Here is a 45187-nt window from a genome sequence, read left to right on the forward strand (position 1 = left end):
TTGCGCAAGTATTTCTTGAATTGTACGGCGGTTGCTGGATGTGCCGGGATTGCTGCGCGGAAGAATGTACATACAATTTCCCATGGAACCCGACTGGCTCACCGGTATTTGAAGTCCTAGAGTTATGCCCTTGAGTTTATATTCCATAGGTGGCATATTTGCATGGTCTGGGACATTGAATACACGGATGAATTCGCAGACTGGTGGAGCGGCCTGGATGCCAAAGAGCAATCGTCGGTATCTGCCAGCGTTGATCTACTGGGGCTTTTCGGGCCGGGTCTGCGCTTCCCCCACAGCAGCGATATCAGAGGCTCTCGGCATGGCAATTTGCGAGAGCTGCGCATCCAGCACGCGGGGCGGCCTTATCGAGTGCTGTATGCATTTGATCCCAGGCGCTGCGCCGTGCTGCTGATTGGCGGTGATAAAACCGCACAGCAGCGGTGGTACGAGGAACACGCTCCTGTAGCAGAAAAGTTGTACGACATACATTTGGAAACACTGCGTAAAGAGGGCCGTCACCATGGCTAAAAAATTCGCTGAACTTCAAGCCCGCATGACGCCCGAGTCGCGGGCCGAGGCCGAGCAACTGTTCCGCCAGCATCTGCAAGAAATGCCGCTGCACGAGCTGCGCAAGGCTCAACAGTTGAGCCAGGAAAGCCTGGCCAAGGCGTTGAATATCAACCAGGCGGCGGTTTCCAAGATGGAGCGTCGCACCGACATGTACATCAGCACGTTGCGCGACTACATCCGTGCCATGGGCGGCGAGCTGGAAATTATCGCGACGTTTCCGGATGGCCAGGTCAAGATCGACAACTTCGCTTGTTGAGGCGCTTTGAATGAACCAACTCCTCGCCATGCGCGCGTTTGTCCGTGTTGTCGACACCGGTTCATTCAGCCGTGCATCCGACCAGCTGGCGCTGCCCCGCTCCACGGTCAGCAAGTTGATCACCGACCTGGAAAAACACCTGGGCATCAAGCTGATGCACCGCACCACTCGCGCCTTGGCGCCGACGCTTGAAGGGCTGGAATACTATCGCCATGCGCGCCGACTGGTGGCTGAACTGGATGAAGTGGACAGCGCTGCACGCGGGCAAATCCTCAAGCCGGGCGGGCACTTGCGAGTGGATGCGCCGGCCTCGTTTGCCAATTGCCTGTTGATTCCGGCGCTGGTGGATTTCCATCGTGAGTACCCGAATATCACCATCGCCTTGGGTATCAGCGACCGTGCGGTGAATATCGTCGGGGAGGGTGTGGATTGTGTCATTCGTGCCGGCAAGCTCGACGACATGGCGATGATCGGGCGCAAGGTCGCCGACCTTGAATACCTGACCTGCGCAGCGCCGAGTTACCTTGCGCGCACGGGCCTGCCGGAATCGCCCGAAGACCTCGCGAACAACCACCTCAAAGCCGGTTATTTCTTCACCGGCTCGGGCAAGACAGAGCCGCTGATTTTCGAGCAGGGCGCGCGGCGTATCGAAGTCAACGACTGTGCGTTCTCCACCAATGAGGGCAACGGCCTCAAGGAAATGCTGCTCGCAGGCCTTGGTGTCGGGCAGCACTTCAAGTCCATCGTGCAGTACTACCTCGACACAGGCCAGTTGATCCACGTGTTACCGGACTGGTCACGGCCGGCCACGCCGCTGCATATCCTTTACCCACCCAATCGCCATCAGAGCGCACGGCTCAAGGTGTTTACCGAGTGGGTGATGCGCACGTTTGGTGTCAGGGAATAATCGCCGTTACGCGAATCTCTACTCGCATGGTCGGCAGGCCCAGCGCCTCGACGCCGACTTGCGTCCAGATCGGCGCATGGTCGGGCATGTAACGGCGATATTGCTTGACCATTGCTTCGTTGACCTCCGGAGGAAAGCCGCCGACGTGATAGGAGTTAACGTGAATCACATGCTCCCAACCCGCGCCGGCGGTGGCCAAGGTGCGCTCCAGGTTATGAAAGGCCTGGGCAATTTCTTCGCCAAGGTCGTCGGGGATCTGGAACTCAACGTCCCAGCCGCCCTGGCCTGAGGTCTCTACGCGGTTACCGACCTTCACCGCCTGGGAATAATGCAGGTGTTCGCGCATGTAATCGCCGTAGCCTGGCGTGACAAAAAATTCGGGCGTGCTCATGGTACTTCCTCGGTTCAGTACAAGACCTGGCGAATGCTAGTGGACCGAAAGCGCGAACAAAATCCCGGATTTCTGCCATCTCTATCCATTTATATGCACAGTCGGCTTGCGATAAAGCCCGACGGCCAAGCCGACAATAATCACAACAATCGCGATCAGGTTCGTTAGGGACACGTGCTCGTCCAGCATCAGCATCGAACTGGCAATTCCAAATACCGGAATCAACAGCGACAGCGGTGCCACGGTCGATACGGGGTAGGCCTTGAGCAGCGTGTTCCAGCCCCAGTAGGCAAAGTGTGTCGCCAGGTAAACCTGAAACAGGATCGACAACACGACGGTCAGGTCAAGGCGCTCGGGCAAGTCAGCGAAGGCGGCGTTGCCGTGCAGCCACCACGCCATGAGGAACAGTGGTATCGGCGGAAACAAGCTGGCCCATACCATGAACGAAAAGATTTCCTTCACCCCGGATGCCTTGATGATGACGTTGCCGACACTCCATGCCAGGGCACTGAACACAATGAACAAAACCCCGAGTACTGCGTGCTCGCCGGTCTGGCTGGCGATGATGCCCGCCAGGCCAATCAGCGCGAGCACGGCGCCGACCCACTGTGCAGCACGGATTTTTTCCTTGAACAGCAGGTAGCCCCAGCCGAGCGTGAAGAACACGCTGAGTTGAATAATCAGCGAGGCGATTCCCGGGCTGACGCCGATATGAATGCCGTAGTTGATCACGCCCCACATGCCCAGCCCGAAGATCACGCCGTAAGCGGCCACGTAGCGGAAGGGGACGACGGGCCGCTTGATCACGAACACCAGCGGCAGGGCGGCCAGGGCAAAGCGGATGCCGGTGAGGGCAAAGGGGTCGATTGAGCGCAGGCCCAGCTTGGTGATGGGAAAGTTCAGGCCCCAGACCAAGGTGACCAACAGGGCAAGCGCCAAGTGTTTCTTCTGCATGGGCGTTCCTTTGAGCAGGTTTCTTCAAAGGCGTGAATGCTAGGGTGCCGGCTGATGGCCCGCTTGCTATGCCAGGTCATCCTTTGACAATATCGGGCCATGATGCCGACCTTTGACGACAACGACCCCGAAGCGCTGGTCACTTTGCGTAAATACCCCTCCGGTACCGTGTTCGCGCGGCATACACACCCGCGCGGCCAATTTGCCTACGCCGCCACCGGCGCGCTGAAAATGTTTACCGACCTGGGCAATTGGGTGGTGCCGCCGCAGCGGGCGATATGGGTGCCGGGCGGCGTGCCCCATGAAATGCACATGCGCGGCGATGTGCTCATGCTCAATACCTACCTCGATGCTCAAGCGGCTGAGCGGGCAGGGCTGGGGCAGCGTTGCCAGGCATTCGAGGTGTCGCCCCTGCTCAGGCATTTGCTGGAAGCGGCACTGGCGATCGAGCCAGCGGCGGCGTCGAGTGTCCGCCGGCACTGCGTATTGACGCTGCTGATTGATGAAATTGGCACGCTGCCGGCATTGCCCCTCAGTGCGCCTCTGCCGGCCGAGCCGCGCCTGGCCCGCGCTTGCCAGCGTTTTCTGGATGCGCCCTCGCAAGCCGTCTGCCTGGATGAAATGGCCGAGTGGTCGAACATGAGTCGACGGACCTTCACGCGTCATTTTAACGACAGCACCGGCATGACATTCGTGGCCTGGCGCCAGCAGGTTTGCTTGCTCGAAGCCACGGCGCAGCTCAGCCAAGGTGCGTCGATCACCGAGGTCGCATTTGCGCTGGGTTTCAGCAGTTCCAGCGCCTTTACCTCGGTGTTTCGACGCAACCTCGGTGATTCCCCGGCGCGCTACCTGGCCAAATCCAAAGCGGCATCCCTGTTCTGATAACCGCACACGTCGGTCAGGATTCACCTTCCCCGACGTCATGCTTTGTTACTATCGCCGTCCATCGTCACCAGGAGTCACCGGCCCATGCAACACCAGTGGGATGAAATGCACCGCACCCGCAAGCCCACCTTTGTACAGTGCGGCGAGCCCCAGGGGGATGTGCTCAATCTCTACGTTCACGGTTATTCGGCGTTCTTCAACCGTCAGCAACTGGGCAATTTCAAGCAACAGCTGGCGAGCATCGAAGGCTCGACCAACCTGATGCTGTTCTGGCCGGCGGGGCACTTCCTGGAAAACCTGTTTGCGCCGTTCAAAGACGTCATCACCTCGATGCTCGGCGGTGGTGGCCTCGGTGCGGCAACGGTGGGCGTGGGCAAGGCGATTGCGTATTTCCTCGACCATTACAAAAGTGTCGAGGCGCGGGTCGACGAAGTGGCCAAGACCCTGTTGCCCGAGCTGGCCAGCTACCTGCACGCCGAGTCGCTGGTGGTACGGCGCATCAACCTGATCGGCCATTCCCTCGGCGCACGCATTCTGGTCAAGAGTGTGTTGGCCAGCCCCGAGGTCGCCCGTGAACTGCCGTTGAACAATTTGTTGCTGATGGGCGGGGCGATCTGTACGTCGAGCCCGTGGGATCAAGTGTCGGCGCCGCTCAAGGGCCGCGTGATCAATTGCCACTCCAGCAAGGACTGGGCACTGGCGATGAAACCGGACACTGAGCGCTGCATTGGCCGTTATGCCATTGAGGTCACGCCGGCGCTCAAGGCCAAGGTCACCAATGTGCACCTGGCCACTTTCGACCATGCGGCGTATTGGCCGCAGCTCAAGACCGTGGTGCAGTACACCGACCTGTTGCAGGAGCGGCGCGGCATGATCCGCGCCGATCAACGCAGCAGCGAAGTGCGTTTTGCCGAAGAGGACGGGGAACTGTTCCCGGCATTGCTGCACGCACGGCCCGACGAGCTTAAGTTCCTCGCCGAATTGATGGCGCAAAAGCGCAGCGCGTCAATCGATGCCAGCGTGCGTGAGCCACTGAAGCTGGCCATTGAGTTGCAACGCATGGGCGGTGACAGCTTTATGAACGTTGCCCGTGGCCACGGCGTGAGTTACCGCCAGATCGCCGAAGATGTCGCGCAGCGGTTGGGGATCAAGTTCGATGAACCGGTTGAAACCGTGGCACTGGCGGACATCGAGGCGCGGGTTGCCGAGAAGTTGATCGAGCAATACAAAGACAAACTCAGCCGCGCTGACCGGCAGGCCTTCGACGCCGAACTCAAGGCTGCCGCGCAAAAAGAGCAGGGCATGTTCAACCGTATCGATATCAGCCGCTCGGCCACCACCGCCTTGAGCGGCACGGCGTTGGCGGGGTTTACCGGTTTTATCGTGCGCCGTGGCGCGGCCTCGGCGATTCCGGTGGTAGGCCAGGCATTGGCGGCGGCGATGTTGCTCGTCACTGGTGTGCGGGCGTTCTCCGGCCCGGCGTACTCGATTACCACCTTGTCGGTATTGATGATCGGCATGATTCGCCAGCGTATGGAACGCGAGGCGCTCAACCAGGAGCTGGACCTGGTGGTGCAAGTGGTCGACACCTTTGACCTGCCCCGGGAGACGGTGATGCGCACGGTCACGTCGGACTGATAAGCTGCAGCTCTGACTTGTGTGTTTGCCTGGGATACCGCGTGAAATTCAGCCTGCCGAAAATCGCTACTGCCCCGTTCTGCCCGCCGGAAGTGGCGGGTTCCGTGATCGTTGACCCCAAGGCGTCGTTTTTCAAACGGGCGCTGATGTTCGCCGGCCCCGGCCTGTTGATCTCCATCGGCTACATGGACCCCGGCAACTGGGCCACGGCCATCGAGGCCGGTTCACGCTACGGCTACAGCCTGTTATTCGTGGTGCTGTTGGCCAGCCTGGCCGGCATGGCGGTGCAGTGCCTGTGTTCGCGGCTGGGCATCGCCACCGGCAAAGACCTGGCGCAACTGTGCCGTGAGCGCTACAGCAAACGCTCCGCGCGCACGCAATGGCTGCTGGCGGAAATCTCGATCATCGCCACCGACCTTGCCGAAGTGCTCGGCTGCGCCCTGGCGTTTCACCTGCTGCTCGGTGTGTCGCTGACCACCGGTATTGTCATCACCGCCTTTGACACACTGTTGATTCTGGCCCTGCAAAACCGCGGCTTCCGTCGTCTCGAGGCGATCATGCTGGCGCTGGTCGCAACCATCGGCGTGTGCTTCTTTATCGAGCTGGTGCTGATCAAGCCCTATTGGCCAGACGTATTGAGCGGTTTTACCCCGTCACTGTCGGCCATCAGCGATGCGGCGCCGTTGTACCTGGCCATCGGCATCCTCGGCGCCACCGTCATGCCCCATAACCTCTACCTGCACACCTCGATTGTGCAAACCCGCCTGATCGGCAAAGACCTCGCCAGCAAGCAGGACGCGGTCAAACTGGCGCGCATCGACACCATCGGCTCGCTGGCCCTGGCCTTGCTGGTCAACGCCGCGATCCTGGTGCTGGCCGCCGCCGCGTTCTACAAGACCGGCCACACCGACGTGGTCGAGATCCAGGATGCCTACCACCTGCTTGACCCACTGGTGGGCGGGGCGTTCGCCAGTATCCTGTTCGGCGTCGCGTTGCTGGCCTCGGGGCAAAGCTCGACGTTTACCGGCACCATCGCCGGGCAAGTGATCATGGAGGGTTATCTCAACCTGCGTATCCCTTGCTGGCAGCGACGCCTGATCACCCGCGGCCTGGCACTGATCCCGGCATTTCTCGGGGTGTGGCTGATGGGCGACGATGCTATCGGCAAGCTGCTGATTCTCAGCCAGGTGGTGCTCAGCCTGCAGTTGCCGTTCGCGCTCTACCCGCTGATTCGCATGACCGATGACAAGCAATTGATGGGGCCGTTTGTTAACCGCCTGCCCACGCGGCTATTGGCGTGGTTTCTGTTTGCGCTGATCAGTGGGGCGAATGCTTGGTTGATTGGGCAGTGGTTGTTTTGATCAGAGTTCTGTTCATAAGCCTGCCTCAAACGCGTTCAGCAACTCGTCAGGCAGTGGCGCATCCAAGTCGTCCGGAATAATCAGTTTTCCTCTCATGGAACCGATTCGCTTCCCGTGAAATTGCCCGGCTGGCGCAGGTCGGGCAAGGGCACAGCCATCCTCGGTAATAATGATGGTTTGTCCGGTACTGGCTGGATGAAACCGCTTTGAAAGATCGGCGCTGGCCTGGTCCGACGAGACAGGGATTGCGGTGCGCGGTGACTTCATGGTGTCTCTCCTGTACGGAAGTGACCAGAGTCTGGCGCAGCATGCTGTGCCGGGGAATGCTGGCCCGCAAAATCAGAACGAGCCTACTTTTTCGGCGAGGAATTTTTACCTCTAACCCGCCAGCTCACCGATCCCAATACGGCACCGCCCCAAAACATTCCACAAAATAATCAATCACCGTGCGCACCTTCAGCGACAGCCGCCGGCTGCCTGGCCACAACGCCGCAATCTGCTGCGGCTCCAGTGTGGTCGCCACGTCGTACTCGGTCAGTACCGCCTGCAAGGTACCTGCGCGCAAGCCTTCGCCGATCAGCCAGGACGGAAACACCACCAGCCCCAGGCCTTGCTCGGCGGCGTGGGTGAGGGTGTCGGCGTGGTTGCCGGTGATCGGGCCTTTGACGCTGTAGGGCGTCCAGTCGCCCTGGTCGCGGCGGAAAAACCAGCGTTGCTGGCCGGTGATGCCTTTGTAGGCCAGGCACTGGTGGTTAACCAGCTCGTCGGGGTGGCGCGGTGTGCCATGCCGGGCCAGGTAGGCAGGACTGGCGGCGAGGCGAAAGCGTTGCGGCGCGAAGATGCGTGCCTGCATGCCGGAATCGTTGAGCACGCCGATCCGAAACAGCAGGTCGGTGCCGTCTTGCAGCGGGTCGACGTAGGTGTCGGTTTGCTGGATATCCAGTTGCAACTTGGGATAGCGGCGGCACAACTCGCCCAGCCACGGTGAAAGGTGGCGCTGGCCGAACACCATCGGTGCGTTGATGCGCACCAGGCCGCTGGGTTCGCTTTCCTGTTCCTGCAGGGCTTGCCCGGCGGTTTCCAATTGTTCCAGCATCAACCGCGCATGGTGCCCGAGCAGGCGCCCGGCCTCGGTGGGGCTGACGGCACGGGTGTGGCGGTAGAGCAACTGTTGGCCGAGCGCCTGCTCCATCAACTGGATCTGCCGGGAAATAGAGGAGGGCGCCAGGCTCTCGCGGCGCGCCACTTCGGAAAAACTGCCGTGGTCCAGCACCGCAACAAACAGGCGCAATGCCTTGAAACTCAATTCATTCAAGCCCTGCATCATGGCCTCCAGGCTGTGCGTAATGCGCAAAGGTGTTATCCGCATGCTCCCATTTATCGCACAGCACGGCCACCGGATAATGCGCGCCATGTTCATTTCTTGAAACGCAGGTGATGTATGCAGGCTCGTTCAATCGAGGGTGTGGCCCAGGCCACGCCGAAGAAAAACCTTCTACGGCTGCTGTTATTGCCGCTGGTGATTTTGGCGGGCATGGGCCTGTCGGTGGAGGCCGGGCTGCTCGGGCCGCTGGGTGTGCAGGTGGGCCATCTATGGGCGACCTTGAGCATCTTCGGCGTCGGCACGGCAATCCTGTTTTTGCTGCTGCTGTTCAGCGGCCCGCAAAAAGGCCCGGCGCTGACCGACTTGCCGCGCTGGCAGTTGATCGGTGGCTTCCTGGGGCCGATGTACGTGGTGGTGCTGACCCTGGCCACGCCGCATATCGGCATTGCCATGACCATGATCGCGATCCTCTCGGGCCAGGTCGGCAAGAGTGTGTTGATCGACCATTTCGGCTGGTTCGGCACGGCGCGCAAGCGGGTCAATGGCGAGCGCTGGATCGCCTTGGTGTTGATTGTGGCGGCACTTGTTTTAATTGCACGAGGGTAAGGCGATGAATCTGATTGTGTTGTTAGTGCTGGTGATTGCTGCGGGTGCGGTGCTAAGTGTGCAGGCCGCCATCAACGGTCGCCTGGGCCAGGCGGTGGGCGTGTTGCGCAGCAGTTTGCTGACCTTTGCGGTCGGCGCAATCACCACCGCGCTGTTGATTTTCTTCTTCGAGCCCGCCCAGGCCGTCAGCCTGCTGGACGTGCCCAAATGGCAACTGACCGGCGCGCTGTTCGGCGTGGTGTACATGATGGTGATGGTCGGCGCGGTGCCCATCGTCGGTACGGCGGTAGCGACGGTTGCGGTGATCGTCGGCCAGTTGGGCATGGGCATGCTGATCGACAACTTCGGCTGGCTCGGCAACCCGGCCATCGAACTGTCGGGCAGCCGCATCGTGGCGATGCTCTGCCTGGCGCTGGCCTTGGTGTTCATGTACCGCAGCAATACCCGTCAGGCCGATTAACGGGCTGAACCTTGGCGCGTTGCCGGGAGTCATCTCTTAAGGTGCCGCGTTCGCTGCACCGGGACGACCATGAAAAAGGAGTCTGACCATGCCAGATAAAACCTGTGACTGCCCACACTGCAAATGTGTACTGGGCGCCGACGCAGTAATGAAGGACGGTAAGGGCTATTGCTGCCAGGGCTGTGCCGAGCACCATGCCCATGGTGAGCCGTGTATGGCGCCAACGGGCTGTGAGTGCGCCAAGTCGGCTCACGGTTAAGCGTGTCAGCGAGAGGCCGGTTTTACCGGCCTCTTTTTATTGGGGTTTGAGTTCGAACCTGACGCTGTGGTCTGCCATGCGCTGGCGGCCTTTCACCACCGCGCTGGTGCGCCGCCCCTCCAGCGCAAACACCACGGTTTGCGCCGCGTGCAGATCATCCGGCAGCGGCTGGAACACCCGCAATACGGTGCGCTCCGGCGTGCGCTGTACGCTTACCTGGCACTCGGCATGCTTGGCCATCGGCCCGAACAGTGTGTCCTGGGTGTAGTCAATGCGCGCCTTGCCATTGACCGGTGCTGAAAAGTCCATTGTGAGTGCTCCCTGCCTTCATGGTGTAAGCAAAAGATCCTTGTGGGCGGTAAAAATTCACTCGGATTGGCGCGCGGCGGTCATTACCATGGCGGTTCACCCTTGATGATGCAGAGCCCATGGCCCTGGCCGCGCCCCCCGACCTCAGTGATCACGCCGTGCCCGTGCAACCCCTGGCGCGCACCTACCCGCGTGGGTTGTACGTAGAGCCCCACAGCCATGACTGGGGCCAGTTGCTCTACGCCATGAGCGGCGTGATGTGGGTCGAGACGCCTCGCGAAGCCCTGGTTGTGCCGCCCCAGCGTGCGGTGTGGTTGCCGCCCGGCGTGGAGCACGGTATTCGCGTGGTCTCGGACCTGCAGATGCGCAATATCTACTTGCGCCCGGCCCTGGCGGCGACGCTGGACAGCCAGGTGCAGGTGATTGAAGTGGGTGGGCTGTTGCGCGAGCTGATCGTCGCCTTGGTTGATCAGGGCGATAACGGCGAGGTGGCGTACTACGACGCGGTGGTCGGCCTGGCCCTGTTGGAATTGCAGCGGGCACGCCGCTCGCAGATCCGCATCGCCATGCCGGTCGACGCCGACCGCCGTCTGGTCAACGCTTGCCAGGCGGTGATGGCGGCGCCGTCGCTGGAGATCCCGTTCGAGCAACACGCCGAGGCGGCCGGGGCCAGCGTGCGCACCCTGGCGCGGCTGTTCCAGAACCACCTCGGCATGGGCTTTGCCGAATGGCGCCGCCAGGTGCAACTGGCCACGGCCGTGGCGGAGCTGATCCAGGGCCAGTCGGTCAGCGGCATTGCGCGGTCGTTGGGGTATTCGCCGAGCAGCTTCAGCGACATGTTCCGCCGTGAACTCGGCGTGGCGCCGTCGCACTACGCGGGTTGAGGGTTTGGCCGAAATCCTGAAGCACTTGGCCGATGCTTCAGGCATGCGCTCACTACACTGAGCCCATCAACCTACAAGGCGCCGCCCCCATGAACTACCTGATTTCCCTCGCCATCGGCCTGTTTGTCGGCGTGATCTACGGCGCCTTGGACTTCCGCTCACCCGCACCGCCCGCCATTGCCCTGGTCGGCTTGATGGGCATGTTGCTCGGCGAAAAACTCTGGCCCATGGGGCGCGAGTGGGTCAGCGGTTGGTTGTTCTGATTCCCTGTTTCCCTTCAATGGATATTGGCCATGAAAGCACTGCAATTTTCCGCCACCGGCGACCTCGCCGCCCTGAGTTTCGTTGACGTTGCCAGGCCGGTGCCGGCTGCCGGTGAAGTCCTGGTGCAGGTCAAAGCTGCTGGCCTGAACCCCAGCGACGTTAAGAACGTGCTCGGGCGTTTTCCCTACACCACGTTGCCACGGATTCCTGGTCGGGATTTCGCCGGGGTTGTGGTCGAGGGGCCGCAGGAACTGGTCGGTCAAGAAGTGTGGGGCACCGGCCGAGACCTGGGCTTTTTTGCTGACGGCTCCCACGCTCAATACCTCACCGTGTCGGCCAAGGGCGTTGCGCATAAGCCAACCCACTTGAGCTTCGCCCAGGCCGCCAGCCTTGGCGTGCCATACACCACCGCGTGGGATGCCCTGGAGCGTAGCGGTGTCGCCAAAGGCACGCGGTTGTTGGTGATTGGTGCCAATGGCGCCGTGGGCAGCGCAGCCCTGGCATTGGCGAAAATCCGCGGTGCGCAGGTGCTGGCGGCGGTGCGCAAGGCCGATCAGGTTGAGGTGCTGCAGGCTCAAGGGTTTGACGCGATCACGCTGGGCAAACCGGAAGAATTGGGCGCGCAGGTTAACGCCGTGTTCAAGGGCGGCGCGGATGTGATCTTCGACACCACCGGTTTCTGGTTGCCGGCGGCGGTCGCCGGTCTGGCGCCGTTTGGCCGCATTGCAATCATTGCCGCCCCGGTGGATGGGCATGTGCAACTGCCGGCGTTGGCGCTGTATCGCAAAGGCGGTTCGGTGGTGGGGATCAACTCGTTGCTCTACAACTGCGAGCAGTGCGCGGTGATGCTGGAGCAGTTTGGGCGCTTCTTTGATGAAGGGACGTTGCCACTGCCTACCGGCTTGCGTGAAGTCGCGTTGGCGGATGGCGTGCAGTTCTACGAGGAAGTGAACAAGGGCAGTGCGGACAAGATCATCTTCCTGCCTTGATGCGGTGAAAAAATGTGGGAGCTGGCTTGCCTGCGATGCAGACAACTCGGTACATCAGCCATAACCAGTAGATGCCATCGCAGGCAAGCCAGCTCCCACATTTGACCGAGTGCACACATTTACCTGATGTACTGAGCTCAACATGTGGGAGCTGGCTTGCCTGCGATAGCGGTGGGTCAGCCAACAGTTTTTTACCTGAAAGGCCGCCATCGCGGGCAAGCCCGCTCCCACAGTTTGATCTGCATTAGGCTTTGGGAACTGGTTTGGTTCGGACATTTCCCACAAGGGTTTCAGGTTGTCGGTCGGAAGGGCGCTGACTAACCTCACTGCCGTCGCTGCCAAATCAGCGACCGGATTTGACCGTCCGATTAATTGAAGTACTGCTACGGCAAAAACCTATTTCAGGTGTTTTTTTTACGCCTGAGGTATCGTGTTGCGGTGGCTGTACGCGGGATACCTTCGGGTATGCCGGATTTCCTTTGATTGCCGGTCGGTCAACCCGCGTACAGCTGCCTCCCTCTTTGCTTGACCGCGAATGTTGGCAGCTCCACTCAATCATAGGACCTTCACCATGATCAAAGACAGCCCAAACCCCCCAGGCCAACCAGACTTCGATACCAGCACCCTGCACGAAGTGGCCTACCGCGCGATCAACCACTACCTCAACCCCGCAAAACCCATCCCCGAACCCACCGACGGGCTCTTCACCGTGCGCGCCGACCTGGGCACGGAAACCTTGCTGGTCAATGCTTCCCAGGACCTGGCGTCCATCAGCGAGATTGCCAACCATATGGCGTTTGAAATCGAGGGCTCGCAACGTAATGTCGCGCTGGGCATCTGTCGGATGCTGGAAGGGGTGCAGTTGTTGGTGGATAAGGCGCTGAATGTGGCCCATCCGGCGGCATAAGGATTGTTAACGCGGTCGAAAAAAATGTGGGAGCTGGCTTGCCTGCGATAGCGGTGGGTCAGTCAATAAGTCTCTGACTGACAGATCGCTATCGCGGGCAAGCCCGCTCCCACAGTTTGATCTTCATTGGGTTTCAGGAGGCACGCTCGATCAGACGTTTCCCACAAAGGTTTCAGGTTGTCGGTCGGAAGGGCGCTGACTAACCTCACTGCCGTCGCTGCCAATTCAGCGACCGGATTTGACCGTCCGACCTTGTTAACGAAACGCTTCGCCCTGTACCTATCTCAGGCGTTTTTTTTATGCCTGAGGTATTGTGTCGCGGCAGTTGTGCGCGGGATACCTTTGGGTATGCCGGGTTCGTTGACAACCGGTCGGTCAACCCGCGTACAGCTGCCACCTTAACTCGCTTGACCGCGAGCGTTGGCAGCTTCACTTGTCGACGGAGTTCCACCATGATCAAAGACAGCCCCAACCCCCCAGGCCAACCCGACTTCGATACCAGCACCCTGCACGAAGTGGCCTACCGCGCGATCAACCACTACCTCAACCCCGGAAAACCCATCCCCGAACCCACCGACGGGCTCTTCACCGTGCGCGCCGATCTGGGCACGGAAACCTTGCTGGTCAATGCTTCCCAGGATTTGGCGTCCATCAGCGAGATTGCTAACCATATGGCGTTTGAAATCGAGGGCTCGCAACGTAATGTCGCGCTGGGCATCTGTCGGATGCTGGAAGGGGTGCAGTTGTTGGTGGATAAGGCGCTGAATGTGGCCCATCCGGCGGCATAAGGATTGTTAACGCGGTCGAAAAAATGTGGGAGCTGGCTTGCCTGCGATGGCGGCGCATCAGTCAATAAGTCTCTGACTGACAGATCGCTATCGCGGGCAAGCCCGCTCCCACAGTTTGATTTTTATCAGGCTTCGGGGACGCCTTTTTCCCAGGCGGACCAGTTCTTGAGGATTGCCTGTACCAGCGGATTGCCGGTGCGATACAGGTTCTCCAGCGCCGGCACAAACCCGCCTTGGTCGGCATATTTCAGCAGGTTGTCCACCTCGCTGTAGCCAGGGTACGGCCGGTCAAAGTCCGAACCCGCGCGCACCACGGCCAGGCGCTGGATATCCACCAACCCTTCGAGGCTGGCGCGCAGCAGGGCTTCGTAGGTGGAGTTGTCTTCCTGCTGGGTGGTGCAGTACTCGCCTTTGTTGTCGGTGAGCAATTTGGTCCAGACCTCGGCGCGTTCGCTCAGGCGCGTGCCGGAGAACCAGGTGTTGCCCGCCAGGGTGTCACACTGGGTGACCTGCGGCGGCTGGTTGGCCGGGGCGGCCGGGTAGTGTTTGCGCCAGGCGCTGGACTCCTTGCTTTCGGTCAGCTCAACCTTGTGCGACAGGGCAAACGCCTTGGCTTGCAGCTTGGGGTTGAGCTCAAACACTTCGGTCTTGTAGTCCAGCGGCGGTTTTTCGTTGGGGCCTTTGGTGTTGATGCCGATGTAGCCGGTCGGCCAGTCTTTAGGCGCATCGCGCGAGTCGATTTCCCACTGGGTGCCGAATTCCACCAGGTAATGCGCCCACGCGGCGGTGCCGATGGTGCCGTGTTTGGGGCTGATACCGGCAATCCCGGCAATCAAAAAGTAGCTCTGGCGCAGGTCGAATTTGGGCGACAAGGCCAACGCCAGCGTGGACGCGGCGGCGTTGGTCTGGCCCATGCCGGTGACCAGCAGGCACACGTCCTGGGTGTTGCAGCGGATCACCGGGTATTCGGCGGAAAGGCCCGGCACGCGTACTTCCTGCTTGAGTTCCAGGCGATCGATCCAAGTTTGCGCCTCGGGGGCGAACATGGTGATCAGCATCACTTTGGGCTTGATCGGTGCAGGCGTATCGGCAAGCACGACGTGGGGCAAAAACGCCAAGCCAATAGCCAGCGAGAGTCGAGTAAACACTTTCATCTAATACTCCTTGATCAGAATTGGTAGCCGACACCGGCGTAATAACCCCAACCGTCCGAACGGGCGCGGAAGTTGCCTTCGCCAAAATTCAGCTCGCTGCCGTCTTCCCAGTTGCCGCCGTTGTGAAAGTAACGGCCGACCAGGGTGAAGCGCAGGTGAGTGAACGAGTACAACAGCACGTTGGTGGCCACCACGGAATTGGCGGTGCGTGCCGGGTTGTCCTTGTGCAGGTCCGAGCCGAAATCGTAGTTGGTGAAGCCGATGTAGGTCAGCGACGCGCCGTTGTCGAACTTGCTGATGGGCACGATGTACTTCATTTGCGCGCGGTAGCCATCCCACTGGTATTCATTGCTCGCGCCATAGTTTTCCCACTGGTAACGCCCATAGAAGTTGGCCGACAGGTTGACCCGCGAGTGCGTGTCGATGTCGGTGCCCAAGCCGCTGTACAGGGTATTGGCGCGGTTCGACTTGTTGCTGCCGTGGTCGTAGATCCAGTCAAACGCTACATACCATTCCTTGAACGGCCCGATGGCCAGGCTGCGCCCCGCCAGGTAGTCGATGGAGATGCGCGGCTCGTGCTCCATGAACACCGGCGAGCCATGGTCCCACGCGCCTTTGTCATTACTGTTACCGATGCCGAGAATCTTCGGCACGTCGATATAACCGTACAACTCGAACGGGCCCTTGCGGCCGAAGTATTCGTATTCCAGGTACACGTCATCTTGCGGCTTGGGGCCGAAGCTGATGTCTTTGCTGCCGATCAGCGTCAGGTCCTGGTTAAACCATTCCGACAGGTACGCGCCTTTTTTTGTCGGGCTGGCTTCCGGGGCCAGGGTTTCGCCCTGTGCTGAGTCATCGGCGGGTTTTTCCTGCGCCAAAATGGGTGCGCTGAGTACTCCCGTAACGGCGGCCAGTAGCAAGGAAACACCAAAGGAAGCAGGACGCCTTGAGGTGGGGTGCATTGAAAATCCCTATTCGTACGCGGTTAGACCCGATTCCTCGGGTGAAGGAGAACTTGCCGACCAAGTTCGTTCCGCAAACGTTTGCACAGGCTGTACCAACTTTGCTCAATGGCTTGAATAAAAGGGAAAAAAGCGAAATTAATCGACCTTTTGATCAAAAATGACTGGGTGTCATTTTCTCGATGCGGTTAAACAAATGCATCGCTGTTTCGCGCCGATACTCGCTCGGCGTCTGGTGCATCTCGATGCGAAAATGCCGGTTGAAGTTGGACAGGTTGGCGTAGCCCACTTCAAAGCAAATGTCCGCCACTGACATGTCGCTTTGCAGCAACAGCCGGCAGGCGCGCTGTACGCGGAACTTGCGCATCAGGTCGATAAAACCGTGGCCGGTGTTGCGCTTGAAGAAACGCGAAAAGCCCGGCTCGCTCATCTCCAGCTGTTGGGCGATGACCGACAGGCGCACGTCGCCGGTCAGTTCGGTCATCAGGTAATCAAAGGCTTTGTTGATGCGCTCGGCACTGCGTGCATCCAGGGTGGGCGCGTAGCAGGGGCTGGCCAGCGCCTGCACGTGGGTTGCCGGGGCGTTTTTGAGCGTGTTGAGCAGTTGCAGGAACAGGATCAGCCGTTGCAGGCCGTGGGCGTTGCCGATGTCTTCCATCAAGCGCGCGGCGTGCACGGCAGTGTCGCCGCTGAATTGCAGGCCGCGCCGGGCGAGTTCGAACAGCGGCTGCAAGTCGCCGAGTTCCGGCAGGGTGTTGCGCAGGGCGAGGAGGGCGGCGCCGTCGAATTGCAGCACCACGTCGCGGCCGGTCAGGTATTCACCGGGGGCCAGCTCGCCGATCCAGTCGTGGGGCAAATCCGGGCCGATCAGCGCGACATGCCCGGCACTGAACGCGCCGATATAGTCGCCCGCCACCAGCTTGCCGCTGCCTTGGCGGATCAGGTGGATTTCGAATTCAGGGTGATGGTTCCAGCGCGCCAGGTCATACGGGTAGTCGTGTTCGAACCAGCGAAAACACTGGTCGGGCTCGGGCAGGATGACTTCAAGTTCGGCAGGGCGATGCTCGAACAGCTTGGCGCGGTTGATGGGCATGCTGATGCCTCTTTTACTTATGGAATCACTGCAAAATACGCCGGTTGACAACGGGCGCGCTACCCCCGGTTTCGCCTGGCACTGATACTTTTTTGATCCTGTAGCCCAGGTTAAAAAAGTATCAGCCGAGCATTCGCCACGCGTTTGTGAGGGCCGGGCCAAGCTGCTGTAATCGGCGCTCAACAACAAAAACAACAGGTGGAAACCGCCATGTTCAAGCTCCCGCAAGCGCTTTTCCTGCTGTCCGGCCTGGCCTTGGCCATGCCCAGCTACGCCGCCGATACCGTCACCATTGCCACCGTCAACAACAGCGACATGATCCGCATGCAGCGCCTGTCCAGGGTCTTTGAGCAGCAGCACCCGGACATCAAGCTCATCTGGGTGGTGCTGGAAGAAAACGTGCTGCGCCAGCGCCTCACCACCGATATCGCCACCCAGGGCGGCCAGTTCGACGTGCTGACCATCGGCACCTACGAGACGCCGTTATGGGGCGCCAAGCACTGGCTTGAACCCCTGACCCAACTGCCCGCCGACTACGACGCCGAGGATATTTTCCCGGCAGTGCGCCAGGGCCTGTCGGTCAACAACACCCTGTACGCCTTGCCGTTCTACGGCGAAAGCACCGTGACCTATTACCGCACCGACTTGTTCAAACAGGCCGGCTTGAGCATGCCCGCGCACCCGACCTGGACCCAGCTCGGAGAGTTCGCCGCCAAGCTCACGGCAAAAGACAAAGGCCAATACGGCATGTGCCTGCGCGGCAAGGCCGGTTGGGGCGAGAACATCGCGCTGCTGAGCACCATGGCCAACGCCTTTGGCGCGCGCTGGTTCGACGAACAGTGGAAGCCGGAACTGACCAGCCCCGAGTGGACGGCGGCGGCCAACTATTACGTCAACACCCTGAAAAACTACGGCCCGCCCGGCGTCTCCAGTAATGGTTTCAATGAAACCCTGGCGCTGTTCAACAGCGGCAAATGCGCGATCTGGGTCGACGCCAGCGTCGCCGGCTCTTTCACCACCGACAAAAGCCAGAGCAAGGTCGCCGACGACGTAGGCTTTGCAGCGGCACCGACTGAAGTCACCGACAAAGGCTCCTCCTGGCTGTACGCCTGGTCCCTGGCGATTCCGGCGACCTCCAAGCACAAAGACGCTGCCAAGGCGTTCATCACCTGGGCAACCTCCAAGGACTACATCCAGCTGGTCGCCGATAAAGAAGGCATCACCAACGTACCGCCAGGCACCCGCCAGTCCACCTACAACGAGGCCTACATGAAAGCCGCGCCGTTTGCCCAGGTGACGCTGGAGATGATGAAGCACGCCGACCCTGCGCACCCCTCGGCCAAACCGGTGCCGTACGTGGGCATCCAGTACGTGACCATCCCGGAATTCCAGGCCATCGGCACCTCGGTCGGCAAGCTGTTCTCGGCGGCGCTTACCGGCGGCATGACGGTTGACCAGGCGTTGCTGGAAGCTCAGTCCACCACCGAGCGTGAAATGAAACGCGCCGGCTACCCCAAATAAACAGGACTTCTGCATGAAACGACTCGAAGGTAAGAGCGCGCTGATCACCGGATCGGCGCGCGGCATCGGCCGCGCCTTTGCCCAGGCCTATATCGCCGAGGGTGCAACCGTTGCCATCGCCGACATCAACCTGCAACGCGCCCAGGAAACAGCGGCTGAGCTGGGCCCGCAGGCGTATGCCGTCGCAATGGACGTCACCGACCAGGCCTCCATCGATGCCGCGATTGCCGCCGTGGTTAGCCATGCCGGCAAGCTCGACATCCTGATCAACAACGCCGCGCTGTTTGACCTGGCGCCGATTGTCGACATCACTCGCGACAGCTACGAACGGCTGTTCTCGATCAACGTCGCCGGCACGCTGTTCACCCTGCAGGCCGCCGCCCGGCAGATGATCAGCCAGGGCCATGGCGGCAAGATCATCAACATGGCCAGCCAGGCCGGGCGGCGGGGCGAGCCGTTGGTGGCGATCTACTGCGCGACCAAGGCGGCGGTGATCAGCCTCACGCAATCGGCGGGGCTGAACCTGATCAAGCAAGGCATCAACGTCAACGCCATCGCGCCCGGCGTGGTGGACGGCGAGCACTGGGATGGCGTGGACGCGTTGTTTGCCAGGCATGAAGGGTTGGCGCCGGGCGAGAAGAAGAAACGGGTAGGGGCGGAGGTGCCGTTCGGGCGGATGGGCACGGCGGAGGATTTGACGGGGATGGCGATTTTTCTAGCGTCGAAAGACGCCGACTATGTGGTGGCCCAGACCTACAACGTCGATGGCGGCAACTGGATGAACTAAAGCCGAGCATCGATTAAGAATGTGGGAGCTGGCTTGCCTGCGATAGCGGTCTGTCAGTGACAGCTTTAGGGTCTGACCCACCGCTATCGCAGGCAAGCCAGCTCCCACATTGGATCTTTGTTGTTCTTAAGTGCCAGGCTACTCGGCAAAACTGCGATCAAAGAAATACACTTCCCCAGGCTTCAAGTTCTCCACCGTCGCCTGGGGCCGGCCGCCATCGCCTTGCTTCTTGCGCCCCGTCTCACGCAAATACCCTGCCTCAGTCAGCTTCAACAAACGCTGGCGAATACTGGTCTTCAACACCGGCCGTGCCAGCACCAGAGAAAAGATCGTGGTCGCTTCCGGCGCGCTGAATTCATCGCCCAAAAACATCAGCGGCACATTGCTGTACAGCGACTTGGACAACAGCCGCTCCTGCACCGCGGCGACGATCAGGTTGTGATCGAACGGCAACTTGATACCGCCATCGGCCACCGCCTTCAGCGCGAACCAGCCTTGATGCTCAGCCAGCGCCGGCGCTTGCGCCACAATCGCCAGGTAGTACGTGGATGACGACCAGCAGCGCGGGTCGCGAAACGCGTCGCCCACGGTGCCGACTTGCTCACTCCAGGCCAGCTCAAAACCGACCTTGTCACTCGCCCGCAAGCGCTCCACCGCATCCTTGAGGCTCAGATCTTGCACGCCGCCATTCACCACCACGCCCGGTAACGCCCAATGCCCGGCAAAGGGCTCGGCTTCGCGCTTGTTCAGCAGCAGCTTCAATTCCCCCGAGGCGCGGCAATAGAACAGCACGCACAGGTCGACGGTGTGGAGGTAGGCGCTAAGTGGCATGTGACATCCTTCTGAACAGCGGTGGCGCACAGTCTAACGGATCGAACAGATATGTCATGTACTGGCTCCAGCATAGATAACTAAATGTTTCTTGCAATGAAAGTACATGACGTGTACTTTTTTTTCCAGGCCACAGGAGAACCGCCATGACCCTCGCGAAAACTGCCATTGCTTCATTCGACGTCGATGCCCAGAAGAGCTTCACGCCGCTGTGCCCCAACGAATTGCCGGTGGTGGGCGGTGATCAGATCGGTGCCGAGCTCAACTACATGGCCAGCCTGGCCGGGCATCGCGTCGGCAGCAAAGACGCGCACACCCCGCATGCCCCGTGGGTGGTCACGCAGCACAGCGAGATGCTGCAGCCCACTGGCCTTGCTCACGCCGATGTCACCTGGGTCAGCCACTGCGTGCCGGGCACTGAAGGGTTTACCTTGCTGGATGAACTGCCCACGCCGTATGACTACGACTACTTCATCTGGAAAGGTGTGGAACCCGACCTGCACCCCTACGGTGCCTGCTACCACGACCTGCACGACAAACTGTCGACTGGCGTCATCGAGTATTTGAAAGCCCAAGGCGTGCGCCGCGTGATCGTCGGTGGCCTGGCCCTGGACTACTGCGTCAAGACCACCGCGTTGCAACTGCTCAAGGCTGGCCTGGAGGTGGTCCTGCACTTGCCGGCTTGCCGAGGTATCAGCGAAGAGGGCGGCGTACAGGCGGTGAATGAGTTGCTCAAGGCCGGTGCTGTCATCAGCAGCACCCGCGAAGAACTGGCCGCGATGGCCACGCGTTAAGGAGAAACACCATGGAAAGTGCCTACGACTACGAGTCTCCGGTGATTCAAGGCTTGCTCGACACCGACTACTACACCTTCACCATGATGCAGGCCGTGTTGCACCAGCACCCGAATGTCGACGTCGAATACAACTTCATCGTCCGTTCCAAGGAAAAACTCGGCCACTTGATCCCGCAGTTGCGCGACGAACTGGAAAAACTCGCCGGCCTGCACATGCGCGAAGGCGAGTTGCGCTTTCTGTTCAACCCACGCTTTCGCGAATACCTGACTCCGGATTACGAGCGCTTTCTGGGCCTGTTCCGCTTCAACCTGCGCTACATCCATGTCAGCGAAGTCGACGGCCAACTGAACATCCGCGTGGTCGGGCCGATGCTGCACTGCATCATGTTCGAGCAGCCGGTGCTGGCGCTGGTCAGCGAGTTGCGCAACCGCGACAAATACCCCGACGTGAGCCTCGAAGACGTCACCCGCAAGCTCTACCAGAAGTTCGACTGGCTGGAGAAAAACCTCAGCCGCGACGAGCTGGCCGACCTGCGCGTTTCCGACTTCTCCACGCGCCGGCGCCTGTCGTTCAAGGCCCAGCGTGAAGTGGTGGACATCATGCGCCGTGACTTTCCTGGCCAATTCATCGGCACCAGCAACGCCCACTTGGCCTACGAATTCGACCTGCCACTGATTGGCACCATGGCCCACCAATGGCTGATGGTGCACCAGCAACTGGGGCGCCTGCGCGAAAGCCAGAACGCGGCGTTGGAAAACTGGGTGCGCGAATACCGTGGTCGCCTCGGCATCGCCTTGACCGACTGCATCAGCACCGATTTTTTCCTCAAGGATTTCGACCTGTACTTCGCCAAGCTCTACGACGGCCTGCGTCAGGACTCCGGTGACCCTATCGCCTGGGCCGACAAAGTCCTGGCGCGCTACAAACAGCTGGGCATCGACCCGATGACCAAGGACCTGATGTTTTCCGACGGCCTGAACTTCGAAAAATGCCTGCCGATCCTGCGGCACATCCGTGGCAAGGCCAGGTTCGGCTTTGGCATGGGCACCAGTCTGGCCTGCGATGTCGAGGGTGTGGAGCCGCTGAGTATCGTCATGAAGCTGGTGCGCGTGCACGGCGAGCCGGTGGTGAAGTTTTCCGATGACCCGATCAAGAACGTCTGCGAAGACGCCTCGTTTTTGCAGTACGCGGCGAAGGTGTTCAATGTCGGCAATGTGGAGGTGTGACATGCAAGAACGTATCGCACAGGAACTGAATATCAACCGTAAGCTGGTCAAAGGCGGGGAGCCGCAGGAGATTCAACGGCGTATCGACTTCATCAAGACCACCTTGCGCCATTCCGGTTGCAAGGCCCTGGTACTGGGCATCAGCGGCGGTGTCGATTCCCTGACGGCGGGCCGCTTGTGCCAGTTGGCCGTGGAGCAGTTGCGTGGCGAAGACTACCCTGCGCGGTTTATCGCCATGCGTCTGCCGTACAAGACTCAGGCCGATGAAAGCGATGCCCAGGCCTCGCTGGATTTTATCGCCCCGGACCATATCGACACCCTGAACATCGCCGCCAGCGTCGACGGCCTGATGGCCAGCCTCACCGCCACTGAAACCAGCGCCGCCCATGTGGACTTCATCAAGGGCAATGTCAAGGCACGCACGCGGATGATCGCGCAGTACGCCGTGGCCAACCTGCACAACGGTTTGGTGGTCGGCACCGACCATGGCGCCGAAGCGTTGATGGGGTTCTTCACCAAATTCGGCGACGGCGCCTGTGACCTGGCACCGTTGTCGGGCCTGACCAAGACCCAGGTGCGCCTGTTGGCCGCATCGCTTGGCGCACCGGCCAACCTGGTACACAAACCGCCGACCGCCGACCTGGAAGACTTGGCCCCGGGCAAGTTGGACGAGCATGCCTACACCTGCACCTATGCCGAGATCGATGCCTACTTGATGGGCGAGCCGGTGAGTGAGCGGGTGAGGGCGATTGTGGAAGGCGCCTACAGCAAGACCGCGCACAAACGCGCGCTGCCGATTACCCCCTGATCGTCCCCACGCTCCGCGCGGGAATGCATCCCGTGACGCTCTGCGTCACTCGTGTGACGGGACGCGGAGCGTCCCAGGCGGCGTTACCACGCAGAGCGTGGGAACGATCATCAGGCCTGACTGATCTGGTCCCAAGTGATCGTCCCCACGCTCCGCGTGGGAATGCATCCCGTGACGCTCCGCGTCACTCGTGTGATGGGACACGGAGCGTCCCAGGCGGCGTTACCACGCAGAGCGTGGGAACGATCATCAGCGCTCGATCGAGCGGCTCCAGCGCGCATTCCACTCCGGTCGTGCCTGATTCACCTGGTCCCAATCGATCGAAATCGCCGTCTGCAGGTAACCCTGCATGGCCTCCACCCGCGCGCGGGTTTTATCGGTGGTCGGCGTGGTCGGGTTCGACGGAATCTGGTCACCTTCCTCCAACGCCGGCGCCTGGGCTTCGGCGGTCAGCAAGAAGGCCGCAAGTTTCTGTGCCAGTTCCGGTTGGTCGTTACGCGCGATCACGCATTCGGCCACGTTCAGCACTACGGCGCCTTCCTTCGGTTGCGCATATTCCATCGGGATGCCGAGCAGTTTCTGCGTGGTGACCTGGGTCGGGGTCAGCGGGAAGATCGCGGCTTCGTCGGTTTGCACCATCTCCGAGATCTTCGCCGAGCTTGCGATGTATTCCAGCACGTTAGGGCCGATGGTTTTTGGCCAGGCCTTGAAGCCCGGCTCCACGTTTGTCTCGGAGCCGCCCTGGATGCGGTTGAACATCAAAAAACCGTGCAGGCCGAAGGTCGAGGAGGCCAGGGACTGGAACACCACCTTGTCTTTGAAGCGCGGGTCGGCCAGGTCCATCCACGAGGTGGGCGCCGCCCAGCCTTTCTCCTTGAACATCTTGGCGTTGTAGCCCAGGCCCGTGACGCCCAGGGTCACGGCCACGGCTTCGTCCTTGATTCTGGCCTTGGCCGGGATCTGCTCCAGGGTCGGGTTCGGCGTGAGCTTGTCGCACAGGCCCATGGAAATAGCGCGGTACATGATGCCGTCGTCGAGGAACATCACGTGCATCTGCGGGTTGTCTTTGTTGGCCTGGACCTTGGCGAGGATGTCCGACGAGGTGCCGGGCACGATCACCACCTTGACGTTATTGGCCTTTTCGAACGCGGGCAGCACCTTGTCGGCGTACACCCGCTCCATGGTGCCGCCGTTCATGCCCAGGTACAGCGTGGGCGCAGCATGCGCGGTGGAGGCGAGCAACGCGAGGGTCAAGCAGGACAGCGCGATACGTGTGTGCATGGGTGTTTTTCCTCTCAGGCTTGGAAACGACGGATGGAAAACGCTTCGATGGGTTGGCGGCTGGCCCCGCTGCAGACGATCTCTGCCAGGGCTTCACCGACCGCCGGGCCGAGCTGGAACCCGGCGCCGGCAAAGCCGAAACCGTGGAGCAGGCCAGGTTGGGTGCTGCTGGGGCCGATCACCGGTTCATGATCGGGTAAGTAACCTTCGGTGCCGCTCCAGGTACGAATGGCCTGGGCACCCTTGAGAAACGGATACAACTCGCCGGCGTTGCGCAAAATCTGCAGCACCGCCGCCTGCCCCGGACGCGCCGTCAGCGGGCCCAGCGCAAAGCCACGGCCGCCGCCGAGGATGCAATTACCACGGGCGACCTGGCGCGCGTAAATCCCGCCACCTTCAACCCCGGTGCTCACGTTCATCACCACCGGCAGTGGCTCGGTCACCAGCATCGCCGGGTGCGCCGAGGTGATCGGCACCGGTTCGCCAAATTGCGCGGCAACGCTGCCGGCCCACGCGCCGGCACAGTTGAGCAGCCATGGCGCCTGCAGGTGCAGGCCGTTGGCGCAATGCACTTGGAATTGCTGGCCGTCGTGTTCGATTCGAATCACTTCGGCCTGCTCGTAGACATCGGCGCCATGACGCTGCGCAGCGCGGGCAAAGGCCGGCGACACCAGACGCGGGTTGGCGTGCCCGTCTTCAGGGCACAATGAAGCGCCGACCGCGATATCGCCGACCCACGGGAACCGCGCGCGCAGCTCGGCGTGATCCAGCAACTGCAAGCCCAGCCCAAAGCCTCGGGTGTGCTCGGCATAGGTTTGCAGCGCGGCAAAATCCGCATGGCTGCGCGCCAACTTCAAATGCCCGGAGCGCACGTACTCGCCGTCGATGCCGATCAACCCCGGCAAGTCCGCCCACAGCTGGTGAGCGCGCTGCGACAACGGCAATTGATGCAAGGGCCGACCCTGACGGCGCACACCGCCGTAGTTCACACCGCTGGAATGCGAGCCGCAAAAGTCGCGCTCCACCAACGCCACGCGCTGACCTTTGTGCGCCAGCATCAACGCCGCCGACGCGCCGACGATGCCGCCGCCCAATACGATCGCGTCGATCATGGCTGCACCTCCACGCCAAACGGCAGCGGCTTGATCGGCGCCTGGCCGCGCAGGCGCCCGACGTTTTCAACTTCACGGCCACTGCGTTCAGCGACAATTTCCGCCGCCGCCAACCCGCACATGCGCCCCTGGCAGCGGCCCATGCCAACGCGGCAATGGGCTTTGACCCGATTGATTTCCCAGTGGCCTTCATCCACCACGGCGCGCACATCGCCGACGCTGACTTCCTCGCAGCGACACAGGATCAGCGCATCCGGCGCCTGCGCGGCCCAGTTCTCGGGGAAGGGGAAGGCGGTTTCCAGGCCATGGCGAAAGCGTTGGATGCTCGCCAATTGCTGCTCAAGGACGGCGGCGCGGCGCTGATCAATGGCAATGCCCGCGTCTGCCAATACCGCCAATGCCGCGCGCTCACCGGCCATCTGCGCGGCATCGGCGCCCATGATCCCGGCACCATCGCCTGCCAGGTAAACGTCGTTGATGCTGCTGCGCCCCGCGCTGTCGCGTTGTGGCAGCCAGGCGCGGTTCAAGCTGTTCCAGGCAAACTCACAGCCGAGCAAATCCGCCAGTTGCGTCTCGCTGCGCAAGGCATGGGCGAAGGCCACGGCATCGCAGTCCAAGACGTGCTCGCCCCAGCGAATACCTTTGACGCGTTGCTCGCCATCGATCTGCGTGAGTGTCGCGCCCTGATGCACGGGAACGCCATGGGCCGTGAGCCAGGCGCGGTAATACACACCTTTGGCCAAGGTCACAGGCTGCCCGAGCAGCGCCGGCAAGGCGCGGCATTGCGCGCTGAACGGTGCGCTGTCGAGTACCGCGACCACCTTGGCCCCAGCCTTGGCGTATTGATACGCCACCAGGTACAGCAACGGCCCGCTGCCGCAAAACGCCACGCGCTCACCGATGGCGCAGCCTTGATACTTCAAGGCGATCTGCGCCGCGCCGAGGCTGTAGACGCCGGGCAAGGTCCAGCCGGGCACTGGCAAAATGCGGTCGGTGGCGCCGGTGGCGACGATAATCTGCGCATACTCGAGGCTCTCGGCACGGCCGTCGTTGAGCATGTCCAGGCGCCCGTCCTCGGCGTTCCACACCAGGGTTTGCGGGCGGTAGTCGATCAATGGCGCCAGCTCATCCAGCGTGCGGTGCACGGCCTCGGCCTTGCTGGCTTCAAAGCCATAGAGTTGCTTGGCCGAGCGCTGGAAATTGGCAGGCTGGCGCCGATAAATCTGCCCGCCACCGCGCAGGCTTTCATCCACCAGGCAAGGCTTGATGCCATGGTCGAGCAGGGTGCGCGCCGCGCTGATGCCGGCCGGGCCTGCGCCCACAATCACAATCGGCTTCATGCGTGGCGCCCCGGATCACGGCTGATCGCCTGGCCTTCTTCCAATAACGTCGAACAGGCGCGCACGCGGCGCCCATCCGCCAGGCGCACCCAGCAATCCTGGCAGGCGCCCATCAGGCAGAAACCGGCGCGGCGTTCGGCGCTGAAATCGCTGCCGCGCAGGTGCTCGGCGCAGGTCAGCACGGCGGTCAGCAACGTGTCGCCGAGCAAGCCCGTGGCCGGTTGCCCATCCAGGGTGAAGGCCACCGCCGGGCGCTGGGTTTCGGCCAGTCGTTTGAACAGCGCCATCAATGTTTCCCCACCAGCACGCGGTCCAGGCCGTAGACCCGGTCGAGCAGAATCATCGTCGCGGCGGTCAGCGCAATCACCAGCGCCGACACAGCCGCCATCATCGGGTCGATGGACTCGGTGGCGTACACGTACATGCGCACCGGCAGGGTTTGCGTGGCCGGCGAGCTGACGAAAATCGACAGCGTCACTTCATCGAAACTGTTGATGAACGCCAGCAACCAGCCGCCGGCCACACCGGGCAAAATCATCGGCAAGGTGATCTGGCGAAACAGCGTAAAGCGGCTGGCGCCCAGCGACTCCGCCGCCTGTTCGGCGCTGCGGTCAATGCCAATCGCCGCCGCCAGCACCAGGCGCAACACGTACGGCGTGATGATCACCACGTGGGCGAGCATCAGCCAGGTGAAGCTGCCATTCACACCCATCAGCGCAAACAAACGCAGCATCGCCACGCCCAGCACCAGGTGCGGAATGATGATCGGCGAGAGGAATAACGCACTGAAAAAGTTGCGCCCCGGGAACTGATAACGGCTGATCGCCAGGGCTGCCGGCACTGCGATCAGCGTGGCCAAGGTGGCGGCGGTGAACGCCAGGATCAGGCTGTTATAGAACGCCTGGATAAAGTCGGCACGCTCGAACACTGCGCGAAACCAGCGCAGCGAGAAGCCCGAGGTGGGCAGGCTCAAGGTGTTTTCCGGGGTGAAGGCCACCAGGCACACCACCACCAGCGGCGCCATCATGAACAGCACCACCAGGCCGTGAAAGCCGAGGGCCAAAGGACCGTTTCTGGACATGCGCTTAAACCCCCAGGGACTTTTTGTAGCGGCTTTCGACCATGCGGTTCCAGCTCAGCATGATCAGCAGGTTGACCAACAGCAGCACCACCGCGATGGTCGCGCCCATGGGCCAGTTGAGTTCCGAGAGGTACTGGTCGTACACCACCGTGGCAACCATTTTCAGGCGCCGCCCGCCGAGCAGGCCGGGGATCGCAAACGAGCTGGCCGCCAGGCCGAACACAATCAAGGTGCCGGACAACACGCCGGGCATCACCTGCGGCAACACGATCTTGCGCATCACCGTAGCCTGGCTGGCGCCCAGCGACAGCGCCGCCTGTTCCGCCGACGGGTCGAGTTTTTGCAGCGAGGTCCACACCGGAATGATCATGAACGGCAGCATCACGTGCACCAGCGCGATGATCACTGCAAACGGCGTGTACAGCAGTTTCACCGGGCGTCCGCCAAGCGCCTGGATCACTTGGTTGACCAGCCCGTCGGCACCCAGCAGCAAGCTCCAGCCGAAGGCGCGCACCACCACCGAAATCAACAGCGGTGTGAGGATCAGAATCAGAAAGATCGAGCGCCACGGTGTGCCCATGCGGCTGAGGATGTAGGCCTCGGGCACGCCAATCACCACGCAGAGCAAGGTCACCAGTGCACTGATCCAGAAGGTGCGCCAGAAGATCTCGTAGAAGTAAGAATCGCTGAACAGCGACAGGTAATGGGCGAAGGTCCACTCATCCGCCTTCACGCCGACCTGGTAGTCGAACACGTTGAACGACAGCACCAGCGTCATGATCAGCGGCAGAATCAACAGCCCGGTGAACAGCGCCAGGGCCGGCAACGACAACAGATAACCGCGACTCATGCGTGCACCTCATCTGCCGCCAGCACGCGCAGCAAGCCGGCGTGCCAGTCCAGGCCCACCGCCGCGCCGCAGCCGAGCGGCGCGCTGCCGTCGTTGCTGCGCACCACGGTGATTTCACCGAGGCTGGTGTGGACGCGGTACAGCCATTGGCTGCCGAAGAAGTAGCTGTCGAGGACTTTGCCTTGCACGCGACCAGTGCCGGCAGCCACCAAGGTGATTTTTTCCGGGCGCAGGCTCAGGATCAGCTCGCCGTCGCCGCTGGCATGGCGTACTTGCGGGGTGCCGAGTTCGTCGTAGTCGCCGGGCAGCAGGTTGGCCTTGCCGACGAAGTCCGAAATGAAGCGCGTGCGCGGGTGTTCGTAGAGCGTGTACGGCGCGTCGATCTGCGTGACGCGCCCGGCCTGCATCACCACCACGCGGTCGCTGATCGACAGCGCCTCGGCCTGGTCGTGGGTGACCATCAAGGTGGTGATGCCCACGGCGCACTGGATGCGGCGGATTTCAAACTGCATTTCTTCGCGCAGGTTGGCGTCGAGGTTGGACAGCGGTTCATCCAGCAGCAACACCGGCGGCTCGATCACCAGCGCGCGGGCCAGGGCCACGCGCTGGCGTTGGCCGCCGGACAGCTCACGCGGGTAGCGCTCGGCGTGTGGGGCCAGGCGCACCAGTTCCAGCACGGTTTTGACCTTGCTGGCGATCTCGGCAGCCGGCACTTTGCGCATCTTCAGGCCGAAGGCGACGTTGTCGCGCACACTCATGTGCGGGAACAGTGCGTAGCTCTGGAACACCACGCCCAAGCCGCGGCTGGCGGGTTTGGCGTGGGTGATGTCGCGGCCGTCGAGCAGGATTTGCCCGCCGCTCACGTCGACGAAGCCGGCAATCATCTGCAAGGTGGTGGTTTTGCCGCAGCCCGAGGGGCCGAGCAGGGAAACGAACTCGCCTTTTTCCACCGCGAGGTCGGTGGCGACCACCGCATCGACGGCGCCGTAGCGTTTGCTCAAGGCGTTGAGTTGGAGAAATGCCATGTCTGCGTTCCACCTTTTTTGAGTCGCGTCGTAACGCGCTTTTTTGTTTTGGGCAGATGCGAATGAGGTGTTGCCGGTGCGTTGGCGCTCGATCTTGAGTCGGCTGCCGTTTGTTGTTCATTTCGCCCCTGTGGACGCAGATTAGGACGAAGACTAGGATGGGCGGAAGATGGAATTTCACTCAACGGACTATTATTTTCAGATTTATTCATTCACCAGAATTTATACCGAGATTAAGTGTTATGGATTCCACTGAGCGGAATGACAGCGGCAAAGAAGTCGGTGCCGGCAGCGTGTCGCGTTTGTTCGCGCTGCTGCGTACCCTGGGCGAAGTGCCGGAAGGCGGCGAGCGCGTGACCCAGTTGGCGCAACAGGTCGGCCTCTCCCAACCGACCACCCACCGTCTGTTGCGCAGCCTGATGGACGAAGGCATGGTCGAGCAGGACGCGCGCAGCAAGCGCTATCGCCTGAGCCTGGAGTTCTTCGCCCTGGCGGCAAACGCGGGCAAGACCGGCAACCTGCGCGACCTGGTGCGGCCGAGCATGTTGCGCTTGAGTGCGTCGTTGGGCGATTCCTTGTTCCTGCTGGCACGCAGCGGCTTTGATGCGATCTGCCTGGACCGCAGCGAAGGGCCGTACCCGATCCGCACCTTTACCGGCGACATCGGTGGCCGCGTGGCACTCGGCGTGGGGCAGGGCAGTCTGGCGATCCTGGCGTTTTTGCCCGAGGAAGAGCGGGAAACGGTGATCCGCTACAACCTGCCACGGCTCAAGGACTTTCACCTGTATGACGAGGTGCTGCTGCGTTCGGAGGTCGAGAATGTGCGGCGCCTGGGCTACGCGGCACGCAACACGGGGGTGCTGGAAGGCATGGCGGGGTTGGCGGTGCCGATCCTCAACCGCGATGGGCACGCGGTGGCGGCGTTGAGTGTGGCGACCATCAGTGATCGCCTGGGGCCGAGCCGGTTACCGATGGTGGTGGAGTTGCTCAAGCGTGAGGCGGCGGCGATCGGGCCAAGGATCAACCCGTTTGATCCGACGCTGCGCCGGCCTTCGCAGACTTTTGGGGGATAACTCACTTCAACGCAATGAAGATCCGCTTTTCTGTGGGAGCTGGCTTGCCTGCGATGCAGGCACCCATTGGCTACCTGATCTTCCCCGTAATTGGATATTTCTCATGACCGCCACGGTGCCTACTCTAGCGACCAATCCCCACCGTTCTGGAGTATCACCATGCAAACCCGTACCGATTTCTACACCGCTTCCCCAGACGCCATGAAAGCCATGCTCGCCTTGGAAACCGCCGTCGGCAAACTGTCTATCGAGCTGCCGCTGCTGGAACTGGTGCGCCTGCGCGTCTCGCAAATCAACGGCTGTGCCTTCTGCCTCGACATGCACACCACCGACGCCCGCAAGGGCGGCGAAACCGAGCGCCGCCTGTACACCGTGTCCGCCTGGCGTGAAACCCCGTTCTTCACCCCGCGTGAGCGCGCCGCGCTGGCCTGGGCCGAAAGCCTGACGCTGATCAGCCAGACCCATGCTCCCGATGAAGACTTCAACGCACTCGCCGCCGAGTTCAGCGCGCAAGAACAGGTCGACCTCAGCGTGGCCATTGCCACCATCAACAGCTGGAACCGCCTGGCGGTGGGCTTTCGCAAGATGCCCAAGTAACTAGAAGTTGACCGATGCACTCAAGCGCGCCGTCAACGGCGCGCCCTGGAACAGGTAGTCATCGCCCATGTATTCGCCGGCGTCGCGCCAGTAGCGCTTGTCGAACAGGTTGTCGACGCTCAGGCGAAACACCGTTTCATAGCCGTCAACCCTGGTGGTGTAACGACTGCCGACATTGACCACCGCATAATCCCCCACCTGCACATTGCCGGTGCGGTTGGCGTACTTCTTGGCGGTGTATTGCACGCCGCCCAGCACGGCCAGGCCATTGACCCACGGCAAGGCATAATCGGCGTACACACTGGCGCGCAGCTTGGGCACGTTGATCGCCTGGTGGCCTTCGTAGTCCGGCGTGCCGCTGTCGTTTACCCGTGCGCGAATCGCCGCCACGCTCGTTGCAATCTGCAGGCGGTCGGTGGCCCAGCCATTGGCGGAGAGTTCTAGGCCGGTATTTTTCTGTTGGCCTTGTTGTACGTAGGTGAACTTGCCATCTTCCGGTTTTGCGTATTGATAGGCTTGGCGTGTCTGGAATACGGCGGCGGCGAAGCTGATGCGGCGCCAGTCGTATTTCACCCCGGCTTCGAGTTGCCGTGAGACGGTTGGGGCCAGGGTTTCACTTTGATTGGTGGCAAACCAAGGTGCTGTGCCGCCCAGTGACAGGCCTTTGCTGTAGCTGGTGTACAGCGAGATGTTTTCAATCGGCTTGTAGATCAGCGCGGCTTGGGGCAGGAATACGTATTGCTGGGTGTGGCGCGCTTCGGTGCCGTTCTCATCGAAGGCTTTTTCATCCAGACGCACTTCGCGGCCGCCAAGAATGGTTTGCCATTGCTCGTTGAAGCGAATGCGGTCGGTGACGAACAGGCCGTACTGGCGGCTATCGAGGTTGCGGTGGCTGTCGTTCAGCGGTTTGTCGGTGGGCGTGAAAGTCGGGGCGTCTTCGTTGATGTTTCCGCTGCCGATCCACTCGTTGACTGATTTGCGCTTGTCGATCACACGGCGAAACGCGCTGGTGCCGAAGGTCAGTTCATGGCCCAGACCTGCGGTGTCGAACAGCCCGGTCATGGCCGCCTGCACTTCATCGTCGCGGCGGGTGTCGTCGGGGCTGCGGTAGTCGTAAATGTCGTAGTTGCCTTCGGGGGTGAAGTAATTGCCGACGCCCTGGGTGTCGCCGCCCCAGGCAAACGAACTGTAATCATCAATCACCACCTTGCTGCGCGCAGCGCTCACGCTGCCTTTCCACTGATCGCTGAAGCGGTATTCAAACTTGCCATTAAGGTTCAGCGAGTCGATTCCCACCTGATGGGAACCACTCTGGTGCCCCAGCAGTTTCTTCGGCGACGCATCGTGCGGCACCTCAGTGCCGCCCAGCAGCTGATAACCCGGCACCGAGCGCTGTTGTTTGTTGTGGTACTCCGCATCCAGTTGCAGCACGGCGTCGGGGCTGATGTTCCAGTCGAAGGCCAGCGACACAAAATCGCGCTGGCCATTGGCGTGTTCCACATAGGAATTAAGGTCTTCATGGGCGACGTTGGCGCGCAGGCCAAACTGCTGTTCGCTGCCAAACCAGCCGCCGACATCGGTGGCGATGTAACCGCTGCCACGGTCATCGGTGGACACCGTCACTGAGCGCACATCTTCCGGGCGCTTGGTCACGTAGTTGATCACGCCGCTGGGCTCGGAAATCCCGCTCTGCAAGCCCGCCAGGCCCTTGAGCACTTCCACTTGCTGCTTGTTTTCGAGGGCGACGTTCTGCTCGCCGGTGATGGTGCGCCCATTGATCTTGTAGCTGCTCGCTGCATTCAACGAGAAACCGCGCACCACGAAGTTTTCGTAGTAACCGATGGGGGCATAGCTGTCGCCAACCGAGGCATCGTTGCGCAGCACTTCACTGAGCAGGCGGGCTTGTTGGTCCTTGAGCATGGCGGCGTTGATCACGGTGATCGAGGCGGGGGTGTCGAGCAGCGGGGCTTCGTTGAAGCCGCCGACCGAGGCGGTATCCGCGCGATACCCGGACTCATCCTGGCCCTGGACGTTCACCGCCGGCAGTTCTATCTCGGCTGCCAGGCTGTTGCCGATGCCACCGCTGAGCAGCAGGCCGAGGGCGAAACGTGAAGTGACGACAGGACGAAAACGCAAAACCATGGGGCAGGGCCTATAAGCGCGGGGCGGAGAGGGCGCATAAGCTAGGGGTATGTGTGAGGTTTTACAAGTTATTGAGAAGGGTTCTGTCATGTCGCAGCATCAAGTGTGGGAGCTGGCTTGCCTGCGATTGCATCAACTCGGTGTACCTGATGGACCGAGGTGTCTGCATCGCAGGCAAGCCAGCTCCCACAGGGGATTACATTTCAGCAAGAGCGTTTGAGGGTTTCGCTGGGCAGCTCTTGGAACAGCGCCCGATAACTGTTGGAAAACCGCCCCAAATGCCAGAACGACCAGTTCATCGCCACTTCGGCCACGGTGGTGTCGGCTGCGGTCAGCAATTCGCGCCGCGCGCCATTCAGCCGCCGCAGCCGCAGCCACTGCGCCGGGCTCATGCCGGTGTAGGTCTTGAAGCCTTGCTGCAATTGGCGCAATGGCACGCCGGCAATCTGCGCGAGTTCCAGCAGGTTGACGGTTTCGTCCGGCGCGTCCGCCGCCCATTCGCCGATACGTGCCATCAACCGGCGTTCTTCGCTGCGCCGTTGCAACGAGCTACGGTCCAGGCATACGCAGGCGTTGTCGAGGATAAACAGACAGTCATCGAGCAGTTGCTGGGTAAGCGCATCGCGGCTGATCGGGTCGACGGTCGCGGCCAGGCGGGTGAGGGTGCCACTGAGCCAGCGGGTGAACAGCGCATTCTGCTGGCAGGTCAGCGGCGCCATGAACAGGCCTTCGAGTTTCGCCACATCCAGGCCATGGCGCTGCACGAATTGCGGGCCGAACACCACAGCCACTTCGCGGTAGTTTTCCGGGGTGATCCAGGTGTTGCGGCTTTCGCCATTGAGCATGTACAGCGCGTTGTCGCTGCCGTCGAAACAGAATGCCAACGAGCCGGGCGGCGCGTTGAAGTGCTGCTCCACGCGGGTGTTCATGCATTCCTCGTAGACCTCGACGCCTTGCAGGTCGAGGTAGCGAATCTGCCCGGCAAAATGCCCTGGGGACATCTGCTGGTACTGCTGCACCCAACCGGGTGTCGCACTGCATTGAGCGGCCACATCACCGGTGGTGAAGGCCTGTACGCGCAAAGCTGTTGCCTGTGTCATGGGTGATCCGTGCGCACTCTATTGGTGCGTTGTGGTTCGTGCAAAGTGGATAGATGCCGTTTCAAGGCTGGCCCAAGATAGACCTCAATGCGCCGAGAGTACAAGCCGGCGCATGCACCCAACCCATGACGAGGTCTTTATGAACGCCCCCTTCGATCAGCTGCACGCCTGGCTGAAAGAACACAAGATTACCGAAGTCGAATGCGTGATCAGTGATTTGACTGGCATCGCACGCGGCAAGATTGCGCCCACCAACAAGTTCCTGCATGAGCGAGGCATGCGCCTGCCGGAAAGTGTGTTGCTGCAAACGGTAACCGGGGACTTTGTCGACGACGATATCTACTACGACCTGCTCGACCCGGCCGACATCGACATGATCTGCCGCCCAGTGGCCAACGCCACGTATGTGGTGCCGTGGGCCATCGAGCCCACCGCCATCGTGATCCACGACACCTTTGACAAGCAGGGCAACCCGATTGAGCTGTCGCCGCGCAACGTGCTGAAAAAGGTTCTGCAGCTGTACACCGACAAGGGCTGGCAGCCGATTGTGGCGCCGGAAATGGAGTTCTACCTGACCCAGCGCTGTGAAGACCCGGACCTGCCGCTGAAAACCCCGGTGGGCCGTTCCGGTCGTGCCGAAACCGGTCGCCAGTCGTTCTCCATCGACGCCGCCAACGAATTCGACCCACTGTTCGAAGACGTCTATGACTGGTGCGAACTGCAAGGCCTGGACCTCGATACGCTGATCCACGAAGACGGCCCGGCGCAGATGGAAATCAACTTCCGCCACGGCGATGCCCTCGACCTGGCCGACCAGATCACCGTGTTCAAACGCACCCTGCGCGAAGCCGCGCTGAAGCACAATGTGGCCGCGACCTTCATGGCCAAGCCGGTGGCCGATGAGCCGGGCAGCGCCATGCACCTGCACCAGAGCGTGGTGGAGATCGCCACCGGCAAGCCGGTGTTTGTCGACGCCGACGGCAACATGAGCCGACTGTTTTTGCACCACATCGGTGGCCTGCAAAAGTACATCCCCAAGCTGTTGCCGATGTTCGCGCCCAACGTGAACTCGTTCCGCCGTTTCCTGCCGGACACCTCGGCGCCGGTCAACGTCGAGTGGGGCGAAGAAAACCGCACGGTCGGCCTGCGCGTGCCGACCTCCAGCCCCGACGCAATGCGCGTGGAGAACCGCCTGCCGGGCGCGGATGCCAACCCGTACCTGGCGATTGCTGCCAGCTTGTTGTGCGGCTATCTGGGCATGATCGAGCAGATCGAACCGAGCGCCGCCGTCGAAGGCCGCGCTTATGAGCGCCGTAACCTGCGCCTGCCGTTCACCCTCGAAGACGCCCTGGCGCGGATGGAGGATTGCGACACGGTCAAGCAGTACCTGGGCGACAAGTTTGTGCGCGGCTACGTCGCGGTCAAGCGCGCCGAGCACGAGAATTTCAAGCGGGTGATCAGTTCCTGGGAGCGTGAGTTCCTGCTGTTGAGCGTCTAAAAAACTAAAGGGGTGTCGATATGCGTCTTGTGAAAAAGCTTCTCCCGCTGGCCCTGGTGGCGGCGTTCAGCAGTGCCGGCCAGGCCGCGCCGACGGTCAGTGTGTATAACTGGACCGACTATATCGGCGAGACCACCTTGGCCGATTTCCAGGCCAAGACCGGGATCAAGGTGATCTATGACGTGTTCGACTCCAACGAAACCCTGGAAGGCAAGCTGCTCGCCGGCCGCACCGGGTATGACGTGGTGGTGCCGTCCAACCACTTCCTCGCCCGCCAGGTGAAGGCCGGCGCGTTCCTCAAGCTGGATCGCTCGCAGCTGCCCAACTTCAAGAACCTCGACCCCAAGTTGCTCAAGCTGCTGGAGAAAAACGACCCCGGCAACGCCCACTCGGTGCCGTACCTGTGGGGCACCAATGGCATCGGTTATAACGTCGACAAGGTCAAGCAGGTGCTGGGCATCGACCATATCGATTCGTGGGCGGTGTTGTTCGAGCCGGAGAACATCAAGAAGCTGCACGAGTGCGGCGTCGCCTTCCTCGATTCGGCGGATGAGCTGTTCCCGGCGATCCTCAACTACATGGGCAAGGACCCGCGCAGCGAGAACGCCGAAGACTACAAACAGGCCGAGGCCAAGCTGTTGACGCTGCGGCCGTACATCACCTATTTCCATTCCTCCAAGTACATTTCCGATCTGGCCAACGGTGATATCTGCGTGGCGTTCGGGTATTCCGGCGACGTGTTCCAGGCCGCCAACCGCGCCAAGGAAGCCAAGAACGGCGTGAATATCGCCTACTCGATTCCCAAGGAAGGCTCCAACCTGTGGTTCGACCTGCTGGCGATTCCCGCCGACGCGAGCAACCCCAAAGAAGCCCATGCATTTATCAATTACCTGCTCGACCCCGAAGTGATCGCCAAGGTCAGTGCCTCGGTGGGCTATGCCAACGCCAACCCGGCCGCCAAGCCGTTCATGGCCCCGGAGCTGGTGAACAACCCTGAGGTGTACCCGTCCCAGGAAGTGCTCGACAAACTCTATATTTCCACCACGCCAACCCCGGCGACCATGCGCCTGATGACCCGCGCCTGGAGCAAAGTGAAGACCAATAAATGATCCAGTCCCAAGACCACGCCCGGTCTTACTACCGGGCCTCGGCGAACGCCATGCCTGAGCGCCCATCGCTGGGCGCCGACCTCAGCGCCGATGTGTGTGTGATCGGTGGTGGTTTCACCGGCGTCAACACCGCCATCGAGCTGGCCCAGCGCGGGCTCTCGGTGATCCTGCTGGAGGCCCGGCGCATCGGCTGGGGCGCCAGCGGGCGCAACGGCGGGCAGTTGATTCGCGGCATCGGCCATGACGTGTCGGGGTTCGCCAAGTACGTGGGCGAGGAGGGCGTGGGTTACCTGGAACGGGCGGGTATTGAGTCGGTGGCGCTGGTGGGCGAGCGCATTCGTCAGCACCGCATTGCCTGCGATTTGCGCTGGGGCTTTTGCGAATTGGCCAATACCCCGGCGCAGTTCGCCGCGTTCAAGGGCGAGCAGGAACACCTGGCGGCGCTTGGATACGGCCATGAAACCCGCCTGGTCGGCCCACAGGATATGCATCAGGTTGTCGACTCGGCGGCCTATGCCGGTGGCTTGGTCGACATGGGCTCCGGGCACCTGCACCCGCTGAATCTGGTGCTGGGCGAGGCGCAGGTGGCAGAAGCCCTCGGGGTGCGGATTTTCGAGCACACCCAAGTACTGGAACTGATCCATGGTGACACCGCGCAGGTGCGTTGCGCCGGTGGCACGGTGCACGCCGCCAATCTGGTGCTGGCGTGCAATGCGCATCTTGAGGAACTTGAGCCACGCTTGAGCGGCAAGGTCCTCCCGGCCGGCAGTTACATCATCGCGACCGAGCCGTTATCCGAAGCCGTCGCTGAGCAATTGATCCCGCAAAACCTGGCGCTGTGTGACCAGAAAGTCGGGCTCGATTACTACCGGCTTTCTGCCGACCGGCGTCTGCTGTTCGGCGGCGCCTGCCACTACTCCGGGCGTGATCCGGCGGACATCGCTGCCTATATGCAACCGAAGATGCTCAAGGTATTCCCCCAGCTGGCAGGCACCGCCGTTGAGTTCCAGTGGGGCGGCATGATCGGCATCACCGCCAACCGTTTTCCCCAAGTCGGGCGGTTGCAACAGCACCCGAATGTGTTCTACGCCCAAGGCTATTCCGGGCATGGGCTTAACGTGACGCATTGGTGCGCAAAGTTGTTGGCCGAGGCCATTCATGCCGGTCACAGCCAGGGCCTGGATATTTTCAGCCAGGTGCCGCACATGACCTTTCCGGGCGGCAAGGCATTGCGTTCGCCGCTGCTGGCGCTGGGCATGGTGTGGTTGCGGCTGCGCGAAGCATGCGGCGTGTAACCGACAGGCGCTGATGTGGAAAGGATGAAGGGTCTTTTCCACGGCACTTTTGCGACGGGTTGACTACTGACCGTACGGTTAGTTACCAGCCCTGGAATCTTTACGTAAATTCCGCCCCGCACAACTTTGTCCAGGGAGGATGCTTATGTTCGATATCAATCAACACCGTCACGATTACTTCTACAACCTCGCCACCGTCATCGGCGGGCTGATCCCCGATGAGCTCTGCGATACGCTCGCCAGACGGGTCAACAGTATCATGGCGGTGCAGGGCGTCGACTGGGTGAAGCACCAAGGGCCGGGCACCGATGCGGTGTCGGACCTGGGTGGCGTGTACAACCACCACATTTTCAACGGCGACGATATCCGGCGTTATGTGCCGGAACTGACCGCGATCTACCACAGCCTAGTGCCGCTGATCAGCCTCATCACCCACACCGACACCGTGGTGTCGCCGTACCCTCTCTGTGATATCAACATCAGGGCCGATCCGCCCGGTGGCGGCACCCTTGGGCTGCACTACGACACCAACGGCATTACCGTCCTGCTGTTCCTGACCACCAACCAGGAAGCGCCGCTGTGCATGCAGATCGAGCGTCATCACCCCCGCCAGGAAAAACCCTGGATCCAGTACCGCCGAATCTACGCCACCAAAGGCTCGCTGTTGATCATGCAGGGCCGCAAAACCCTGCACCACAGCGAGCCGACGGTGACCGAGCAAAAGCTCTCGGTGGTGTACAACTACTACGAGCGTCACGACACCTATCGCCACGAAGACTGTGACACGCTCATGTACTACGGCAAGCAGCCGAAGATGCTGGCATAGGGGGCGTGCCGTGGTTTACGGGGCGCCTCGGATCAACCCTGGGGCTCAGTCAACACCTTCCTGAAGGTTTCCACCAACGGCCGCAAATTGACCCGATGCCACGCCGCCCACAGCGGTGTGGTGTAGCTCAGCCACGGCAACTCGCGCAGCATCACGCCGGGCGGGGCGTTGCGGCTCAGGCCTTTTTGTACCATCGCCAGGCCCAACCCCGAGGCCACCAGGCCCAACGCCGTGAATGGTTCGCTGGCCTCCATGGGGATTTGCGGGGTGAAACCGGCGCGGATGCAGGCGGCGACGTCAGAGAAGATTCCGGTAGCCTTCTGGCAGGCGCTGCGCGATGCACAGCTGATTTCGGCGCGCGCACCTCTGCCGCTTTAACTCGTGGCCAACCTCGATCATCCAGCGCGCGGCGAATGTGGATGAAGTGGCGAACCTGGTGGCGTACATTGCTTCACCCCTGTCTTCTACAACCACAGGTGCCGCATTGCGCGTCGACGGTGGTGTTGTCGACAGCATGGCGATCTGAATTCTTGTTATTTTTTTGGAGTATTTATTGTGGCGACAGCTTCTTCTGTAATTGAGGTTCCGGTTTCGGCCGATCAGGTCTGGCAATTGATTGGCGGCTTCAACGCGCTGCCGGACTGGCTGCCGTTTATCGTCAAGAGCGAGGCCAGTGACGGCGGGCGTGTGCGGCATCTGGAAACGGCGGATGGCGGCGTGGTGGTTGAGCGTCTGCAGAGCTTTGATAATGTGGCGCGCACTTACAACTACACCATCGAGCAGTCGCCGTTTCCGGTGAGTGCTTACCTGGCGACGTTGCAGGTTGAGGCGTTGACGGAGGCGTCGGCGAAAGTCACTTGGTCCGGCGTGTTTACCCCAGCGGCGGGGAGTACGGACGCGGCGGTGGAAGAGCTGTTTACCGGGGTGTACAGCGGTGGGCTTGAGGCGCTGCGGGCTAACTTCCCGGCTTGATGATCGTTCCCACGCTCTGCGTGGGAATGCCTCTTGTGACGCTCTGCGTCACGCGTTGGGGACGCGGAGCGTCCTGGGCTGCATTCCCACGCGGAGCGTGGGGACGATCATCGGGGTTTCTTCAGGCTTCGGGCATCAACTGCTGCCGACACTCCAGCACCAGGCACGCGCCGCCTTGCTGGCTGCTGCCGACTTCCAGCTTGAACCCGTGCAAATTGATGATCGCCGCCACAATCGACAAGCCCAACCCGAAGCCGCCTTGCTGGTCGCTTTCATCCACCCGATAAAACCGTTGGAACACCGCGTCGCGTTCCGCTGCCGGAATGCCCGGACCCGAGTCGTGCACTTCGATACGCGTGCTGCCGGCATCATTGACCCCGCGCAAGATCACTTCGCCGCCCGGTGGCGAGAACTTGATCGAGTTGCTCAACAGGTTGGCCAGGGCTTCGAACAGCAGCGCGCGGTCGCCGGTGATCCACGGCAGCGAATCCGGCACTTCGAGGCGCAGTTGCAATTCGCCTTCTTCCGCCAGCGGCAGGTAAAAGTCGTGCAGTTCGCGCAACAGCGGCAGCGGGTCCATTACCAGGAAGCCTGAGCGGCGCTGGTGGTCTTCCAACTCCGAGATGCGCAACAGCCCGCGAAAGCGCGCCATCAGGGTGTCGGTTTCGGCGATCGCGTCGTCGAGTTTTACCGCGTAGGCCGAGTCCTGTTCTGCTTCCTGCTTGATGCGGTACAAGTGCGCGCGCAAGCGGGTCAGCGGCGTGCGCAGGTCGTGGGCGATGTTGTCGCACACACCCTTGACCTCGTTCATCAGCTTCTCGATACGGTCGAGCATTGCGTTGACGATGGCCGCGAGCATGTCCAGTTCGTCACGCCGGTCGGACAGCGGCAGGCGGTGCGTCAGGTCACCGGCGACGATGGCCTCGGCGCTTGCCTGAATCCCGCGAATACGCCGCAGTGGGCGACGGCGCAACAAATGCCAGCCGGCCGCGCCGGGGATAATCGTCAATGACAGCGCCCACAGCAGGGCATGCCAGATAATGCGGGTCACGCCAAACAGCGAACCGTTGGCGCGCACCAGCACCAGCCAGCGGCCGTCTTCGGTGTGGGTCGCGACGGCGTCGCAGCTGTCCTTGGGCAGTTTCGGGTCGTTGGAGTCGACACAATTGGCCAGCGCGTGGATCTTGCCGTCCAGCGGCAGGTCGGGCGGCACGGCGCGGATCGGCCCGCTCAGCGGTCGAAATTGCTCATCGAACAGGCCGTAGGCGTCCACGCCCTTCATGTCGAAGGTCATGCTGGTGGTCAGGGCTTCCACCAGTTCTTCGCCGTCGAAGCGCTGGAACAGGTGCTGGCGCTGCATCAGCGAGTGACGCGAAAGGTCGCCCAGATACCCCGACACTTCGTAATACAGCACCCCCATGAGGATGCAACTCCAGGCCACAAACAGCGAACTGTACAGCGCCAGCAAGCGGCTGCTGGAGGAGCGCCAGCCCTTAGAGGGGTTCAGCAATGACATAACCGGAACCTCGTACCGTGCGGATCAGCGGCGTGAGGCCCGGTGGATCGATTTTCTTGCGCAGGCGACCGATGTGCACATCGATCAGGTTGGTGCCTGGGTCGAAGTGATAACCCCAGACTTCTTCGAAGATCATCATTCGCGACAGGATCTGCCCGGTGTTGCGCATCAGGAATTCGAGCAATTTGTATTCGGTGGGCAAAAGGCTCAGCGGCTGTTCGGCGCGGCTGGCTTCGCGGCTGATCAGGTTCAGTTCGAGGTCGGCCACGCGCAGGGCGGTTTCGAACTCCTTGACCGTGCTTTTGCGGCGCAGCAGCACTTCGACGCGGGCGGCCATTTCGTCGGAGGCGAAGGGCTTGGTCAGGTAGTCGTCGCCACCGGCACGCAGGCCACGCACGCGCTCGTCGACGTCGGAGAGGGCGCTGATCATCAGGATCGGCGTCGACACCCCAATGGTGCGCAGGGTCGTGACGATGGCCAGGCCATCGAGTTCCGGCAGCATTCGGTCGAGGGTGATCAGATCGTAATCACCACTCACAGCACGGACCAGGCCTTCACGGCCGTTGTCCACCCAGTCCACATCCAGTCCATGGCTACTCAGCTCGGCGACGATCTCGCGGGCTGTTACGGCGTCATCCTCGATGGTCAAAATACGGGTCATAGGATTACCTGGTGAGCGATACACACTAGAAGTGGGGGCATTTTGCCAAGAAATGCCTGAACGCTTCCTAAATTAAACTTCATCTTGGCAAAACTGACACAAGTTTCATTGGCGCTGCCTGAATCTGTGGGAGCTGGCTTGCCTGCGATGGCGGTGTGTCAGTTACACATTGTTTGCCTCGTAGACCGCTATCGCAGGCAAGCCAGCTCCCACAGGGATGCTGTTTGAAGTGAGATTGCATAACGCCCGCTCTTGGCGGTCATTTCTTGCAACTTGCATGGTTCAAGTTAGTTCAAAATTTATATCTTGTTGAAATATAAGAAGTTTATTTTTTAGTCGGACTGGCATGGTGCCTGCACTGTCCCTTTTGAGACTTGTAACACTATTTTTCCTGCCGGGAGCAAAACAACAATGATCACATCCTCATCCACGCTGCAAGAGTCAAGCTCGCTCTCCGGGGTTTCCTGGGGGGCGATTTTCGCCGGGGCCGCTGCGGCGGCTGCACTCTCGTTAATCCTCGTGCTGTTGGGTTTCGGCCTGGGCTTTTCGGCGGTGTCGCCGTGGGCCGACAGCGGTATCAGCGCCAAGGGGCTTGGCATTTCCACGATTGTTTGGCTGGCATTCACCCAGATCGTCGCTTCGGGCTTGGGCGGTTATATCGCCGGTCGGTTGCGCGTGAAGTGGGCCAGTATGCACGGCGATGAGGTGTACTTTCGCGACACCGCCCATGGGTTCCTCGCGTGGGCCGTTGCCACGCTGGTCACCGCCATGCTGGTGGTCGGTTCGGTCAGCAGTGTGATCAGCGGCGGCGTTAAAGCCGGTGCAGGCGTGGCTGCCGGTGCGGCCAGTGGCTTGACCCAGGCGGCAGGCAGCGCAGCCAAAGGCGCCAACAGCGGCGATTTTGACTACTACGTCGACAGTCTGTTTCGCGATGACCGCCCAGCGGCCGTCAGCGATGACGCGGTGCATGGCGTCGTAGCACGCATCTTCACTCGTACCCTGAGCAACGATGGCCAACTGGCCCCTGAAGACCGTGCCTACCTGGCCCAGTTGATCAGCCAGCGCACCAACCTCAGCCAGGCCGACGCCGAAGCGCGCATCGACAAGGTTTACGGCGACGCCCGTAAAGCCGTTGAAGACGCCAAGCTCAAAGCCAAGCAAGCCGCCGATACCGCAGCGAAAGTCGCGGCCTACACTTCGCTCTGGACCTTCATCACCCTGCTGATCGGTGCGTTCTTCGCCAGCTTCGCAGCCACCTTCGGCGGTCGCCGTCGGGATGCCGTGGTGTATGTCGAGACTGAAAACTACGTTCGTTAATTAAGGAGAACATCATGCGCTCATTACTGCTGTGGTTCCTCGGTGTGCCTATCCCGGTCATCATTCTGATCGCGATCTTCATGCACTAAACCTGAGCCTGGCTCGGTCCCCTGTGGGAGCGGGCTTGCTCGCGAAGGCGGTGTGTCAGTTACTCATGAGTTGACTGACACGCCGCTTTCGCGAGCAAGCCCGCTCCCACATTTGGTTTGGCGTAGTGTCAGCCAGCTGGTGATGAGTAGTGCGCTCGCCACCGAGGTCATGATCACCAAGGGCAGCGACGTACCGTCCGACAACAACCCGGTGACCCAACTGCTCACGGCAGTGAGAAACATCTGGGTGAAGAAGAACAACCCCGACGCCGTCCCGGCAATCGCGCCATACGGCTGCAACACCGACAGCTGACACGCTGGAATCACCATCCCCACCGACACCATGATCACCACCATCGGCAGCACAATCGCCAGCCACGCCTGCGGCATCGCGACGGTGGCGCCTGCGAGCATCACGCAACCGAGCACATTCAAGGCGATGGCGGCGCTGATCAAACGGTCGGGTTCAAAACGCAGCACCAGGCGCCGGAACAGGTTCGCGCCGAGCATGTAGCCGCTGATCGTCGCGGCAAATACCAGCGCGTAAGCCGTGGCAGACAGGTGGTAACCGCGTTGCAGCAGGGCCGAAGACTCGCTGATAAACGGGAAATACGTGCTGTACACACAGCCGATTGCCAGGGAGTAACGCAGGAAATAGCGGTCTCGCAGCAGTTGGCTATAGAGGCGCAGCAGGTTGCTCGGCGGCGCGGCGGCGACTTGCGGTGGGCGGGTTTCCGGCAGGCGCCGATACACCGTGAGGTACAAGCCTGCGCCGATCACGCCGAGCACTGCAAACAGCCCGCGCCAGTTGATAAAGGGCAGCATCAGGCTGCCCAGCACCGGCGCAGCCATTGGCGAGATGGCCATGGCCATGGAGATCAGCCCTAGCAGGCGCGCTTGTTGGTCGCGATCGAAATAGTCGCGCACGATCACTCGGCCAATCACCGTGGTGCAGCAACCGCCCAAGGCCTGGAACAGCCGCGCAACGATCAGCACCTCAAGGCTGTCGGCGAGTGCGCAGACCACGGTCGCGACCACGTACAGGAACAGGCCCGCCAACAATACCGGACGACGGCCGAAGCGGTCGGTCAACGGGCCGCTGACCAGCAGGGATATCGCCGAGCCGATCGCATACACCGTGAGGGTCAGTTGCAGTCGGCTGTCGCTGGCGCGGAAGCGGTCGGCCATGGTGGGCAGCGCTGGCAGGTGCAAGTCCAGAGTGAGGCGCGGCAGGGCGATGAGCACGGTCAGCAGCACCAGCCAGAAGCCGAAGGAGAGGGCGCGTTGAGTCATGGGAGTCTTCTTAGCAAACAGTAGAGCTCGAACTCTAGCCGCATTGTGGTTTAATCCTGTGGGCCACTTAGGTCATGAG

The 45187-nt window shown here is 61.3% G+C and carries 48 protein-coding genes and 2 pseudogenes; 28 read left to right on the plus strand and 22 right to left on the minus strand.

Annotation, left to right across the window (positions count from 1 at the left end; all coding sequences use genetic code 11):
• Positions 1-162: 162 nt before the first annotated feature.
• The 3 genes from L8I05_RS05225 to L8I05_RS05235 are packed head-to-tail and all read left to right on the plus strand — an operon-like array spanning position 163 to position 1733.
• Entirely contained in the window at positions 163-528 is a 366-nt protein-coding gene (locus L8I05_RS05225; protein ID WP_242167427.1) for a type II toxin-antitoxin system RelE/ParE family toxin, read from the plus strand.
• Positions 521-826, plus strand: a complete 306-nt coding sequence (locus L8I05_RS05230) for an XRE family transcriptional regulator (RefSeq protein WP_159957410.1) — start codon at positions 521-523, stop codon at positions 824-826. The genes L8I05_RS05225 and L8I05_RS05230 overlap by 8 nt, the downstream gene beginning before the upstream one ends.
• A 10-nt stretch (positions 827-836) precedes the next feature.
• Positions 837-1733 (plus strand): LysR family transcriptional regulator, encoded by an 897-nt coding sequence (locus L8I05_RS05235; protein ID WP_242167428.1) that lies wholly within the window; start codon positions 837-839, stop codon positions 1731-1733.
• Here the strand turns inward: L8I05_RS05235 and L8I05_RS05240 are convergent.
• Complete coding sequence (locus L8I05_RS05240) at positions 1723-2124, minus strand: RidA family protein (RefSeq protein WP_242167429.1); 402 nt, start codon at positions 2122-2124, stop codon at positions 1723-1725. The genes L8I05_RS05235 and L8I05_RS05240 overlap by 11 nt on opposite strands.
• 81 nt (positions 2125-2205) lie before the next feature.
• Positions 2206-3078 carry an EamA family transporter gene (locus L8I05_RS05245; protein ID WP_242167430.1) on the minus strand — a complete coding sequence of 291 codons (873 nt, stop codon included), beginning with the start codon at positions 3076-3078 and terminating at the stop codon, positions 2206-2208.
• Between the two features lie 99 nt (positions 3079-3177).
• On the opposite strand from L8I05_RS05245, the gene L8I05_RS05250 reads away from it, so the two are divergent.
• From L8I05_RS05250 to L8I05_RS05260, 3 genes are all read left to right on the plus strand, one after another.
• Positions 3178-3960 carry a helix-turn-helix transcriptional regulator gene (locus L8I05_RS05250; protein WP_242167431.1) on the plus strand — a complete coding sequence of 261 codons (783 nt, stop codon included), beginning with the start codon at positions 3178-3180 and terminating at the stop codon, positions 3958-3960.
• An 87-nt stretch (positions 3961-4047) separates the two neighbouring features.
• Entirely contained in the window at positions 4048-5601 is a 1554-nt protein-coding gene (locus L8I05_RS05255; RefSeq protein ID WP_242167432.1) for a DUF726 domain-containing protein, read from the plus strand.
• Positions 5602-5642: 41 nt separating this feature from the next.
• On the plus strand, positions 5643-6962 hold the full coding sequence (locus tag L8I05_RS05260; RefSeq protein ID WP_177018251.1) for an Nramp family divalent metal transporter: 1320 nt from the start codon (positions 5643-5645) through the stop codon (positions 6960-6962).
• A 12-nt stretch (positions 6963-6974) separates the two neighbouring features.
• On the opposite strand, the gene L8I05_RS05265 is transcribed toward L8I05_RS05260, so the two are convergent.
• Together L8I05_RS05265 and L8I05_RS05270 are read right to left on the minus strand one after the other, a co-directional pair.
• Positions 6975-7229 carry a type II toxin-antitoxin system prevent-host-death family antitoxin gene (locus L8I05_RS05265; protein WP_242167433.1) on the minus strand — a complete coding sequence of 85 codons (255 nt, stop codon included), beginning with the start codon at positions 7227-7229 and terminating at the stop codon, positions 6975-6977.
• A gap of 124 nt (positions 7230-7353) precedes the next feature.
• Positions 7354-8286: a LysR family transcriptional regulator gene (locus L8I05_RS05270; protein WP_159961509.1), complete on the minus strand. Its 933-nt coding sequence runs from the start codon at positions 8284-8286 to the stop codon at positions 7354-7356.
• 117 nt (positions 8287-8403) lie between these two features.
• Here L8I05_RS05270 and L8I05_RS05275 point away from each other — a divergent pair, with 117 nt between their 5' ends.
• From L8I05_RS05275 to L8I05_RS05285, 3 genes are all read left to right on the plus strand, one after another.
• Entirely contained in the window at positions 8404-8892 is a 489-nt protein-coding gene (locus L8I05_RS05275; protein ID WP_177018249.1) for a DMT family transporter, read from the plus strand.
• Between the two features lie 4 nt (positions 8893-8896).
• A complete protein-coding gene (locus L8I05_RS05280; RefSeq protein ID WP_177018248.1) occupies positions 8897-9352 on the plus strand; it encodes a DMT family transporter in 456 nt (151 codons plus the stop codon).
• Positions 9353-9440: 88 nt separating this feature from the next.
• Positions 9441-9611 (plus strand): metallothionein, encoded by a 171-nt coding sequence (locus tag L8I05_RS05285; RefSeq protein WP_242167434.1) that lies wholly within the window; start codon positions 9441-9443, stop codon positions 9609-9611.
• Between the two features lie 36 nt (positions 9612-9647).
• Here the strand turns inward: L8I05_RS05285 and L8I05_RS05290 are convergent, their stop codons facing one another.
• Positions 9648-9920 (minus strand): hypothetical protein, encoded by a 273-nt coding sequence (locus L8I05_RS05290; protein WP_159957394.1) that lies wholly within the window; start codon positions 9918-9920, stop codon positions 9648-9650.
• Positions 9921-10039: 119 nt separating this feature from the next.
• Here L8I05_RS05290 and L8I05_RS05295 point away from each other — a divergent pair, with 119 nt between their 5' ends.
• From L8I05_RS05295 to L8I05_RS05315, 5 genes are all read left to right on the plus strand, one after another.
• Entirely contained in the window at positions 10040-10804 is a 765-nt protein-coding gene (locus L8I05_RS05295) for a helix-turn-helix transcriptional regulator (RefSeq protein ID WP_242167435.1), read from the plus strand.
• Between the two features lie 89 nt (positions 10805-10893).
• Entirely contained in the window at positions 10894-11067 is a 174-nt protein-coding gene (locus tag L8I05_RS05300) for a DUF1427 family protein (protein ID WP_197627755.1), read from the plus strand.
• Positions 11068-11097: 30 nt separating this feature from the next.
• Entirely contained in the window at positions 11098-12057 is a 960-nt protein-coding gene (locus L8I05_RS05305; RefSeq protein WP_242167436.1) for a zinc-binding alcohol dehydrogenase family protein, read from the plus strand.
• Positions 12058-12628: 571 nt separating this feature from the next.
• Positions 12629-12964 (plus strand): DUF6124 family protein, encoded by a 336-nt coding sequence (locus L8I05_RS05310; RefSeq protein WP_242167437.1) that lies wholly within the window; start codon positions 12629-12631, stop codon positions 12962-12964.
• Positions 12965-13416: 452 nt separating this feature from the next.
• A complete protein-coding gene (locus L8I05_RS05315) occupies positions 13417-13752 on the plus strand; it encodes a DUF6124 family protein (RefSeq protein WP_083358745.1) in 336 nt (111 codons plus the stop codon).
• Between the two features lie 125 nt (positions 13753-13877).
• On the opposite strand, the gene L8I05_RS05320 is transcribed toward L8I05_RS05315, so the two are convergent.
• From L8I05_RS05320 to L8I05_RS05330, 3 genes are all read right to left on the minus strand, one after another.
• Positions 13878-14906, minus strand: a complete 1029-nt coding sequence (locus L8I05_RS05320) for a purine nucleoside permease (RefSeq protein WP_242167438.1) — start codon at positions 14904-14906, stop codon at positions 13878-13880.
• A 14-nt stretch (positions 14907-14920) separates the two neighbouring features.
• Complete coding sequence (locus L8I05_RS05325) at positions 14921-15868, minus strand: nucleoside-specific channel-forming protein Tsx (protein ID WP_106579636.1); 948 nt, start codon at positions 15866-15868, stop codon at positions 14921-14923.
• A 154-nt stretch (positions 15869-16022) separates the two neighbouring features.
• A complete protein-coding gene (locus L8I05_RS05330; RefSeq protein WP_242167439.1) occupies positions 16023-16961 on the minus strand; it encodes an AraC family transcriptional regulator in 939 nt (312 codons plus the stop codon).
• Between the two features lie 210 nt (positions 16962-17171).
• On the opposite strand from L8I05_RS05330, the gene L8I05_RS05335 reads away from it, so the two are divergent.
• Both L8I05_RS05335 and L8I05_RS05340 read left to right on the plus strand, forming a co-directional pair.
• A complete protein-coding gene (locus tag L8I05_RS05335; RefSeq protein WP_242167440.1) occupies positions 17172-18482 on the plus strand; it encodes a sugar ABC transporter substrate-binding protein in 1311 nt (436 codons plus the stop codon).
• A gap of 13 nt (positions 18483-18495) precedes the next feature.
• Positions 18496-19269 (plus strand): L-iditol 2-dehydrogenase, encoded by a 774-nt coding sequence (locus tag L8I05_RS05340; RefSeq protein ID WP_242167441.1) that lies wholly within the window; start codon positions 18496-18498, stop codon positions 19267-19269.
• Positions 19270-19407: 138 nt separating this feature from the next.
• On the opposite strand, the gene L8I05_RS05345 is transcribed toward L8I05_RS05340, so the two are convergent.
• On the minus strand, positions 19408-20100 hold the full coding sequence (locus L8I05_RS05345) for an NUDIX hydrolase (RefSeq protein ID WP_159957376.1): 693 nt from the start codon (positions 20098-20100) through the stop codon (positions 19408-19410).
• A gap of 146 nt (positions 20101-20246) precedes the next feature.
• Here L8I05_RS05345 and L8I05_RS05350 point away from each other — a divergent pair, with 146 nt between their 5' ends.
• The 3 genes from L8I05_RS05350 to nadE are packed head-to-tail and all read left to right on the plus strand — an operon-like array spanning position 20247 to position 22931.
• Positions 20247-20894 (plus strand): nicotinamidase, encoded by a 648-nt coding sequence (locus L8I05_RS05350; RefSeq protein ID WP_242167442.1) that lies wholly within the window; start codon positions 20247-20249, stop codon positions 20892-20894.
• 11 nt (positions 20895-20905) lie between these two features.
• The gene (gene pncB, locus L8I05_RS05355) at positions 20906-22123 is read left to right on the plus strand and encodes a nicotinate phosphoribosyltransferase (RefSeq protein WP_242167443.1); all 1218 of its coding nucleotides are present in this window, start codon (positions 20906-20908) and stop codon (positions 22121-22123) included.
• Between the two features lies 1 nt (position 22124).
• A complete protein-coding gene (nadE, locus tag L8I05_RS05360) occupies positions 22125-22931 on the plus strand; it encodes an ammonia-dependent NAD(+) synthetase (RefSeq protein ID WP_242167444.1) in 807 nt (268 codons plus the stop codon).
• A gap of 249 nt (positions 22932-23180) precedes the next feature.
• Here the strand turns inward: nadE and L8I05_RS05365 are convergent, their stop codons facing one another.
• From L8I05_RS05365 to L8I05_RS05395, 7 genes are read right to left on the minus strand one after another with little or no spacing between them, the layout of a single operon-like run.
• Entirely contained in the window at positions 23181-24212 is a 1032-nt protein-coding gene (locus L8I05_RS05365) for an ABC transporter substrate-binding protein (RefSeq protein ID WP_242167445.1), read from the minus strand.
• 14 nt (positions 24213-24226) lie between these two features.
• Positions 24227-25324 carry an FAD-dependent oxidoreductase gene (locus L8I05_RS05370; RefSeq protein WP_242167446.1) on the minus strand — a complete coding sequence of 366 codons (1098 nt, stop codon included), beginning with the start codon at positions 25322-25324 and terminating at the stop codon, positions 24227-24229.
• The gene (locus L8I05_RS05375) at positions 25321-26664 is read right to left on the minus strand and encodes an FAD-dependent oxidoreductase (protein WP_242167447.1); all 1344 of its coding nucleotides are present in this window, start codon (positions 26662-26664) and stop codon (positions 25321-25323) included. Before L8I05_RS05375 ends, L8I05_RS05370 begins: the two co-directional genes overlap by 4 nt.
• Positions 26661-26951 (minus strand): (2Fe-2S)-binding protein, encoded by a 291-nt coding sequence (locus L8I05_RS05380; protein WP_242167448.1) that lies wholly within the window; start codon positions 26949-26951, stop codon positions 26661-26663. The genes L8I05_RS05375 and L8I05_RS05380 overlap by 4 nt, the downstream gene beginning before the upstream one ends.
• Positions 26951-27745 (minus strand): ABC transporter permease, encoded by a 795-nt coding sequence (locus L8I05_RS05385; protein ID WP_053256614.1) that lies wholly within the window; start codon positions 27743-27745, stop codon positions 26951-26953. The genes L8I05_RS05380 and L8I05_RS05385 overlap by 1 nt, the downstream gene beginning before the upstream one ends.
• 4 nt (positions 27746-27749) lie before the next feature.
• Positions 27750-28595, minus strand: coding sequence for an ABC transporter permease (locus L8I05_RS05390; RefSeq protein WP_242167449.1), 846 nt, complete (start codon positions 28593-28595; stop codon positions 27750-27752).
• On the minus strand, positions 28592-29620 hold the full coding sequence (locus L8I05_RS05395) for an ABC transporter ATP-binding protein (protein ID WP_242167450.1): 1029 nt from the start codon (positions 29618-29620) through the stop codon (positions 28592-28594). Before L8I05_RS05395 ends, L8I05_RS05390 begins: the two co-directional genes overlap by 4 nt.
• A 242-nt stretch (positions 29621-29862) precedes the next feature.
• Between L8I05_RS05395 and L8I05_RS05400 the strand changes: the two genes are divergently transcribed.
• Together L8I05_RS05400 and L8I05_RS05405 are read left to right on the plus strand one after the other, a co-directional pair.
• Positions 29863-30693: an IclR family transcriptional regulator gene (locus L8I05_RS05400; RefSeq protein ID WP_177018234.1), complete on the plus strand. Its 831-nt coding sequence runs from the start codon at positions 29863-29865 to the stop codon at positions 30691-30693.
• A gap of 159 nt (positions 30694-30852) precedes the next feature.
• Positions 30853-31290 carry a carboxymuconolactone decarboxylase family protein gene (locus tag L8I05_RS05405; protein WP_159957336.1) on the plus strand — a complete coding sequence of 146 codons (438 nt, stop codon included), beginning with the start codon at positions 30853-30855 and terminating at the stop codon, positions 31288-31290.
• Here the strand turns inward: L8I05_RS05405 and L8I05_RS05410 are convergent, their stop codons facing one another.
• Both L8I05_RS05410 and L8I05_RS05415 read right to left on the minus strand, forming a co-directional pair.
• The gene (locus L8I05_RS05410) at positions 31291-33432 is read right to left on the minus strand and encodes a TonB-dependent siderophore receptor (protein WP_242167451.1); all 2142 of its coding nucleotides are present in this window, start codon (positions 33430-33432) and stop codon (positions 31291-31293) included.
• 203 nt (positions 33433-33635) lie between these two features.
• The gene (locus L8I05_RS05415; protein ID WP_242167452.1) at positions 33636-34532 is read right to left on the minus strand and encodes a helix-turn-helix domain-containing protein; all 897 of its coding nucleotides are present in this window, start codon (positions 34530-34532) and stop codon (positions 33636-33638) included.
• A gap of 139 nt (positions 34533-34671) precedes the next feature.
• On the opposite strand from L8I05_RS05415, the gene L8I05_RS05420 reads away from it, so the two are divergent.
• The 4 genes from L8I05_RS05420 to L8I05_RS05435 all read left to right on the plus strand — a co-directional run bounded on the left by L8I05_RS05420 (position 34672) and on the right by L8I05_RS05435 (position 39260).
• Positions 34672-36030 (plus strand): glutamine synthetase family protein, encoded by a 1359-nt coding sequence (locus L8I05_RS05420; RefSeq protein WP_242167453.1) that lies wholly within the window; start codon positions 34672-34674, stop codon positions 36028-36030.
• A gap of 20 nt (positions 36031-36050) precedes the next feature.
• The gene (locus L8I05_RS05425; RefSeq protein WP_177018226.1) at positions 36051-37139 is read left to right on the plus strand and encodes a polyamine ABC transporter substrate-binding protein; all 1089 of its coding nucleotides are present in this window, start codon (positions 36051-36053) and stop codon (positions 37137-37139) included.
• On the plus strand, positions 37136-38434 hold the full coding sequence (locus L8I05_RS05430; protein ID WP_242167454.1) for an FAD-binding oxidoreductase: 1299 nt from the start codon (positions 37136-37138) through the stop codon (positions 38432-38434). Before L8I05_RS05425 ends, L8I05_RS05430 begins: the two co-directional genes overlap by 4 nt.
• A 145-nt stretch (positions 38435-38579) precedes the next feature.
• Positions 38580-39260, plus strand: coding sequence for a hypothetical protein (locus L8I05_RS05435; protein WP_242167455.1), 681 nt, complete (start codon positions 38580-38582; stop codon positions 39258-39260).
• A gap of 32 nt (positions 39261-39292) precedes the next feature.
• On the opposite strand, the pseudogene L8I05_RS05440 reads toward L8I05_RS05435, so the two are convergent.
• A pseudogene (locus L8I05_RS05440) lies at positions 39293-39556 on the minus strand (LysR substrate-binding domain-containing protein); the annotation flags it as partial.
• A gap of 80 nt (positions 39557-39636) precedes the next feature.
• Here L8I05_RS05440 and L8I05_RS05445 point away from each other — a divergent pair.
• Both L8I05_RS05445 and L8I05_RS05450 read left to right on the plus strand, forming a co-directional pair.
• Positions 39637-39786 (plus strand): annotated as a pseudogene (locus L8I05_RS05445) (SDR family oxidoreductase); the annotation flags it as partial.
• Positions 39787-39815: 29 nt separating this feature from the next.
• Entirely contained in the window at positions 39816-40232 is a 417-nt protein-coding gene (locus tag L8I05_RS05450) for an SRPBCC family protein (protein ID WP_242167456.1), read from the plus strand.
• A 121-nt stretch (positions 40233-40353) separates the two neighbouring features.
• Here the strand turns inward: L8I05_RS05450 and L8I05_RS05455 are convergent, their stop codons facing one another.
• On the minus strand, positions 40354-41748 hold the full coding sequence (locus tag L8I05_RS05455) for a HAMP domain-containing sensor histidine kinase (protein WP_242167457.1): 1395 nt from the start codon (positions 41746-41748) through the stop codon (positions 40354-40356).
• A complete protein-coding gene (locus L8I05_RS05460; protein WP_003219726.1) occupies positions 41726-42409 on the minus strand; it encodes a response regulator transcription factor in 684 nt (227 codons plus the stop codon). The genes L8I05_RS05455 and L8I05_RS05460 overlap by 23 nt, the downstream gene beginning before the upstream one ends.
• A gap of 411 nt (positions 42410-42820) precedes the next feature.
• On the opposite strand from L8I05_RS05460, the gene L8I05_RS05465 reads away from it, so the two are divergent.
• The gene (locus L8I05_RS05465; RefSeq protein ID WP_242167458.1) at positions 42821-43726 is read left to right on the plus strand and encodes a hypothetical protein; all 906 of its coding nucleotides are present in this window, start codon (positions 42821-42823) and stop codon (positions 43724-43726) included.
• Between the two features lie 152 nt (positions 43727-43878).
• Here the strand turns inward: L8I05_RS05465 and L8I05_RS05470 are convergent, their stop codons facing one another.
• Entirely contained in the window at positions 43879-45108 is a 1230-nt protein-coding gene (locus L8I05_RS05470; protein WP_242167459.1) for a multidrug effflux MFS transporter, read from the minus strand.
• Between the last annotated feature and the right edge of the window lie 79 nt (positions 45109-45187).

Source organism: Pseudomonas sp. MONT-RG-20F-20-E-7-02, assembly GCF_022662395.1.
Classification (GTDB): Bacteria; Pseudomonadota; Gammaproteobacteria; order Pseudomonadales; family Pseudomonadaceae; genus Aquipseudomonas.

Excerpts from the sequence above, each read along its gene's own strand:
- L8I05_RS05225 (WP_242167427.1), top strand. The coding sequence starts at position 163 with ATGGTCTGGGACATTGAATACACGGATGAATTCGCAGACTGGTGGAGC.
- L8I05_RS05230 (WP_159957410.1), top strand. The coding sequence starts at position 521 with ATGGCTAAAAAATTCGCTGAACTTCAAGCCCGCATGACGCCCGAGTCG.
- L8I05_RS05235 (WP_242167428.1), top strand. The coding sequence starts at position 837 with ATGAACCAACTCCTCGCCATGCGCGCGTTTGTCCGTGTTGTCGACACC.
- L8I05_RS05240 (WP_242167429.1), bottom strand. The coding sequence starts at position 2,124 with ATGAGCACGCCCGAATTTTTTGTCACGCCAGGCTACGGCGATTACATG.
- L8I05_RS05245 (WP_242167430.1), bottom strand. The coding sequence starts at position 3,078 with ATGCAGAAGAAACACTTGGCGCTTGCCCTGTTGGTCACCTTGGTCTGG.
- L8I05_RS05250 (WP_242167431.1), top strand. The coding sequence starts at position 3,178 with ATGATGCCGACCTTTGACGACAACGACCCCGAAGCGCTGGTCACTTTG.
- L8I05_RS05255 (WP_242167432.1), top strand. The coding sequence starts at position 4,048 with ATGCAACACCAGTGGGATGAAATGCACCGCACCCGCAAGCCCACCTTT.
- L8I05_RS05265 (WP_242167433.1), bottom strand. The coding sequence starts at position 7,229 with ATGAAGTCACCGCGCACCGCAATCCCTGTCTCGTCGGACCAGGCCAGC.
- L8I05_RS05270 (WP_159961509.1), bottom strand. The coding sequence starts at position 8,286 with ATGCAGGGCTTGAATGAATTGAGTTTCAAGGCATTGCGCCTGTTTGTT.
- L8I05_RS05275 (WP_177018249.1), top strand. The coding sequence starts at position 8,404 with ATGCAGGCTCGTTCAATCGAGGGTGTGGCCCAGGCCACGCCGAAGAAA.
- L8I05_RS05280 (WP_177018248.1), top strand. The coding sequence starts at position 8,897 with ATGAATCTGATTGTGTTGTTAGTGCTGGTGATTGCTGCGGGTGCGGTG.
- L8I05_RS05285 (WP_242167434.1), top strand. The coding sequence starts at position 9,441 with ATGCCAGATAAAACCTGTGACTGCCCACACTGCAAATGTGTACTGGGC.
- L8I05_RS05290 (WP_159957394.1), bottom strand. The coding sequence starts at position 9,920 with ATGGACTTTTCAGCACCGGTCAATGGCAAGGCGCGCATTGACTACACC.
- L8I05_RS05295 (WP_242167435.1), top strand. The coding sequence starts at position 10,040 with ATGGCCCTGGCCGCGCCCCCCGACCTCAGTGATCACGCCGTGCCCGTG.
- L8I05_RS05300 (WP_197627755.1), top strand. The coding sequence starts at position 10,894 with ATGAACTACCTGATTTCCCTCGCCATCGGCCTGTTTGTCGGCGTGATC.
- L8I05_RS05305 (WP_242167436.1), top strand. The coding sequence starts at position 11,098 with ATGAAAGCACTGCAATTTTCCGCCACCGGCGACCTCGCCGCCCTGAGT.
- L8I05_RS05310 (WP_242167437.1), top strand. The coding sequence starts at position 12,629 with ATGATCAAAGACAGCCCAAACCCCCCAGGCCAACCAGACTTCGATACC.
- L8I05_RS05315 (WP_083358745.1), top strand. The coding sequence starts at position 13,417 with ATGATCAAAGACAGCCCCAACCCCCCAGGCCAACCCGACTTCGATACC.
- L8I05_RS05320 (WP_242167438.1), bottom strand. The coding sequence starts at position 14,906 with ATGAAAGTGTTTACTCGACTCTCGCTGGCTATTGGCTTGGCGTTTTTG.
- L8I05_RS05325 (WP_106579636.1), bottom strand. The coding sequence starts at position 15,868 with ATGCACCCCACCTCAAGGCGTCCTGCTTCCTTTGGTGTTTCCTTGCTA.
- L8I05_RS05330 (WP_242167439.1), bottom strand. The coding sequence starts at position 16,961 with ATGCCCATCAACCGCGCCAAGCTGTTCGAGCATCGCCCTGCCGAACTT.
- L8I05_RS05335 (WP_242167440.1), top strand. The coding sequence starts at position 17,172 with ATGTTCAAGCTCCCGCAAGCGCTTTTCCTGCTGTCCGGCCTGGCCTTG.
- L8I05_RS05340 (WP_242167441.1), top strand. The coding sequence starts at position 18,496 with ATGAAACGACTCGAAGGTAAGAGCGCGCTGATCACCGGATCGGCGCGC.
- L8I05_RS05345 (WP_159957376.1), bottom strand. The coding sequence starts at position 20,100 with ATGCCACTTAGCGCCTACCTCCACACCGTCGACCTGTGCGTGCTGTTC.
- L8I05_RS05350 (WP_242167442.1), top strand. The coding sequence starts at position 20,247 with ATGACCCTCGCGAAAACTGCCATTGCTTCATTCGACGTCGATGCCCAG.
- pncB (WP_242167443.1), top strand. The coding sequence starts at position 20,906 with ATGGAAAGTGCCTACGACTACGAGTCTCCGGTGATTCAAGGCTTGCTC.
- nadE (WP_242167444.1), top strand. The coding sequence starts at position 22,125 with ATGCAAGAACGTATCGCACAGGAACTGAATATCAACCGTAAGCTGGTC.
- L8I05_RS05365 (WP_242167445.1), bottom strand. The coding sequence starts at position 24,212 with ATGCACACACGTATCGCGCTGTCCTGCTTGACCCTCGCGTTGCTCGCC.
- L8I05_RS05370 (WP_242167446.1), bottom strand. The coding sequence starts at position 25,324 with ATGATCGACGCGATCGTATTGGGCGGCGGCATCGTCGGCGCGTCGGCG.
- L8I05_RS05375 (WP_242167447.1), bottom strand. The coding sequence starts at position 26,664 with ATGAAGCCGATTGTGATTGTGGGCGCAGGCCCGGCCGGCATCAGCGCG.
- L8I05_RS05380 (WP_242167448.1), bottom strand. The coding sequence starts at position 26,951 with ATGGCGCTGTTCAAACGACTGGCCGAAACCCAGCGCCCGGCGGTGGCC.
- L8I05_RS05385 (WP_053256614.1), bottom strand. The coding sequence starts at position 27,745 with ATGTCCAGAAACGGTCCTTTGGCCCTCGGCTTTCACGGCCTGGTGGTG.
- L8I05_RS05390 (WP_242167449.1), bottom strand. The coding sequence starts at position 28,595 with ATGAGTCGCGGTTATCTGTTGTCGTTGCCGGCCCTGGCGCTGTTCACC.
- L8I05_RS05395 (WP_242167450.1), bottom strand. The coding sequence starts at position 29,620 with ATGGCATTTCTCCAACTCAACGCCTTGAGCAAACGCTACGGCGCCGTC.
- L8I05_RS05400 (WP_177018234.1), top strand. The coding sequence starts at position 29,863 with ATGGATTCCACTGAGCGGAATGACAGCGGCAAAGAAGTCGGTGCCGGC.
- L8I05_RS05405 (WP_159957336.1), top strand. The coding sequence starts at position 30,853 with ATGCAAACCCGTACCGATTTCTACACCGCTTCCCCAGACGCCATGAAA.
- L8I05_RS05410 (WP_242167451.1), bottom strand. The coding sequence starts at position 33,432 with ATGGTTTTGCGTTTTCGTCCTGTCGTCACTTCACGTTTCGCCCTCGGC.
- L8I05_RS05415 (WP_242167452.1), bottom strand. The coding sequence starts at position 34,532 with ATGACACAGGCAACAGCTTTGCGCGTACAGGCCTTCACCACCGGTGAT.
- L8I05_RS05420 (WP_242167453.1), top strand. The coding sequence starts at position 34,672 with ATGAACGCCCCCTTCGATCAGCTGCACGCCTGGCTGAAAGAACACAAG.
- L8I05_RS05425 (WP_177018226.1), top strand. The coding sequence starts at position 36,051 with ATGCGTCTTGTGAAAAAGCTTCTCCCGCTGGCCCTGGTGGCGGCGTTC.
- L8I05_RS05430 (WP_242167454.1), top strand. The coding sequence starts at position 37,136 with ATGATCCAGTCCCAAGACCACGCCCGGTCTTACTACCGGGCCTCGGCG.
- L8I05_RS05435 (WP_242167455.1), top strand. The coding sequence starts at position 38,580 with ATGTTCGATATCAATCAACACCGTCACGATTACTTCTACAACCTCGCC.
- L8I05_RS05455 (WP_242167457.1), bottom strand. The coding sequence starts at position 41,748 with ATGTCATTGCTGAACCCCTCTAAGGGCTGGCGCTCCTCCAGCAGCCGC.
- L8I05_RS05460 (WP_003219726.1), bottom strand. The coding sequence starts at position 42,409 with ATGACCCGTATTTTGACCATCGAGGATGACGCCGTAACAGCCCGCGAG.
- L8I05_RS05465 (WP_242167458.1), top strand. The coding sequence starts at position 42,821 with ATGATCACATCCTCATCCACGCTGCAAGAGTCAAGCTCGCTCTCCGGG.
- L8I05_RS05470 (WP_242167459.1), bottom strand. The coding sequence starts at position 45,108 with ATGACTCAACGCGCCCTCTCCTTCGGCTTCTGGCTGGTGCTGCTGACC.